Source organism: Shewanella sp. SM71 (assembly GCF_025653905.1).
GTDB classification, from domain to species: Bacteria; Pseudomonadota; Gammaproteobacteria; order Enterobacterales; family Shewanellaceae; genus Shewanella; species Shewanella oncorhynchi.
Map to the genome: position 1 here is coordinate 1 of NZ_JAKKRW010000008.1, position 57,671 is coordinate 57,671.

The 57,671-nt window shown below is 45.6% G+C and carries 49 protein-coding genes, 1 tRNA gene and 1 rRNA gene (1 of these 51 running past the window's edge); 22 read left to right on the plus strand and 29 right to left on the minus strand.

What is annotated here, in order from left to right; all coding sequences use genetic code 11:
* Together L5L97_RS09425 and L5L97_RS09430 are read right to left on the minus strand one after the other, a co-directional pair.
* Nucleotides 1–213 (minus strand): 16S ribosomal RNA (locus L5L97_RS09425); the annotation flags it as partial.
* Between the two features lie 950 nt (nucleotides 214–1,163).
* Nucleotides 1,164–5,717 carry a biotin carboxylase N-terminal domain-containing protein gene (locus L5L97_RS09430; protein ID WP_263181647.1) on the minus strand — a complete coding sequence of 1,518 codons (4,554 nt, stop codon included), beginning with the start codon at nucleotides 5,715–5,717 and terminating at the stop codon, nucleotides 1,164–1,166.
* Between the two features lie 121 nt (nucleotides 5,718–5,838).
* Here L5L97_RS09430 and L5L97_RS09435 point away from each other — a divergent pair, with 121 nt between their 5' ends.
* Nucleotides 5,839–6,750, plus strand: coding sequence for a LysR family transcriptional regulator (locus tag L5L97_RS09435; protein ID WP_105251501.1), 912 nt, complete (start codon nucleotides 5,839–5,841; stop codon nucleotides 6,748–6,750).
* Between the two features lie 164 nt (nucleotides 6,751–6,914).
* Here L5L97_RS09435 and blaOXA read toward each other — a convergent pair whose 3' ends face one another.
* Nucleotides 6,915–7,739 (minus strand): class D beta-lactamase, encoded by an 825-nt coding sequence (gene blaOXA / locus L5L97_RS09440; RefSeq protein ID WP_168826813.1) that lies wholly within the window; start codon nucleotides 7,737–7,739, stop codon nucleotides 6,915–6,917.
* 330 nt (nucleotides 7,740–8,069) lie between these two features.
* Between blaOXA and L5L97_RS09445 the strand changes: the two genes are divergently transcribed.
* The 10 genes from L5L97_RS09445 (at nucleotide 8,070) to L5L97_RS09490 (ending at nucleotide 19,513) form a co-directional block, all read left to right on the plus strand.
* The gene (locus L5L97_RS09445) at nucleotides 8,070–9,224 is read left to right on the plus strand and encodes a hypothetical protein (RefSeq protein ID WP_263181648.1); all 1,155 of its coding nucleotides are present in this window, start codon (nucleotides 8,070–8,072) and stop codon (nucleotides 9,222–9,224) included.
* A gap of 158 nt (nucleotides 9,225–9,382) precedes the next feature.
* On the plus strand, nucleotides 9,383–10,042 hold the full coding sequence (locus L5L97_RS09450) for a SprT family zinc-dependent metalloprotease (RefSeq protein WP_263181649.1): 660 nt from the start codon (nucleotides 9,383–9,385) through the stop codon (nucleotides 10,040–10,042).
* A 129-nt stretch (nucleotides 10,043–10,171) separates the two neighbouring features.
* On the plus strand, nucleotides 10,172–10,948 hold the full coding sequence (endA, locus tag L5L97_RS09455; protein WP_168826806.1) for an endonuclease EndA: 777 nt from the start codon (nucleotides 10,172–10,174) through the stop codon (nucleotides 10,946–10,948).
* Between the two features lie 8 nt (nucleotides 10,949–10,956).
* Complete coding sequence (gene rsmE, locus L5L97_RS09460; protein ID WP_113941550.1) at nucleotides 10,957–11,688, plus strand: 16S rRNA (uracil(1498)-N(3))-methyltransferase; 732 nt, start codon at nucleotides 10,957–10,959, stop codon at nucleotides 11,686–11,688.
* A 93-nt stretch (nucleotides 11,689–11,781) separates the two neighbouring features.
* On the plus strand, nucleotides 11,782–12,735 hold the full coding sequence (gene gshB, locus L5L97_RS09465; protein ID WP_168826802.1) for a glutathione synthase: 954 nt from the start codon (nucleotides 11,782–11,784) through the stop codon (nucleotides 12,733–12,735).
* A 74-nt stretch (nucleotides 12,736–12,809) separates the two neighbouring features.
* Nucleotides 12,810–14,132, plus strand: a complete 1,323-nt coding sequence (locus L5L97_RS09470; protein ID WP_263181650.1) for an alkaline phosphatase — start codon at nucleotides 12,810–12,812, stop codon at nucleotides 14,130–14,132.
* A 184-nt stretch (nucleotides 14,133–14,316) separates the two neighbouring features.
* Nucleotides 14,317–15,360, plus strand: a complete 1,044-nt coding sequence (locus L5L97_RS09475) for a methyltransferase (RefSeq protein WP_263181651.1) — start codon at nucleotides 14,317–14,319, stop codon at nucleotides 15,358–15,360.
* Nucleotides 15,361–15,839: 479 nt separating this feature from the next.
* A complete protein-coding gene (locus tag L5L97_RS09480) occupies nucleotides 15,840–17,528 on the plus strand; it encodes a DUF342 domain-containing protein (RefSeq protein WP_168826796.1) in 1,689 nt (562 codons plus the stop codon).
* Between the two features lie 233 nt (nucleotides 17,529–17,761).
* Nucleotides 17,762–18,139, plus strand: a complete 378-nt coding sequence (locus tag L5L97_RS09485; RefSeq protein ID WP_028759298.1) for a DUF4144 family protein — start codon at nucleotides 17,762–17,764, stop codon at nucleotides 18,137–18,139.
* 231 nt (nucleotides 18,140–18,370) lie between these two features.
* On the plus strand, nucleotides 18,371–19,513 hold the full coding sequence (locus L5L97_RS09490) for a site-2 protease family protein (protein WP_263181652.1): 1,143 nt from the start codon (nucleotides 18,371–18,373) through the stop codon (nucleotides 19,511–19,513).
* 133 nt (nucleotides 19,514–19,646) lie between these two features.
* Here the strand turns inward: L5L97_RS09490 and L5L97_RS09495 are convergent, their stop codons facing one another.
* The 4 genes from L5L97_RS09495 to L5L97_RS09510 form a co-directional block, all read right to left on the minus strand.
* Entirely contained in the window at nucleotides 19,647–21,110 is a 1,464-nt protein-coding gene (locus tag L5L97_RS09495; RefSeq protein ID WP_263181653.1) for an efflux transporter outer membrane subunit, read from the minus strand.
* A 7-nt stretch (nucleotides 21,111–21,117) separates the two neighbouring features.
* Nucleotides 21,118–23,151 carry a MacB family efflux pump subunit gene (locus tag L5L97_RS09500; protein ID WP_263181654.1) on the minus strand — a complete coding sequence of 678 codons (2,034 nt, stop codon included), beginning with the start codon at nucleotides 23,149–23,151 and terminating at the stop codon, nucleotides 21,118–21,120.
* 2 nt (nucleotides 23,152–23,153) lie between these two features.
* Entirely contained in the window at nucleotides 23,154–24,386 is a 1,233-nt protein-coding gene (locus tag L5L97_RS09505) for an efflux RND transporter periplasmic adaptor subunit (RefSeq protein WP_168826787.1), read from the minus strand.
* A 500-nt stretch (nucleotides 24,387–24,886) separates the two neighbouring features.
* The gene (locus L5L97_RS09510) at nucleotides 24,887–25,666 is read right to left on the minus strand and encodes a TOBE domain-containing protein (protein ID WP_263181655.1); all 780 of its coding nucleotides are present in this window, start codon (nucleotides 25,664–25,666) and stop codon (nucleotides 24,887–24,889) included.
* Nucleotides 25,667–25,871: 205 nt separating this feature from the next.
* Here L5L97_RS09510 and modA point away from each other — a divergent pair, with 205 nt between their 5' ends.
* The 3 genes from modA to modC are packed head-to-tail and all read left to right on the plus strand — an operon-like array spanning nucleotide 25,872 to nucleotide 28,481.
* Nucleotides 25,872–26,663 (plus strand): molybdate ABC transporter substrate-binding protein, encoded by a 792-nt coding sequence (gene modA / locus L5L97_RS09515; protein ID WP_263181656.1) that lies wholly within the window; start codon nucleotides 25,872–25,874, stop codon nucleotides 26,661–26,663.
* Nucleotide 26,664: 1 nt separating this feature from the next.
* Complete coding sequence (gene modB, locus L5L97_RS09520; protein ID WP_006083011.1) at nucleotides 26,665–27,402, plus strand: molybdate ABC transporter permease subunit; 738 nt, start codon at nucleotides 26,665–26,667, stop codon at nucleotides 27,400–27,402.
* The gene (modC, locus tag L5L97_RS09525) at nucleotides 27,396–28,481 is read left to right on the plus strand and encodes a molybdenum ABC transporter ATP-binding protein ModC (protein WP_263181657.1); all 1,086 of its coding nucleotides are present in this window, start codon (nucleotides 27,396–27,398) and stop codon (nucleotides 28,479–28,481) included. The genes modB and modC overlap by 7 nt, the downstream gene beginning before the upstream one ends.
* 87 nt (nucleotides 28,482–28,568) lie before the next feature.
* Here the strand turns inward: modC and L5L97_RS09530 are convergent.
* Both L5L97_RS09530 and L5L97_RS09535 read right to left on the minus strand, forming a co-directional pair.
* A tRNA-Leu gene (locus tag L5L97_RS09530) sits at nucleotides 28,569–28,655 on the minus strand.
* Nucleotides 28,656–28,801: 146 nt separating this feature from the next.
* Nucleotides 28,802–30,391: a bacteriohemerythrin gene (locus tag L5L97_RS09535; protein ID WP_131524106.1), complete on the minus strand. Its 1,590-nt coding sequence runs from the start codon at nucleotides 30,389–30,391 to the stop codon at nucleotides 28,802–28,804.
* A 311-nt stretch (nucleotides 30,392–30,702) separates the two neighbouring features.
* On the opposite strand from L5L97_RS09535, the gene L5L97_RS09540 reads away from it, so the two are divergent.
* On the plus strand, nucleotides 30,703–30,834 hold the full coding sequence (locus L5L97_RS09540) for a DUF3149 domain-containing protein (protein WP_105251481.1): 132 nt from the start codon (nucleotides 30,703–30,705) through the stop codon (nucleotides 30,832–30,834).
* Nucleotides 30,835–30,975: 141 nt separating this feature from the next.
* Here L5L97_RS09540 and L5L97_RS09545 read toward each other — a convergent pair whose 3' ends face one another.
* Complete coding sequence (locus L5L97_RS09545; protein ID WP_105251480.1) at nucleotides 30,976–31,587, minus strand: superinfection exclusion B family protein; 612 nt, start codon at nucleotides 31,585–31,587, stop codon at nucleotides 30,976–30,978.
* A 168-nt stretch (nucleotides 31,588–31,755) separates the two neighbouring features.
* Between L5L97_RS09545 and L5L97_RS09550 the strand changes: the two genes are divergently transcribed.
* Nucleotides 31,756–33,381, plus strand: coding sequence for an ATP-binding protein (locus tag L5L97_RS09550; RefSeq protein WP_263181658.1), 1,626 nt, complete (start codon nucleotides 31,756–31,758; stop codon nucleotides 33,379–33,381).
* Between the two features lie 86 nt (nucleotides 33,382–33,467).
* On the opposite strand, the gene tcdA is transcribed toward L5L97_RS09550, so the two are convergent.
* A complete protein-coding gene (gene tcdA / locus L5L97_RS09555; protein WP_263142810.1) occupies nucleotides 33,468–34,277 on the minus strand; it encodes a tRNA cyclic N6-threonylcarbamoyladenosine(37) synthase TcdA in 810 nt (269 codons plus the stop codon).
* Nucleotides 34,278–34,703: 426 nt separating this feature from the next.
* Here tcdA and L5L97_RS09560 point away from each other — a divergent pair, with 426 nt between their 5' ends.
* On the plus strand, nucleotides 34,704–35,768 hold the full coding sequence (locus L5L97_RS09560) for a porin (RefSeq protein ID WP_263181659.1): 1,065 nt from the start codon (nucleotides 34,704–34,706) through the stop codon (nucleotides 35,766–35,768).
* A gap of 435 nt (nucleotides 35,769–36,203) precedes the next feature.
* Complete coding sequence (locus tag L5L97_RS09565) at nucleotides 36,204–37,298, plus strand: porin (RefSeq protein ID WP_263181660.1); 1,095 nt, start codon at nucleotides 36,204–36,206, stop codon at nucleotides 37,296–37,298.
* Between the two features lie 166 nt (nucleotides 37,299–37,464).
* Here the strand turns inward: L5L97_RS09565 and parC are convergent, their stop codons facing one another.
* Genes parC through nudF form a run of 7 tightly spaced genes read right to left on the minus strand, consistent with a single transcriptional unit; the run spans nucleotide 37,465 to nucleotide 45,408 of the window.
* Nucleotides 37,465–39,741, minus strand: a complete 2,277-nt coding sequence (parC, locus tag L5L97_RS09570) for a DNA topoisomerase IV subunit A (RefSeq protein WP_198573784.1) — start codon at nucleotides 39,739–39,741, stop codon at nucleotides 37,465–37,467.
* Nucleotides 39,734–40,906: a PQQ-dependent sugar dehydrogenase gene (locus L5L97_RS09575; RefSeq protein ID WP_105251474.1), complete on the minus strand. Its 1,173-nt coding sequence runs from the start codon at nucleotides 40,904–40,906 to the stop codon at nucleotides 39,734–39,736. Before L5L97_RS09575 ends, parC begins: the two co-directional genes overlap by 8 nt.
* Before the next feature lie 52 nt (nucleotides 40,907–40,958).
* The gene (gene parE / locus L5L97_RS09580) at nucleotides 40,959–42,845 is read right to left on the minus strand and encodes a DNA topoisomerase IV subunit B (RefSeq protein WP_263181661.1); all 1,887 of its coding nucleotides are present in this window, start codon (nucleotides 42,843–42,845) and stop codon (nucleotides 40,959–40,961) included.
* A gap of 56 nt (nucleotides 42,846–42,901) precedes the next feature.
* Nucleotides 42,902–43,477, minus strand: coding sequence for a YqiA/YcfP family alpha/beta fold hydrolase (locus tag L5L97_RS09585; RefSeq protein ID WP_263181662.1), 576 nt, complete (start codon nucleotides 43,475–43,477; stop codon nucleotides 42,902–42,904).
* A gap of 26 nt (nucleotides 43,478–43,503) precedes the next feature.
* Complete coding sequence (gene cpdA, locus L5L97_RS09590) at nucleotides 43,504–44,343, minus strand: 3',5'-cyclic-AMP phosphodiesterase (RefSeq protein WP_105251471.1); 840 nt, start codon at nucleotides 44,341–44,343, stop codon at nucleotides 43,504–43,506.
* A 15-nt stretch (nucleotides 44,344–44,358) separates the two neighbouring features.
* Nucleotides 44,359–44,799, minus strand: a complete 441-nt coding sequence (locus L5L97_RS09595; protein WP_263181663.1) for a DUF1249 domain-containing protein — start codon at nucleotides 44,797–44,799, stop codon at nucleotides 44,359–44,361.
* 6 nt (nucleotides 44,800–44,805) lie between these two features.
* Nucleotides 44,806–45,408: an ADP-ribose diphosphatase gene (gene nudF, locus L5L97_RS09600; protein ID WP_028759445.1), complete on the minus strand. Its 603-nt coding sequence runs from the start codon at nucleotides 45,406–45,408 to the stop codon at nucleotides 44,806–44,808.
* Between the two features lie 244 nt (nucleotides 45,409–45,652).
* On the opposite strand from nudF, the gene tolC reads away from it, so the two are divergent.
* Entirely contained in the window at nucleotides 45,653–46,960 is a 1,308-nt protein-coding gene (tolC, locus tag L5L97_RS09605; RefSeq protein WP_263181664.1) for an outer membrane channel protein TolC, read from the plus strand.
* 77 nt (nucleotides 46,961–47,037) lie between these two features.
* On the opposite strand, the gene L5L97_RS09610 is transcribed toward tolC, so the two are convergent.
* The 3 genes from L5L97_RS09610 to L5L97_RS09620 are packed head-to-tail and all read right to left on the minus strand — an operon-like array spanning nucleotide 47,038 to nucleotide 49,240.
* Nucleotides 47,038–47,775: a TIGR04219 family outer membrane beta-barrel protein gene (locus L5L97_RS09610; RefSeq protein WP_173246867.1), complete on the minus strand. Its 738-nt coding sequence runs from the start codon at nucleotides 47,773–47,775 to the stop codon at nucleotides 47,038–47,040.
* A gap of 2 nt (nucleotides 47,776–47,777) precedes the next feature.
* Nucleotides 47,778–48,746: a DUF2333 family protein gene (locus L5L97_RS09615; protein ID WP_105251468.1), complete on the minus strand. Its 969-nt coding sequence runs from the start codon at nucleotides 48,744–48,746 to the stop codon at nucleotides 47,778–47,780.
* Between the two features lie 11 nt (nucleotides 48,747–48,757).
* Nucleotides 48,758–49,240: a copper chaperone PCu(A)C gene (locus tag L5L97_RS09620; protein WP_113941529.1), complete on the minus strand. Its 483-nt coding sequence runs from the start codon at nucleotides 49,238–49,240 to the stop codon at nucleotides 48,758–48,760.
* Nucleotides 49,241–49,273: 33 nt separating this feature from the next.
* Here L5L97_RS09620 and L5L97_RS09625 point away from each other — a divergent pair, with 33 nt between their 5' ends.
* Nucleotides 49,274–50,011: an enoyl-CoA hydratase gene (locus tag L5L97_RS09625; RefSeq protein WP_263142823.1), complete on the plus strand. Its 738-nt coding sequence runs from the start codon at nucleotides 49,274–49,276 to the stop codon at nucleotides 50,009–50,011.
* Nucleotides 50,012–50,143: 132 nt separating this feature from the next.
* Here the strand turns inward: L5L97_RS09625 and L5L97_RS09630 are convergent, their stop codons facing one another.
* The 3 genes from L5L97_RS09630 to dusA all read right to left on the minus strand — a co-directional run bounded on the left by L5L97_RS09630 (nucleotide 50,144) and on the right by dusA (nucleotide 52,015).
* Nucleotides 50,144–50,344: a PspC domain-containing protein gene (locus tag L5L97_RS09630; protein ID WP_263142824.1), complete on the minus strand. Its 201-nt coding sequence runs from the start codon at nucleotides 50,342–50,344 to the stop codon at nucleotides 50,144–50,146.
* 151 nt (nucleotides 50,345–50,495) lie between these two features.
* On the minus strand, nucleotides 50,496–50,786 hold the full coding sequence (locus L5L97_RS09635; protein WP_173497179.1) for a hypothetical protein: 291 nt from the start codon (nucleotides 50,784–50,786) through the stop codon (nucleotides 50,496–50,498).
* A gap of 209 nt (nucleotides 50,787–50,995) precedes the next feature.
* Nucleotides 50,996–52,015: a tRNA dihydrouridine(20/20a) synthase DusA gene (dusA, locus tag L5L97_RS09640; protein WP_263181665.1), complete on the minus strand. Its 1,020-nt coding sequence runs from the start codon at nucleotides 52,013–52,015 to the stop codon at nucleotides 50,996–50,998.
* Between the two features lie 121 nt (nucleotides 52,016–52,136).
* Between dusA and L5L97_RS09645 the strand changes: the two genes are divergently transcribed.
* Nucleotides 52,137–53,201 (plus strand): tyrosine-type recombinase/integrase, encoded by a 1,065-nt coding sequence (locus L5L97_RS09645; protein ID WP_263181666.1) that lies wholly within the window; start codon nucleotides 52,137–52,139, stop codon nucleotides 53,199–53,201.
* 22 nt (nucleotides 53,202–53,223) lie between these two features.
* Nucleotides 53,224–53,433, plus strand: coding sequence for a hypothetical protein (locus L5L97_RS09650; protein WP_106649483.1), 210 nt, complete (start codon nucleotides 53,224–53,226; stop codon nucleotides 53,431–53,433).
* Nucleotides 53,434–53,442: 9 nt separating this feature from the next.
* Here the strand turns inward: L5L97_RS09650 and L5L97_RS09655 are convergent, their stop codons facing one another.
* The 5 genes in view from L5L97_RS09655 to L5L97_RS09675 are tightly spaced (at most 25 nt apart) and all read right to left on the minus strand, a layout consistent with a single transcriptional unit that may run on beyond the window.
* On the minus strand, nucleotides 53,443–53,655 hold the full coding sequence (locus L5L97_RS09655; RefSeq protein ID WP_263179651.1) for a hypothetical protein: 213 nt from the start codon (nucleotides 53,653–53,655) through the stop codon (nucleotides 53,443–53,445).
* Between the two features lie 25 nt (nucleotides 53,656–53,680).
* Nucleotides 53,681–55,441 carry a hypothetical protein gene (locus tag L5L97_RS09660; RefSeq protein WP_263181667.1) on the minus strand — a complete coding sequence of 587 codons (1,761 nt, stop codon included), beginning with the start codon at nucleotides 55,439–55,441 and terminating at the stop codon, nucleotides 53,681–53,683.
* Nucleotides 55,438–55,740, minus strand: coding sequence for a hypothetical protein (locus L5L97_RS09665; protein ID WP_263181668.1), 303 nt, complete (start codon nucleotides 55,738–55,740; stop codon nucleotides 55,438–55,440). Before L5L97_RS09665 ends, L5L97_RS09660 begins: the two co-directional genes overlap by 4 nt.
* Nucleotides 55,733–56,677, minus strand: a complete 945-nt coding sequence (locus tag L5L97_RS09670) for a hypothetical protein (protein WP_263181669.1) — start codon at nucleotides 56,675–56,677, stop codon at nucleotides 55,733–55,735. The genes L5L97_RS09665 and L5L97_RS09670 overlap by 8 nt, the downstream gene beginning before the upstream one ends.
* 12 nt (nucleotides 56,678–56,689) lie before the next feature.
* Nucleotides 56,690–57,671, minus strand: the 3' end of a protein-coding gene (locus tag L5L97_RS09675; RefSeq protein WP_263181670.1) for a hypothetical protein. 1,457 nt of this gene lie beyond the right edge of the window; the window shows 982 of its 2,439 coding nt (coding positions 1,458–2,439); its start codon lies beyond the right edge, outside the window; its stop codon occupies nucleotides 56,690–56,692.

A 57,671-nucleotide genomic window follows, 5' to 3' on the forward strand; every position in this document is an offset into this window, starting at 1 on the left:
CCCGAAGGTCCCCTCCTTTCCCCCGTAGGGCGTATGCGGTATTAGCAGTCGTTTCCAACTGTTATCCCCCTCGACTGGGCAGATCCCTAGGCATTACTCACCCGTCCGCCGCTCGCCACCTCAGGAGTAAACTCCCTTGTGCTGCCGCTCGACTTGCATGTGTTAGGCCTGCCGCCAGCGTTCAATCTGAGCCATGATCAAACTCTTCAATTAAAGTTTTGTTGCTTCCGTCTTRCGACTTCAGCGGCTCAATGAATTCTGATTTTTTGTTCCCACTTAAAAGCAGAAACAAACTGTACATATTGCTATGAACACTCATTGTTACATTGATTTAAATTTTTGACTGCCAACCCRAAGGYTAAGCAGTTTCGATTAACTCAACACCTGTGAGTGTCCACACAGATTTCTTGTTTTATCTTGTTAAAGAGCAACTCAACCTCATAAGAGAASKTGAGTACCACACTGAGCGYCGAACGCTTCCAGTTGGCTAGGGCTGCGTATTCTACGCATTTCCCGTTTCGCGTCAAGGAGTTTTTTCAACTTCTTGACGCGCTTGAATTAAGTGCTTAAAAGCGCCTCAATTCAACCTAATTCGTCAGCTGGCTTTCGCTGTCTGCCGTGTCAGTGGATGCGCATTATAGGGAGATTGAGAAAGTCCGCAACCCCTATTTTAAGGGAATTTGCAGTTAATTCTAATTATCTAATCTAGTCACATCATACCCACCACTTACCCCCAAAGTTATCCACACACAGCTCATTTTAGACTCAGTTTCAACTTAAAATGAGGTTTGATGAGCCTCTATATACTACGAATAAAGCATGGAGATTCCGTTGATTCTCGAGGCCAGAGGTGGATTCTTGATGCAGCTTGTTCTAATAAATGGGCAAACGATAGATTAAAGAGACTCTTTGCCGACTTAATCAGAGATACAGGTCGTATTGCACAGAGCTGAGATTGGCCACTTGTTAGCGATATGCTTATCTATTAAAGCTAAGTTGATTTATCAAAGACGTCATGCACATTAAGAGTAGCATGTGCGCTTACCTATATTTAGTGACAGGATATTTAGTGACAGGAAATTTAGTGGCAATAATTTAGAAGCAAAAAAATACCCGCCAATGGCGGGTATTGTCTCATTCAGCTATGGCGTTAAACGCTGAGCTTATTCTTCAACAGGCGAGACCACGAACAGTAAGTCGCCTTGAGACACTTGCTGACCATTGCTGTTCAGGATGCGCTCTATACGATACTTCTTATCTTCAGGGTACAGAATCGCACTCTGGCGGTTAAAGCCAGCTAAGGTCACTTGCGAGAACATCTTCATCGCTTCTGTTAGTGCTAGTGTTTGATCGACCGTGACTATGTCACCTTCTTTCACAAAATCCGCTTCACCCGGTGCAGAAGAGGTATAGAAGATACCTGCGCCTTGGGCTAACACTTTCAGTTCGTTACTTTCGCCAACACGCAGTGACTCAGTGTCTACTTCCACAGTTTCAGCGGCAGCTTCCATTTCTGCGATCAACGCAGGAATATCGAGCTCGGCCATTAAGCGTGGCAGATAGTTAGTATCGTAAACACCTTCGTTGAAAGTACCATCTTTCAAGATCAGCTTGAGCAACGGAATGTTAGTCGCGATGCCTTTCAGCACTACACTGTCTAAGTATTCGTACAGTTTGGCAATCACATCCTCACGGTTTTCACCGCGCATGATGATTTGCGCAATCAAGCTATCGTAGTATGGCGATACTTCTTTACCTGGCGCAGCAATCGAAATGATTTCCACATCGGGATGATCTGGGAACACACACTCAGTGATCTTGCCCGGATTAGGAATCAGCTGCAGTATGCCATGGCTATCGAGCGCCGCTTTCTCAGCCGTCACACGTACTTCCATCGCATAACCAATTTCTTTAGGCTCTAACGCTGCAATTGAACGGCCAGCGGCAATATCAAACTGCGCACTAACGATATCAATACCTGAAGTCGCTTCCGTAACAGGATGCTCAACCTGCAGACGCGTGTTCATCTCCATAAAGTAGACTTCGTTTGCATCTAAGTTATAGATGAACTCAACGGTACCTGCGCCCATGTAATCGGTCGCGTCGCCTAAGGCACGGGTATAAGCCAGCACTTGTCGCTTCAGCTCATCCGGCAACATAGTTGAGCCAGATTCTTCGACCACTTTTTGGTTGTTACGTTGAACCGAACAGTCACGCAAACCTAATACTTTCGCGTTGCCGAACTTATCACGCAGTAACTGCACTTCGATGTGACGCAGTGATGTCACATATTTCTCTAAGTACAAGTCACCGTTACCAAAGGCTGCAGCCGCTTCGGTTGCAGTTTTTTGGAATAAACCAATCATGTCTTCAGGACGTTTTACAACCTGAATACCTTTACCGCCACCACCTTGTACCGCTTTAAGCAATACTGGATAGCCAATTTCGCTCGCCACGTTTACGGCTTGTTCAGCATTGGTCAGAATACCGTGCGAACCAGGTACAACAGGTACGTTTTGCGCTTGCGATGTCTTAATTGCGTTCGACTTGTTACCCATAGTCGTCATTGAATGCACGCTAGGACCGACGAAGTTAACACCGTTATTCACACACAATGCAGCAAACTGCGGGCTTTCTGATAGGAAACCGATACCTGGATGCAATGCATCAACCTGTTCATATTCGGCTACTTTCAGCACAGAGTATGCGTTCAAGTAACTTTCATCCGATGTGTTACCACCGAGACAAACTAACTTGTCGGTTTCTTTGAGCATGTCCGCGGGCACTGATGTCATATCAGGATCCGACGCCACTAATACCACATTGATATTATTGTCGTGAGCCTTACGGATCAGTTTTACAGCAGTACAACCACGGGCGTGAACCAATACTTTGTTAATTGGCTTCATTAACTTACGTGGATCGTTCTGCACGATCACTTCTTCTTCAACAGTAGCTTCAACCACTAAGGTCGACAGTGCATTGATGATCACGTCGTTAATTTTTGCCGAAGGCATTGGCATCAGAGGATCGATACCTGCTAACTGAGAGTCTAAATTGTCGCTGAATGGGTTATGGACTAAGCCCGCCATTGCGCCAGGTACTTTTGACAAGTAGTTAGACAGCGTTGCCGTTGATGGTAAGTAAGCTGGCACCACCATTTGACCTGCGAATGGCATGTTAGTACCAGACAGGTAGTAAGTTTGCACCAATGGGTGAGTCACAAAACTCGCCTGCGCACCACCGGTACAGTCACCAAAACCAAACATCAGTACTGGCAATTCGTTATCACGAATAAAGCGCGTGATACGGTCGTTCACGACAGCCATAGAGAATAGCGCCGCGGCGCCTTCTTTAGTCTGCATACCACCTGAACTGATAAAGCACACAACGGGTAATTTACGCTTAGCACACTCAATCAATAGTGCAGAGAATTTCTCAGCACTGGCCATATCGAATGCACCCGCTTGGAATGCCGTGTTAGACACAGCCACACCCACACGCACTTTTTGACCTTTTTCTTTAAAGTCAGCAATACCTGTGATCAAACCACATGGGCGAATGCCTTTGTCTAACGCATCTTCGATTGATAAACGGAAGCCTGGGAAGTTGAGCAAGTTAGCCGACATTTTGTCGCCGTTGATCTCTTCGAAATGGGTAAAGAACTGCTTCACCACATTTTCCCAAGTCATGTTGCCTTTACGTTTTTCGTCACGTAGCACTTTTTGGATCAATAGATCTTGATAACCCATGGTCAAGCGGTTCCAGAAGTCCTTACGACGACCGATACGCACAGGGTTGATCGCACCAGTGTACTTGCTGGTATCGCTTTCACTATCGAAATACTCAGGCAGTAAACGCTCGAAGAAGTAAGTCAGTACCACGAATAGACTGTCGTTAAGTTGTGGGAAACCCACACTCTTCCACTGCTCTACTCGCACCAACAAATCGGCGCGGTTCGATTGACCCATAAAATACTTGAGCCACTTATAGAACTTAGCTTTGTCGTTCGAGGTATCTTGCGTCGACAATGCATGGTCAATTGACTTGTGCAACAGGTTGTTCACTGAGTTACGTGACAAACTCTTCGACATCATGGCTTCTTTAGCGATTGACGCTAAGCTGCCCACAACGTTGTCATACAAGGCATTGAAGATCAGAATGTTATGGCATTGCCAAATAAAGTCTTCACGCAGTTCTTCATTTACCACCACGTCCAGCACAGTCAGCTGATTCAGCTCAGGCCATTTAGCTTGAGTCACAGAGTTTGGCAAACTTTCTAAGTGCTGAATCAGCCCTTTAAAGTTGTTAGCCGCATTGCTCTTCCAGCGATGATACAAAGACCAGCTAATGTTGAATAACAACGCCTTACGTGCTTTTTTATAGTTCTCTTTTGGCTCACCCAAAATCAAACGTGTCAGCATGTTACGCTCGGTAGAGACTTCGTCACGTTTAGCGACAAAGTTAGTCCACAATTTATTCAAATCTTCGTCATAAACTAGCTTGTCAGGGTTAGACAACCAAGCTTGGAACACACGGTCTTGTTCCTGTTGAATACGTGCCAACAGATCACCTTCTGGCACGCTAGCACGTGACAGACGACCATATTGCTCTTGAGAAATAGAATGGATACGGCTACGTAGCGTTAAATAACGCAAATAGCGATAGGCGCTACCGAACAAGTTATGGTGACTGGTAGGGCTCGTTGCCACAGCCAATTCAGCGTTCAGTTCCAAAGCCATCAAGTTTTTAGATGGATTAAGGAAACGAGTTAAACTGCGATCATAATGCTCTCGTAAATCTTTAGATTCACGCACAAAATTCATCGCTGCACGCTCAACCGCTTCTACGCTGCTAATAATAGCGCGGCGCAGATTGTGCTGACGCTCGTCGCGATCGCCTGGTGAAAAGTCGATGATACCGTCGATACAACCTGAGGTATAAAGCTCTTCTGGTGATACACCCACAGATTTCGCACATTCTTGCCAAGATAAGTTGTACTTACGGGCAATACTTTGCAGACCTTGTGGCTGGATCGTGTTGAAAATACCGTCACGCAACGACAACAGAATGTTCGCAGCCGCTAATGGAATTGCGCCACCAGAATAACCAGCACCAATTACGATACCGACTGTCGGTACGTCAACGTTGGCGCTTTCTGCGATGGCTTTAGAAATTGAATGCGCTTGGTTTTGGCTGTTAGCGATTTCGCCAGCATCCGCCCCTGGGGTATCAATTAAATAGATAATAGGCATAGACAATTCGGCGAAATGACGAATTGCTTTACAAGCGGCGTAATGATGCTCAGGCATCCAAGCACCGTTAGCGGTAGTGCGTTCTTGGGCAATAAAGCCAATACGACGAGTGCGTGAACCAAAGTTCAGCTCGACCTCAGCACTGTAAAAAGAGCCCAAGTGAGTTTCCGTAATCAAACGACCTTTAAGATCGGCAATAATACGTTTTGCACCAGGACGACCTTTATCTTGGGTCGGCTGGATCACTTTAGCAACGTAACCGTCGACATCTAAAGATGCCAAGTCTTTTAAGTTTGCTTGAATAGCATCCTCATTTAAAAGACCTTTAATTTCTTCCGATAAACTCTGTTTACTATGCTTAGGAAACAGAGAAAAATCTTTTGCCAAATGCTCGGCCTGTAAAAAAAGCGGATCGGGCGTTTGGGCTTGAGTCATGTGTTTGGGCTGATTATTGCTGGTCATCAAAAGATCCTCTGCTTAGCCTCTGAAAATTTTTAGCCAATAAATATAACTTTGTTATCCCGTCAAATGCCATTAAACTGCATAGGACGCTTTGTTCCAAATATGAGACAGTGGGAATAACATGCCAGATTTAAACGGTATGATGCTATTTGCAGCCGTAGTTAGAGCGAAGGGATTCTCCCAAGCTGCACGTGAAACCGGCCACCCAAAATCCACCATAAGTCGCAAAATCGCGCAGCTAGAAGAACAACTTGGCGTGCGATTACTACAGCGCGACACCCGTAATTTGAGTTTGACCCAAATCGGGGCACTCTTTTATCAACACTGTGATTCGATTCGCAATGAGGTAGAAGCGGCCAAGGCAGTTATCGAGAATACTCACGATGATGTGTCAGGATCATTACGTATTGCAATCCCAGTGTCATTTAGCCAAGAACTTATCGCTAACCTCTGTAGCGGATTTATGCGTTTATATCCCAATGTTGAATTGGATGTCCAGTTTACCGACAACGATATTGGTTTAGTCGGTGAAGGATATGACATAGCCATCAAATATGGTCCACTTCAATCGTCGGACTTAGTCGCAAGATTACTGTTTGAACGCCAGCCAATTTTGGTGGCAAGCCCTGCATACTTAAAACTCAAAGGCACACCCGCGACCCCAAAGGAACTCAGCCTGCACAGTGGGATTTTATTGGGGACTTCTCGCTCAGCACCAATTTGGCCATTGGGTAAAGGTTCGCGTAAAACCATGGCGAACTTTCAGCGTAAAGTGAGGGTCAACAGCCCGATAATGGTGAAGCAATTAGCCATAGATGATTTTGGCATCGCCATGTTATCCAATTCAGCCTGTAAGACTGAACTTGCTAATGGACAGCTAGTACCGATTTTACAGGAGTGGCCGATTGAACCTTTTAAGGTTTATGGGGTTTATTCGAGCCGACGCCAACTGGCCACCAACATCAGTGTCTTCTTAGATTTCTTTGTAAAACGCTTCAGCAGCCAAGAAAGCCTGCAATCCCTAATGGGTTAACGTTTCCCGTCGCATCAAGGAAGCCTGTTTCAAGAAAGCCCAATAAAAAAGCCTAGATCTGAGTCTAGGCTGTCAGTATCACGATTGATGTCAGCTAAGTAGGCAGCGTCATACGCAATTCTCGCAAGGTTTGGATACGCTATGCTTACGCTACCTAGCATGGGCTAAGGAATAACGCGTTCCCGTTTTAAGATTTCCTTAGTAATGGCTTGACGCAATGGTAAACCTGCCGCGTCGGGAATATCCATATTCATCGCAAAAAACCATACATTATCATCGAGTTCAACCCAACCTACCCACCAGCCAATGCTTGGTTCTGCTCTGACTGCATAACCGGTTTTCGCACGGATAATATAGTCAGAATTCGCTTCAGTCAGCATGGCTTGCTTAACAATACGTAAACTGCGCTCAGAAGCGTGTATCTTGTTGTGATAAAGCTTACGTAGGAAATCGATTTGCTCCGTAGCCGAAATTCGTATGCCACCATCTAACCAAAAGCTATCCAAATTTCCCGAAATATCCTCATTACCATAATCAAACGAGGCGATCATCTTCGACATACGCGCCTCACCAATTTGGCGAGCAAACTCTTGGTAGACAGGCACAACCGAATACTTCATTGCAGTAATAAGGTTATGATCACGATTCCAAGTTGCGATATCTCGACTTTTACCATCCCAATTAAAGACTTGATGCTCATCCTTCACCACGCCAAGCTCTAGCGCGATCAAACTGTTAGGAATCTTAAACGTCGATGCAGGTAAAAAACCTTGATTGGCACGTTTAAGATTATTAGTGAATCCCTGTTGCTTGTTTTCATTCCATAACACCACTACGCCTTTAGTTTGGTGCTGAGTAAAACTAGCATCCCAACTGCGGGTTTCTTGCCACTCCTTAGCTGTAGTAGATGCAAAAGTCGGCGCCACTAAGCTTGACGACACTAAAATAGACGACATCACCAGCACAGCCGATATGGTGAACAAACGCATAAAGTCTCCTTGTAGAAAAACAACCAATCCAATGAACTAAAAAAGTGATTAAGGCTATCACTTAGGGTTTTGGCAAGCCCTAGCAAACTGCTGACCAATTGTGGCAAAAAAGAGGCAAACTAGACCCTATTGCACTGTTGCAGATGGGTTAATGCCAGCGCCATATGATTTGTGATAGAAGATATTGGCATAAGATGACAAAGATCACTGAGCTTAACTTTATTACCCTTAGCTTGTAGTGCATACTTTTTGGCATATGAGACTATCCGCACGAAAAAAATAATCATTATTTCCAATGAATAACGTCTAATCACTACAGGGAAGCCAAACATGTTGAAGCCAGTGTTAACACTCATCCTCACCACCAGCTTAATGACTACAGCCAGTGCCGTGCAGTTATTTGGTGACGTTGAAGTTTCCCGCCTACCAGCAGCCGAAAAAACCATAGGCGACGTAGTCACTCGCTATCAAGCACTTGACGATGGTCTGGCTCAGCTGAGCTCAAAGAAAAACGAAGTTGACGCCACCCAATTAGCGGCGCGCCAAGGACACAGATTGTGGCAACAAGCTGTCCGCGATGTACAGTCAGGGCATTTTGACGACCGACCTTTATACTGGGCTCGCCTTGCCATGCTTAATAGTCTAGAAACCACCAGCGCCAACTTTAAAATGGCCGATTGGCAACAAGACATATTAATGAGTGCGGTTGAAAAGGCCTCACGGGGTTTTAGCGATATTCAATATGGTGATGATGTCCAAATCAAAATATTTCTCACTGGTTTCGATCCTTTCTTCCTCGACAAAGATATCACCCAGAGTAATCCTTCAGGTTTAGTCGCCCTCGCCTTGGATGGTTTTCGCTTTGAAATTAATGGTAAAACGGCGCAAATAGAAACCGCTATGGTGCCAGTGCGTTTTGCAGATTTTGATCAAGGACTTATCGAGTCGCTATTGAGCCCGATTTATCGCGATCCCAAAACCCAATTTGTGTTCACCGTTAGCATGGGCCGAACTGATTTTGATATTGAACGTTTCCCTGGGCGAAAGCGCAGTGCAGCGGCGCCCGATAACCAAAACGTACTCACTGGCGGCACTAAAACCGCACCGGTTGCCCCAAAGCTTAATGGTAAAGATTTTATCGGCCCCGAATTTGTGGAATTTTCACTGCCTGTTTCGGCTATGCAAGTCAAAGATGGTCAATGGAAAGTCAATGATAACCATACTGTCACTACCCTTGCCCGCGGCGAATTTAGTGCAACATCATTAAACGAACTGCAAAACGAAACCTCAGTCGAAGGTTCAGGCGGCGGTTATCTCTCTAATGAAATCTCCTATCGCGCCATAGTCTTGCAGCAAAAGTTTAATAGCCATACCAAGGTCGGCCACATTCACACACCAAGAGTCAAAGGCTATGACGCAGATACTGAGCAAGCCATAGTCGAACAAGTACGCACTATGGTGATGCAAGCGGCGGCGAGTTTATAGCCAAGTCACATTTCCTGAAACAGGCTGAAACTAGTATTGTCAGATAGCGTTCGCTATGATGCGAACGCTTCTGATGTGAACGCTTAGGCAGGCTTAATCACCGATAAGTTTTAAGCACTCAATTTTATCTTTAACCGAAGAGATCCAACGCTAACCCTATGCTGAAACCCGCTGACTTACTCAATGCCTTACGCCGTCGCAGCAGTGAAGCACTTGCACCACTGTCAAGGTCGACGTACTCAGCCTTAGGCCAAAGCCAAGATAAGTCGCAGGTGATAACGAGTCCACCAGCACCCAATCCGGCTCAGGCGCATATTTTCACCGGTTCATCACGCCCACTCTCGTCACTACAAATTCAAGTACTAGAGCGAATTGAAGCCTGTTATCAAGAGGCAGAGATATTGCTTAAGCGCACTTTTCCACGCCCAGTCACTCAATTTAGTTTAAGGGGTAAGAGTGCGGGTACGGCTCATCTGCAACAGAATCGCTTGCGATTCAATCCTGTATTGCTACGCGAAAACAGCGAGGCATTTCTGACTGAGGTCGTCCCCCACGAAATTTGTCATTTACTGTGTTTTCAGCTTTTTGGCAAAACCAAACCCCACGGTAAAGAATGGCAATCTTTGATGTTAACGGTATTTAAGGTCAATCCGAGTACCACACATAGCTTTAATACCACTTCAGTTACGAGTCGCGATGTTGAGTATCGCTGCGCCTGTGGACCAATTCGACTGAGTATTCGCCGCCATAACAAGGTGCTGCGTGGTGAAAGTCGTTATATTTGTAAACGCTGTAAGACCCATTTAACTGCGATCTAGCGACTTTCAGCAAACAAAACCCCCACCTAAGTACGACTCAATTTGCATAAACAGCGATATTTCCCTTACCATCACGCCATAAAAGACGAGCCAAAGGCTCGCGTAGTGTTTGTTATTTTGGGATAAATTTTGAACAAAGCTTCTTTAACCGTTAATTCACGGCGACTTTTGTTGTGCCTAATCACTTGGGCGGCGACCTTATCTGTGCCCGCAAGTGCCTCAGTGTCACATCCCAGCAGTTTCAGCCAAGCGAAAACCAAGTCACAGGCGCTCTACGCAGGCAGTCGCCAAGGTACTCTGCCCGCAGTCAGCTTTTACTGTGGCTGTGAAATTCAGATCAAAGGCAAATCGTGGAAACCCGATCTCGCCAGCTGTGGTTATCAAGTCCGTAAACAGGAAACCCGCGCCAACCGTATCGAGTGGGAACACATAGTCCCCGCCTGGGAATTTGGCCATCAACTCCAATGCTGGCAAAAGGGTGGCCGTAAAAACTGTGCCGATAACAGTAATGAATTTAATAAAATGGAATCGGACATGCATAATTTGGTACCCGCAATTGGTGAGGTCAATGGCGATCGCAGCAACTTCCGATTTAGCCAATGGAACGGTAAGGCTGACCAATATGGCCAATGTGCTATGGTAGTCGACTTTAAGAATCGTCAAGCACAACCTCCCGCGAATACCCGCGGTAAGATAGCCAGAACCTACCTCTATATGCAGCAGACCTATGGTCTTAAAATCGCCTCAAGCCAATTAAAATTATTTAAGGCATGGGATAAAACCTATCCAGTTGATACTATTGAGTGCAAACGTGATAACGCCATAGCGCAAACCCAAGGTAACCATAACCCCTTTGTGCAGAATGCCTGTAATGCGCCACCACAGCGTCAACAATTAGCCGAATAAGGTCGACAATGAGAGTCCCAAGAATTTATCAACCTCAGCCATTAGCCATCAATCAACAGTTGAACTTAGACGAAGATGGCGCGGCCCATATCGGCAAGGTGCTACGCATGGGCAACGGCGAACATATCAGTCTATTTAATGGCGATGGCAATGATTATCTTGCTGAAATTGTCGATGCAGGTAAGAAGCATGTCACAGTAAAACTGCTTTCCTGTGAGGCCAATTTATCTGAGTCGCCACTCAACTTGCACTTAGGCCAAGTGATTTCCCGTGGAGATAGAATGGAGTTCACCATTCAAAAATCAGTCGAGCTTGGCGTGAATACGATTACGCCGCTGTTTTCAGATCGCTGCGGTGTGAAACTCAACGGTGAACGCCTAGAGAAAAAAATTCAGCAATGGCAGAAGATCGTCGTGAGCGCCTGTGAGCAATCGGGACGCAGCCAAGTGCCCATGGTTCGCCCAGCGATGGACTTGCACGATTGGTGCAGTGAGCCGACCTCAGCGCTTAAACTCAATTTGCATCCACGTGCCGCACACGGTATCAATGGCTTAGATTTGGCGCATACCCGCGTGCGACTATTAATTGGCCCAGAAGGCGGTTTGTCGGCGGAAGAAATCGCCATGACAGAAACCTATCAATTTACCGATGTGTTGCTTGGCCCCAGAGTGCTACGCACCGAAACCGCCTCGCTCACCGCCATTACGGCACTGCAACTCAGATTTGGTGATTTAGGCTAGACCGTCCACAGCCGCACACAGCGGTGGTATGGCACCCCATTATCCAATAAATGCTTTTTTGCCTGCAAACGGCGACAAATAAGGAACAGATTAATGATAAAACTCGGCATAGTGATGGACCCCATCAGTGAGATCAACATTAAGAAAGACTCCAGTTTTGCCATGTTAATGGCCGCGCAGGAAAGAGGTTATCAGCTGTTTTATATGGAAATGGCCGATCTTGCCATGGTCAACGGTGTGGCTATGGCCAATATGCGTCCGTTAACTGTTTTCAATGATGCGAGCAAATGGTTTGAACTCGGCGAAGCTACAGACACGCCGATGAGCGAACTCGACGTGATCTTAATGCGTAAGGACCCGCCATTCGATACTGAGTTTATCTACGCAACTTACATGCTTGAACGCGCCGAAGAACAAGGCGTGTTGATCGTTAACAAGCCGCAAAGCTTACGTGATGCTAACGAGAAACTGTTTACCGCATGGTTTAGCGAATTCACGCCAGAAACGATCGTGACCCGTGATGCCAAACGTATCCGCGCTTTCCACCAAGCGAAGGGCGATATTATTCTTAAGCCACTTGATGGTATGGGCGGCACCTCGATTTTCCGCGTGAAGCAGGACGACCCAAACCTTGGGGTCATCATAGAAACCTTGACCAGCTATGGCCAACAATATGCCATGGCGCAAGCCTTTATCCCTGAGATAACCAAAGGTGATAAACGCATTTTAGTGGTCGATGGTGAGCCTGTACCCTACGCCTTGGCGCGTATCCCAATGAAAGGCGAAACCCGTGGTAACTTAGCGGCAGGCGGAAGCGGTGTAGCTCAACCTTTATCCGACAGCGATTGGGCAATTGCCCGCGCCATTGGTCCAGAACTTAAAAAACGTGGACTGATTTTTGTCGGCCTCGATGTCATTGGTGACAAGCTGACTGAGATCAACGTAACCAGTCCAACTTGTATCCGTGAGATCCAAGCAGCATTTGATGTCGACATCACAGGCATGTTAATGGATGCTATTGAAGCACGCATTAACACCAAAGCATAAAAATTTACCAACGAGTTTGTTGATTTAAGGCGCTTTGACATCACAAGCGCCTAGCCACTTTCTAGGGATGTGATATGAGTTTCACCAAAGCGCCATTCTTGTTACTCGGCATAGGTTTATTACTATCGACTCCGACTTGGGCCAACATAGAAACAGGTCCAACGAAAGCACCGTCGCGTCCCAAAAATATTGTCATCATGATAGGTGATGGTATGGGACCGTCTTACACTAGCGCTTACCGTTACTACAAAGATAATCCTGACACAGAGGAAGTTGAACAAACCGTATTCGACCGTTTACTTGTAGGTATGGCGAGCACTTATCCCGCCAGTGTCAGTGGTTATGTTACCGACTCAGCCGCGGCAGCAACTGCGCTCGCCACTGGCGTTAAATCTTACAATGGGGCGATTTCGGTCGATACCCAAAAGCAACCGCTGCCGACCATACTCGAAAAAGCCAAATCCCTTGGCCTCAGCACAGGTGTAGCTGTTACATCCCAGATAAACCACGCCACGCCTGCAGCCTTTTTAGCCCACAACGAGAGCCGTAAAAACTACGACGCCTTAGCACTCAGCTATCTAGAAACCAACGCCGATGTATTCTTAGGCGGTGGTCAAAAATACTTTACCCCTGAGCTATTAGCGCAATTTAAAGCCAAAGGTTATCAACATATTACTCGTTTTGAAGATCTCGCCAGCATCACTCAACCTAAAGTGCTAGGCTTGTTTGCCGAAGTCCAATTACCTTGGGCGATTGATGAAAAAGATGCGAAAAAACTCAGCACTTTAACCCAAAAAGCACTCAGTTTACTGTCGCAGAATGACCAAGGTTTTGTACTGTTAGTCGAAGGAAGTCTCATCGACTGGGCGGGTCACAATAACGACATCGCTACAGCCATGGGTGAAATGGATGAATTCTCCAATGCCATTGAGGTGGTTGAGCAATTCGTGCGTGAACATCCTGATACCCTGATGGTGATCACCGCCGACCATAACACCGGTGGCCTATCGATTGGCGTCGATGGAAACTACAACTGGAACCCTGAAATCCTACGTAACATTTCAGCCAGTACCGACACATTAGCCTTAGCCGCCATCAGCGGTGAACAATGGCAGGCCGATCTTGCCCGCGGTTTAGGTTTTGAGCTCAACGAAGAAGAAATCGCAAAATTAACGGTCGCCAGAATGCAGGGATTAGAAACCATCGCGGTTGCAATTCGCCATGTTATTGATAAGCGAACTGATACCGGTTGGACAACCGACGGTCACACAGGCACAGACGTACAAGTGTTTGCCGCAGGTCCCGCATCTGAGCTGTTTAACGGCCATCAAGACAATACTGATATCGCCAATAAGATTTTCAGCTTATTGCCAAAACCGAAGAAACCTAAGAGCTAAGCGTTAATCGATTCCTTTCATTAAAGGCAATCACATAAGGCAACCGCATAATGCAGTTGCCTTTTTTATTGGGTCTTTTTATTAGGGATTTTATTAGGTCTTAGTGCAGTGATTCGATGCAAACTGGCTCGGGCGTGAATAACGGGTATAATGCCCACACTTAAGTTTATAGGTGCCTGTAACTGTGTTAACTAATCCATCGCAAGTCATTATTCGTAATCAAGACAGCCTAAGCCAACATAAGGTGTTAGTGCTCAATCATGAAGCCGATCTACTGCCAAAAGCCCTGCTCGATGTCGCGGCCTCGGTCGATGCCCTCGCCTTGGATTATCACCATTATTTACACTTAGCGCCGCACGCGAATTCAAAACTGCGTTGCTACTTCGGCCACGAACTGCCACATCAAGACCCAATTAAACCAGAAAAGTACGATACGGTTATCGTTTATTTCCCCAAGGCTAAACCCCTCGCACCTTATCTGTTTAACCTCGCCGCCAGCCATCTTGTGCCTAACGGCCAGCTATTAGTCGTTGGGGAAAACAAAGGCGGGATTAAGTCTTTAGTTAAACTCTTGCCTGAGTATTTTGCGACGGGGATGAAGCTCGATAACGCCCGCCACTGCCTGCTGTTTGGTAGCAATTTAGAGGGCTGCGCCCCGGCAATGAAACTTAGCGACTGGGTCAGTCAGTATCAACTCACAACGCCGCAAGGCGAGATCAGTATCTGTAATTTAGTCGGGGTATTTAGCGAAAAACGGTTAGATCTCGGCACTGAATTATTATTGTCACACCTACCAACACTCTCGGGCCGAGTGCTCGATTTTGGTTGCGGCGCTGGCGTGATCACCGCCGCTCTACTAAAAGCACAACCGAGCCTATCCCTAGAATGCGTTGATATTAATGCCATGGCGTTAGCTTCTTGTGAACTCACCCTGGCGGCCAATGGCATGACAGCAAAAGTGTATCCATCCGATGGGCTCGCGCAAACCACAGGAAAATTTAACGGCATTATCTCTAATCCGCCGTTTCATGATGGCCTCGCCAGCACTACCAGCATAGCGCAGAACTTTGTCACCGATAGCGCTAAGCAATTACAGCATAATGGTATTTGGCAAATAGTCGCCAATCGCCACCTGCCCTATTCCGATATTATCGCCGCCGAATTTGGCCAATTGAAAGTGGTTGCCGATAACAACAAGTACAAGTTGTATTACTTCCAGCACAAATAGATGTTTTATTAATAACGCGCAGATGCTTTCGCTGAAGCGCGTTATTGGCAACCCAGCCACTCACTCTTATCCCAATCCCTGTTTGTTTTTAGATAAAACCTCCCTTTCATCGTGTTACAAAATTCAATATTGTGATCTGCCGCATGCCAGCGATTCTGACAATTTCTCACTTATAATCACTCAACAGCCGTTCCTAACATAGGGATTCGATTTAAAACATCAAAATAATGGTTAAACCTAAAATCAATATAAGTTGTGGTTTATTCAGTAATTTTTGTTATAAAACCAGAGATAACACTGATTATAAGACTCAATTTTTTATAAAAAACTATTTTAAAATTCACTCATAGACCATTAACAACAAAATGACAACATTTGCTGATTTTGCAGCCAAAAAGGCTTCTTTACCCTAAGTTTCTACTGTTATACTCAAAACAGCTTCTTAACAAGAATAAAACGCAATTACTAGGAATGCCCCTATGCTGGACCCTGAACTCATAGAGCTAAACAGCGATAAGACAAAAGCTGAATTGCGCCTGATCCCGAATGTCCATGGTCCAGTCACCCATGAAGACATAATGCGCCTGTTATCTTTACCTGAATTCGCCGCCCTGTTTCCGCTAGAACCAGCCATTACTAAAACCGTCGCTAAAATCAACTCTCTTTGTAATCAAGACGATGGAAAATTTGAGCTCTATACTACTTTGGCCGAACGTCGCGATGGCAGCATAGCTATCGAGATTAGTCCCGATAAAATGCAAGCCAGTCTTAAACTTACCGCAGCATGGGGTGGTAAACAGATAGATTTGCCAGAGATCCTCACTCATCTCAAAAAAAACAACGTCTGCATGGGGCTAAGCAAACTCAAAATTCAAGCTCTACTAAAGCAACTCAGCACACTCAAGCCAGGGGAAATCTGCCAAAGTGAAATAGCCCAAGGCAAAGCCCCTGTTAATGGACTCAATGCGGTACTAGAACGCAAAGTATTCCTTGCGCGGGAGCGCTTGCTTCAGCCACAAGAGCGCGAAGATGGCAGTGTCGATATGCGCAATTTAGGCGCAATGATCGTTGTTAAAGCCAATGATCTCTTGATGGTTAAACATTTAGCCACCGAAGGCACTCCGGGCTACAACATCAAGGGCGAAGTCCTTAAACAAAAACCAGGTAAGGATGCCGTGCTTCAAGCGGGTACAGGCACAGCTTTTCATCCCAAAGATCCCAATAAGCTGATCGCCACAGTGCCGGGGCAACCCGTCGAAACCCGTACAGGTATGAATGTCGATGATGTACTGCAACTTAAAGATGTCGACATCAGCACAGGCCATGTCACCTTCAAGGGCAGTATTTTAATTACAGGTGATGTCCACGAGGGCATGATAGTTAAAAGCTCAGGCGATATTACCGTGATGGGGTTTGTGGACTCCGCCACCCTTGAAGCAGAAGGTGATGTCACTGTGAGTAAAGGCATCATTGGCCGCCAGATTAAAGCCAATGAATACTCTACCAATATCTATTCTCAAGGGCAGATCAGCGCCCAATTTGTGCAATATTCTCAATTAGTTGCCAAAGGTAATATCTTAGTCACTAAACAGTTGCTGCACAGTAATACCAAAACCGCCGGCAGTTTAACGGTCAGCGATCCTAGCGGTCGTCGTGGTGATCTGGTTGGCGGAGTTGCACACGCTGAAAAAGGCATCACGGCGGTTGTCATAGGTGCAACGGCAGGGACTAAAACTGACGTTTACTGCGCAATGGGACAGGCTGAACTCAAGCAAGATCTCAAGCTACTCGATGAGAGCGTTAAAGCTATGGTCGTCGCCAGTTTAGATATCGAGGCTCGCCTCAATAAACTGCCCCCCAAGTCAGAATGGCAAGCTGACGCGGTTATGATTGAGCAAATAAAGATGATGCTTGATGAGAAGAATCGCATCATGGACGAACGTACCCGTGAAGAGCTTGAATTCGATACCTTTAAACAAGAAGTCGAAGGCTACTACGAAAAATACCGTATCGAAGTGCTTAAACACGTATTCCTTAACGTTGAGCTGCATATAGGTCCAGCAAATCACCGTACGGCACGTGAACACGGCACTTGTTGTATTGCCAATGTTAATCAAGAGATTAACTTTGACTATAACGCCAAGGCAAAAGCTGTACCGAGCACATAAGGTTCACTAGGGTTCTTAACGCCAGTGCTGAGGCGGCTTTCGCTCGGCAGCCAAACCTCTGAACTCGTGCTGGCCTCTATCTATCTTCTCCAAGCGTGGCATACTGCTCACAGATAAACGCACGCAGCAGTATGCCAAGTCACCTTCTTGCTAAATCCTAATCCTTGTCTACTGCCGCCGATTGATCTCAGAGAATACCTCAGAGCCCATTTTAAACTTCCTAAGGATCTGAAATGACTAGCGTTAAGATGTCTAGTATTGAATGGCCAGCGATTGTAAAACTGACTCAAAATGACGAATTACTTTACCTAGAACATCAAAGAGATTGGCTCGAACTGGCCTGTCTCTATCAGCATCACTTCATCGAAACCGATCAATTATTAGACTCCAAAGGGCAGCGATACCTTATCAGTGCCTGTCCACAAAAAATCCATGAAGATCCTGTTGGCGAATTACCTCGATTACTGCGCCAAAAACAGGATTTGCCACTCAATGAATTTATCAAATGGGTTCAAAATCATGCCCAAGCACTAGGACAATGTTGTGTCGCTAAACTGGCTTTCACGACAATTGCCCAAGGCATTGAAATTGTTCGTACCCTCGATGAATAAACAGCAAGCACATGATAAGCCATAATAAATGGCTATCAATAACTCAGTTAATCAATAAAAAACAATATGACCTTAAAAGCTAATATCCTCATAATCAATTCACAGGCATAATTTGCCACGGTGTAACAGCGCTAAGCCAGACGGTAAAGCGCTTAAGATGCACTCCAAAATAACCGTTTTCTGCGTCGACTCAAGGGATGACGTTTAAGTTGGCACTAAATATACAAACAGATGGAACCGAAATTGGAACTACTTAAGATTGACTGCTTAGGCAAACAACTGCGCTTAGAAGGCTCGCTCGCGGGCTGGCAACAACTCTACTGGGACAACACCTTAGTCTCACAAAAAGAAGCTTCCGTCGATAATGGCGGCCTCAAAGTCCATGTCTTTGAACTCACCCACCACAGCAGCCAATTGGTGACAGAAAGTGGTGAGCAAGCCATCGCCATAACAGAAGCTAAAATCCAAGTTCGCCTCGAAACCGATCTCGTTTGGCAGCCTTTCCGCCTCGATTACTGCTTGCTGATGGATGACAAGATTATCGACCAAGGGCGACGGACAGAGAAAGATATCGAACGCCAAACACCAGAAACGCCCATCGTTAAACAGCAAAAAATCAGCATGATAGGACTCGCCTCCCTCGGCTTTAAGCTGTTAAAAAGCGCTAAAGTCATAAAGGTAGTGTTAGCGGGCGCCAGTGTTGCCGCTTACTCTTGGCTATTCTCCTTCCAATTCGCCCTCGCACTTATCGCCTGTTTGGTATTTCACGAATATGGCCATATTCGCGCAATGAAATATTTTGGGATGAAGACCAAAGGGATTTACCTTATTCCCTTTATGGGCGGACTCGCGCTCTCCGATGAGAAAATTAATACGCGTTGGCAAGATGTGGTGATTTCTATCATGGGACCGACCTTTGGGCTCTTGATGTCCATCGCTTCCTTGATTGCTTACCACGCAACGGGCAATGTGTTTTTTGCTGGCCTTGCCGCCTTTAATGCGCTGCTTAACCTATTTAATTTATTGCCTATTCTGCCACTCGATGGCGGCCATATTTTAAAGAGCATCAGCTTTTCGATGAACAGCATTATGGGCTTGGTCGCCTGCGCCGCTGGTGCCGCTTTCGGAGTGTATATCAGCTACACCTTAGGCTTAGCCCTATTGGGCTTCTTACTGTTGATCGGCAGCTTAGAAATCATTTTCGAATGGCGAACTCGTCATCAAAGCCATTTGCTGCCATTAGACAGATACGGGCAAATCTTCTCGGTTATTTGGTATTTGCTCACGGTTGGCGCCTTAGTCGGCATCATCTGGCACTTAGCCGGAACCGGCGATGATATGCTCAGTCTGCCGCTGCAAATATTACGCAGCTAATTCTGCTTAACGGCTAAACGCAGCGCAAAGGCACTAGCACGAGTGCTTACACTTGCACTTGCCCAACAAAAAACCGCTATTAATAGCGGTTTTTTATTTTTCTGTCGCGCTGTGATGCTTTTACAAAAATGCGCTATTCCTTTGCCAAAGGCGGGGCAATATCACTGCCACCAAGGGCTTGATAAAGTGTCGCTTGGGCGGTGAGTTGGTTATAGCGATTCTCGAGTAAAGCCGCCTCGGCGCTGCGACGATTCTCTTGGGCATCAATCCAATTCTGAATACCGATAGCGCCATTGCGGTACTGGCTCTCATAAATGGCTTCAACGGCCGCCGCTGCGCTAAATTGCTGTGCCAACTTCTCCCCTTGATAACGATATTGCTGCTTAGCCGAAATCGCGTTATCGACATCCTCAAAGGCGGAATAAAGCGTCTTGCGATAATTCACCACTGCGGTTTGATAATCGATATCGGCAATGTCATTATTGATTTGCATTTGATTCCACTGCAAAAAGGGCAAGACTAGCCCTGCGCCTAAACTGCCAACGGGATTACGTAACAACTCTTTTAACTCAGAGGTCGACTCCCCAACACCGCCGGTTAAACTCAGGCTTGGGAAATAACTCGCATAGGTCGCATCTTTACTCGCCAAGGCGGAGCGCAGTTGATACAAGGAGGCCTTCACATCTGGGCGTCTCACTAATAAATCTGCGGGTACACCCACGCTAACATCAGGTACTGCTACGTCGGGGAGTTGCTTAATCTCAACCCAAGTTCCCCCTGAAGCTAAACTCTGCGCAGGAACAGCTGCAGGTGCCTGATTCAGTAATATCGCGAGGGCATTTTTAGCCACAGTTAATTGCTGAATAAGCTGGCTATGGGCAGCCTCTTGTCCCGCCATACTGCGCTGAGCTTCAAGCACATTCACTTGCGTCACGGCCCCAGAATCATACTGCCTTTGGGTTAATGCCAACGTTTGCTGACTGTACTCGATACTCTTTTGGCTTAAATCAATTCGTTGATTTAAATAACCTATCTGCCAATACAAGGATGCGGTGGTCGCCACTAGGCTTTGGGTGGTACTTTCTCTATCTTCGGCGCTCGCCAGCGCCGCCCATTGAGCTTGGTCGATATTGGCCGACACTTTGCCCCACAAATCCACCTCATAACTCACGGACAATTTTGCTTGATAACTCTTAGTCGCATCGCCACCCTCAAATGGCTGATTACGGGAAGCGTCAAGGTTTGCCGATAACTGTGGGTATAGATCATCCCGCGTTAGCCCTGCCTGCAAGCGTGCCTTACGCAGCGTTAAGGTCGCCAGGGTTAAGTCATTGTTAGTGCTCAGCACTTGGCTGACCAGCTTATCGAGCTCGGGCTGATGAAACTGCTGCCACCAAGGATCTACTCTCACTTGCTCGTTCACTGTGGTGTTTTGCCACTGTTCAGGAATAGCCAGTGCGGGCGGTTCAAAGTCTGAACGCATAACACTGCCACAACCACTCAACAGGGCTATGCACAGAGCAGGTCCCAAAGCCGTGCAAACAGCAACAACACTGCTACGAGGTGAAAATATTCGATTAAATAGTCTAGTATTCATGGTGTTATTACTCTCTGGCTAGTGCATCAACTGGATCTAACTGCGCCGCATTGCGGGCGGGTAAGAAACCAAATAGCACACCAATTAAGGTCGAGCAGGCAAAGGCAGCAACGATGGAGGTGGTGGAATAAATCATTTGGAAACTGCCCCCCGTTTGAGCAAACACCACGCCAATTAAGTAGGACAAGGCGATACCTAAGGTGCCACCACACAAACACACTAAAATGGCTTCGATAAGGAACTGGCGCAAAATATCGTTCTGGCGCGCACCCACCGCCATACGAACACCGATTTCACGGGTTCGCTCAGTCACAGACACTAACATAATGTTCATCACCCCAATTCCGCCAACGACAAGGGAAATCACCGCGATAGCCGAGATCAGTAAGGTCATGGTTGCTGTGGTTTTTTCGATGTTCTGCCTAATGGTATCGGTATTGATGGTGAAGAAATCTTGCGTACCGTGGCGCATTTTAAGCAGCGCGATAATGCCCTGCTCCGCCGCGTTACTCGGCACAGTTTCATCGAGTCGAACTGCAATACCATCCAAATAATTTTTACCCACCATACGGCCAGAAACTGTGGTGTAAGGCACCCATACATTAAGCGCATCGCTGTTACCAAAAGCACTTTCTTTTGGCTGCGTCACACCTATGATACGTACGGGTAAATCTCCAAGGAAAATCACTTGCCCTATCGCCGAGTTATTGTCGGCAGCGCTGTTAGGGAAAAGCTCCTTACGGGTGTTGTCATCAATCACCGCATCTTGGGCGAGCGATGCGACACTGGCATCATCCCAAAATTGGCCCTGCGCTAACTCGTACCCTCTTACACGGAAAAACTCAGGTCCCACACCATTCACCGATGCCGATACCGCTTTATTACCAAAACGAACCGTTGCAGTAGAGCCAATGCTTGGCGTCACGCTATCAACATAGGGCAGATTTTTAAGGGCATTGGCGTCCGTTGCGGTTAAGGTGCGTACCCGCGCCGAGCGTCTATCGCCAAAACCAGAACCGGGGCGAATATCAATCGTGTTGGTTCCCATCGAACTGATACTTTTGAGGATGGCCTGCTGCGAACCTTCACCTAAGGCCACCACAGAAACCACAGAGGCAATACCGATAATAATCCCGAGCATAGTCAAGAAGGTACGTAACCTGTGGGTCGACATCGCCACCAGCGCCATTTTAAGTGCTTCGACATATCTGTCCAACGAAGCCACCCGCGCACGCGAGCTGTCTTTTGCTGCCACTGCACCGCTAGGCTTTTGTGGCGCCATATTTTGTAACGTTAAGCTTTGCGACGTCGAAGTTTGTGACATCGAGCTTTGCGGCTTAGCCGTCTGTTTATCCTGACTGCGCTCATCGCTGATAATCACACCGTCTTTGATTTCAATAATGCGGTCAGCATATTGGGCCACGTGCATATCATGGGTCACGATAATGATGGTATGACCGTCGCTGTGAAGCTCCTGCAACAACTGCATCATTTCTTCGCCGCTGTGACTATCCAGCGCACCCGTCGGCTCATCGGCAAGGATCACATCGCCGCCATTCATCAAAGCGCGCGCCACACTGACCCGTTGTTGCTGTCCGCCACTGAGCTGATTGGGTTTATGGTCAAGCCTATCGCCAAGGCCTAAACGCGTTAACAAATGCTCGGCCCTATCTTTACGAACCGTGCGTTCTTTACCCGCATACACAGCAGGCACTTCGACGTTGCCTATGGCGGTCAAATCACCCAGTAAATGATAACGCTGAAAGATAAAACCAAAGTGCTCGCGGCGCAGCTGCGCTAACTCATCAACGTCCATAGTCGAGGTATCTTGGCCGTTGATAAAATACGCGCCCTTTGACGGCTTATCTAAACAACCAAGAATGTTCATTAGGGTCGATTTACCCGAGCCAGAAGCGCCAACTATCGCCACCATCTCGCCACGGCCAATCGACAAGTTCACATCTTTCAGCACAGTGAGTTGCTGCTCACCCGCCTGAAAAGTGCGATAACAACCTGAAATTTCGAGTAATGCCGTTGTCACTGTTAAAACCTCACGCTAGGTGGGCGACGTAATTTACTGCTGCCATCATCGGAAGACGGCATGCCAAGCACAACCTGATCGCCTTCCTTCAAACCCGCGGTGATTTCAGCATTGATTTTGTTGTTAATCCCCACAGTGACATCCACATATTGCACTTGGTTATCAACTAATACAGGCACTTGATATTGCGGGCCGCTGCGAGCTTTACGCTCGACAGGCTTAGCCTCTGGCGCCGCGGATTTCTCCCTCGGCTTTATACGCAATATCTGCGCAGGCACTAATAGCGCATCATCGGCCTTAGCTAACACTATAGACACCTGCGCCGTCATGCCGATACGCAAGGTACGGTCAGGGTTTTCTACATCAAACAGACCATGGTAATAAATGGCGTCTGAGTCGCTAGAGCTCATATTGCTATCGTCGCCATCCATCGAAATCGGCCCAGGCTCAATCGCCCTCAAAACGCCACGGTAGGGATGATTCGGTTTTCCAAGGACCGTGAAATACACGGCTTGACCCGGATGGACATTGACAACATCCGCTTCGGAAATCTGCGCTTTAACTGTCATGGTATCCAGCTGCGCCATTTCAACTATGGTCGGTGTCGTTTGATTGGCGTTAACGGTTTGCCCCACTTCCACCGCGGAATACACCACAGTGCCATCCATCGGCGCGGTAATTTTGGTATAACCTAAATCGATTCTGGCACTGTCGACGTTAATCTCAGCCTGTTGTTTTTGCGCTTCTAATTGCTCAAGCTCGGCTTGATAAACCGTTAGATTAGCATCGGCCACTTCATAATCGGCACGAGAACTGGCCTTATCGGCAAGCATTTGCTGCTGGCGGCTAAATTCCAATTTAGCTTGGCGGATCTGCGCCTGTTTAGCACGGAACTGAGCATTGATACTCTTGAGTGATGCGAGGGCATCCTTCAAATTATTCTGCTGCGCTAGGCTATCAATCTGAGCAATCAAATCGCCTTTCTTTACTTCATCACCCAGTGCCAGCGGCAAACTTAAGATTTGCCCCGACACCTGCGCGCCTACACTCACCAGTTTGGATGCCTGCAACATGCCATTAGCCAGCACTGAGTTTTCGATATCGCCACGGCGCACCGCTTCAGTCACATAGGTAGGTGCCGTTTCAGGCTTATGCCACATAAAATAAGCACCGCCACTCAGGAGGATTAAGCCGCTTAACGCGAGCAGCAATTTACGCTTTGAGGATTTTTTCATCGGTATTGTCGTGTCCATCAATGCTAAAGACAGCAAGCATTCATCTTGCTAAGGAACTGAAATTGTTCCAACAGTATATAGAGTTAGCCAAAGACAGTAGACGAAGGAAGTGTCGTTAACAGGTAAAGATTTGCAAATATCTGTGTAGAAATTGACAAGGAAAGCACGATTGAGTGGTGCTTAGACTGCCATGCCAATTTAGTGCGTTATCAAATCGTCAGGTGATAAATTGTTGTTGTCTACATTCTATGACTGTGCCACTTGTGGTAGTTCAGCCATTCAAACGAATCTAGATACAGACTTCATTTGATTTTTTTTCAAGAAAAAATCAACGTCGTGAGGTGAAGCCCCACGACGTTGATCTTCTCTAAAAGAATGAAAAATCCAAATCATGTGCGCAAACAAAAGAAACCATTAGATTCCCCACCAACCCACTGTGAAAAAAAACGCCAAGTCACGGGCCATCCCCAATGATTAATCGAATTAATTATTCAATTCGACTAATTCATGCTGGCGAGGATCACCTGCGTGGCATCAAAACAGGCGAAACATGATTCGCCGACAGCCAAACTCTGCATTTGGGTGAGTGGCATCACTGAATAGATGATGTCTTTACCATCAATATCTATGGCTAATTCGGCCTTATCGCCAAGTTCAGTCACGCTCAGCAAACGACCGTTTAGGCAATTTTGCCCATCCACTTCACAGGCATGAGTCGTCGCCAGTACAGCGGGGGCTTTAAACAGTAACAACACAGATTTATCCAGGGCTAACTGCAAGCGTTCGCAGCTCGAATGGGTCACTGAAATCTGAATCTGTTGTCCGCCCGATAAGGTCACGCTGATTTTGTCATTTAATCCAAATGAATCAATGCTATTGATACGCCCCGTTAACTGATTGCGGGCGCTGGTGTTGAGAGAGAAATGCGCCATCACATCCAATAAACTGTGCATATCGACGGACTCATCGAGCAAGGCAGCCAAAGCCATTTCTTGTACTTGGGAGGTGATGGAATACACCTTAAGCAACCGTTCGCCAAATTTGGTGAGTTTAGCGCCGCCACCGCCTTTGCCGCCCTTTTCGCTACACACTACGGGTTCCGGCATGACGGTGTTCATCTCATTGATCGCGTCCCACGCCGCTTTATAACTGATCCCCGCAAGCTTGGCGCCTTGGCTGATCGAGCCTGTGTTGGCGACCTGCTCAAGCAGGCTTATCCGCCTAGGATTGGCGAAGGGCTTATCCCCGAGGGAAAGCGTAAGTAATGCATGTAAATCCATCGTTTATCCAACATCCAAGTCTGACTTGAGTCCTATTGTCCTTCATCGTCTTGAGGATACCAATAAGATTGCCGAGATATTTCAGCGGATTAATACCATTAATCAGCAAGAAACCGCACACAGATCACTAATTGATTGCTTAGGGCTTGAATGATCGATATATAGATTGGTATATAACGATCACTTTTTATCACGGAGGAACACCATGAAATCCATTCACCTTAAGCAATTACTGCGTTTTACCACGGCTTCATTATTCACAATGATACTGACATCTAGCTCAATTTTTGCGGCAGACAATGAGCAAGTGACTGTTTTTGCTGCGGCATCACTCACCAATGCCCTTAACGAAATCGGCCAGCAATATGAAAAAGAACACAATACTAAGGTGATATTCTCCTTCGCCTCTTCCTCAACACTGGCAAAACAAGTGGCCAATGGTGCGCCCGCCGATCTGTTTGTCTCAGCCAATCAAAAATGGATGGATTATCTGGTCGATGCCAAAGCGGTCGATGTTAACAGCCGTAAAACCTTGCTAAAAAACACCTTAGTCTTGATTGCCGAGAAAAATAGTCCCATCACAGAAGTCGTGCTCAATGGCGATTGGGATATTAAAGCCGCATTAAAAGGCAGTCGTATGGCTGTTGGCGATCCAGATCATGTACCCGCTGGACAATATGCCAAGCAAGCCCTCGAAAACCTCAAGCTGTGGCAAGCCGCTGAGCCCTTACTCGCCCGTGCTAACAATGTCCGTGCCGCCCTCGCTTTGGTTGAACAGGGTGAAGCGCCGCTTGGCATAGTGTATTCAACCGATGCGAAAGTCGCCCAAAAGATCAAAATCGTTGGCACCTTCCCAGAAACGAGTTACAGCCCAATTGAATACCCTGTCGCCTTAGTCAAACAAGAATCGACCGCAAGCGCCAAAGCGTTTAATGAGTATCTGCAGGGCCCAAGCGCAAAAAATGTGTTTGAGAAATATGGCTTTGGAGTGAATTAGGGTGCTGAGTGGTTCTTTGTTAAGCGGCTCTCTGCTAAGTGGCTCTCTTTTAAGCGACTATGAAATTGCCGCACTGCTGCTCAGTTTAAAGGTGTCATCCGTTGCCGTTATCGCCAGTTTACCCTTGGGTATTTTGTGCGCTTGGTTACTGGCAAGGGTCGAGTTTCCTGGCAAGGCTATATTTGACAGTGTGCTCCATCTACCACTGGTGTTACCGCCCGTGGTAGTGGGTTACCTCTTGCTGATCAGCATGGGCCGCCAAGGTTTTATCGGCCAGTGGTTATTTAATTGGTTTGGCATCAGTTTTAGCTTTAGTTGGCGCGGTGCGGCCCTCGCGGCGGCGATAGTGTCATTCCCGCTGATGGTCAGAGCCATACGCCAATCCTTTGAAACCGTTGATATTCGACTCGAGCAGGCCGCACGCACTTTAGGTAGCAGTCGATGGCGAGTATTTCTCACCATCACACTGCCACTCACCTCTCCAGGGATAGTGTCAGGCATGATTATCGCCTTTGCCCGCAGCCTAGGGGAATTTGGCTCGACTATTACCTTCGTTTCTAATATCCCAGGTGAAACCCGTACGATTCCGCTCGCCATGTACTCTTTTATTGAAACCCCAGGGGCAGAATATCAGGCCATGCGTCTGTGCATTATCTCGATCGTTATCGCACTCGCGTCTTTACTTGCCTCCCAATGGCTGAGTAAAAAAGCCCTGCAGAGGACGGCAAGCGTATGTTAACAATCAATATTGAAAAACGACTCGGACAACTGCAACTGAAAGTCGATACCCAATTGCCATTGCAAGGCGTGACAGCCGTTTTTGGCCGCTCGGGTGCGGGTAAAACCTCGCTAGTGAACCTGCTCGGCGGGCTTTCGACCCCAGATAGTGGTGAAATCCGCCTCGGTGACAAACTGCTTTATCAACAAGGCAAAGTGAACCTTCCCCCAGAGAAGCGTCAAATTGGCTATGTATTTCAAGAAGCACGACTGTTCCCGCACTATAGCGTGAAGGGCAATCTCAACTATGGTGTGCGTAAAGCTAACCCAGTCTTGTTCGATAGAATTGTGCAACTACTAGGGATTGAAAAACTCCTCAGTCGTTATCCCAGCACGCTATCGGGCGGTGAAAAACAACGGGTTGCCATTGGCCGTGCCCTGCTGACATCACCTGACATGCTGCTAATGGATGAGCCGCTGGCATCACTCGATTTACCCCGTAAACGCGAGTTGCTGCCCTACTTGCAAACCTTATCGCAGGAACTAAAACTGCCAATAGTGTACGTGAGCCACAGCCTAGATGAGATCTTACAACTGGCGGATTATATGCTGGTGCTGCATCAGGGGAAATTGATTGCCCAAGGCGCCTTAAGTGAAGTGTGGAATAGCGAGCAAATGCGGCCTTGGGTGCCATTGCAGGAACTCAGCTCACTCCTCAGTGCAAAGGTCGCCGACAGACATCCCGACTACCCCATGACTCGACTCGTGATGGATGATGGAAACTATTTGTGGGTAAATGGCTACCTGGCTGAAACGGCAAAAAAACTCAAAGTGCGTATTCAGGCAAATCATGTCTCGGTTTGCACTGAGCTCCCCAAAGGCTCAAGTATCCGTAACCTGCTAAAGGGAGAAATTAAAGAGTTATACCCCAGCGATAACGGCGAGCAAATCCAATTAAAAATCGCCCTAGGCCGCGATGAACTTTGGGCCAACATCACCCCTTGGGCCTGCGACGAACTGCAACTCACTCATGGAAAAGCGATTTATGCACAAATCAAAGGCGTGACTATGACGCAAATGGATAGCGCCGAATCCCACTAGCTCAACCTAGAGCACCGAGCGAAAACCAAATTTCAGGCACAAAAAAACCGACTCTAGGTCGGTTTTAGTTCCTTCATCAGAAGGATTTGGTACCAGTGGCCAGACTCGAACTGGCACGCTTTTAAGGGCGGGGGATTTTGAATCCCCTGTGTCTACCGATTTCACCACACTGGCATATCAAATATGCACTTAGAAGCAATCAAAACAACTGGCTGTCTCTAAGTGCTGGGAATTATACCTTTGCTTATGACAATGGCAAGTCTTTTGCCGCGACTTTAATACAAATTGCATTTAACCGCTCAAAAATCATGCTCTTGGGGTTATTCTGCGCCATGGGATAATAAAAAAGCGGTATATTCTTTATCACTTTTTTGAATATGGTTTACCAACCAAGCTTTCAAGAAAGCCATTAATTCGTCGGCAACATCTTCACCTCTAACAACTCGCTTTTGAAAATCAAGTACTTGCCCAACTAACTTGCCGTGCTTTTCCTTGTGACTGTCAGTTTGAGGATAACCAAAACGCGCAAAGAGTTCCTCTTCATAGGCAAAGTGATTGGCGGTGTAATCCACTAACCCTTGTACGATACGTTTGATGGCTTCAAGTCCATACTCTTCATTTAATGTGCGGTGTAATTCATTGATCAATGAGACTAAGCGCTGATGTTGACGATTGATCTCTGGCATCCCTATGTCTAACTCAGGCCCCCATTTCACAAAGAGTTTATTTTGTGCCTGACTCGAATTAAAAAATGCCGCATTCACATGGAATCGATGCAGCAAGGAGCCGATTTCCTGCGACATGTTATACACTTTCAAACTCGATAAGTTAGTGTTGTTGGTGTGGGAGGCATTACTCAGGGCTAGCTCAGCCATCACACTGATATTTTTATTAATTTCCTCTGCTACTGTATGTTGTTGTCCCGATGCTGTGGCAATTTGGTGGGACATATCGGTAATGGTCTCCACCTGAGCGACAATCTGCCCGAGTGCACTGTGAGCTTGATCAACCATATCAGCCGTTTCGTCGGCAATCGCCACGTTTTTCAACATGACTTCAACACCATGTTGTGCGCCTTTTTGTAATGCGGCGATTTGCTGCTGGATCTCAACCGTGGCTTCGGATGTTCGTTTAGCAAGATTACGTACTTCATCGGCGACTACAGCAAAACCGCGACCATGTTCACCCGCTCTCGCACTTTCAATGGCAGCATTTAAAGCGAGTAAATTGGTTTGTTCGGCCACCTGCGAAATGGTTTCAATAATACTACTGATATTGTTGCTGTCGGCGGCCAAGTGCTCAATCACGGTTCGAGTATCATGGATTTGTTGCGACATAGCGCCAATTTTAGTGACTATGCCATTCATGATTTGATCACCGCGCTTAGCAGAACTTTGGGCAATATCAGCTGCCTGCGCAGCACTCACCGCATTTTGCGATACGGCTTGTACGCTTGAAACCATCTGCGTCATCGCACTGGCTGCCAGTTCCGTTTGATGCTCTTGCTCTAACACGCCTTGCTTTGCCTGTTCACTGATAACCTTGATATCCGAGGCGACTTTTTTCATCCCTTCACAGGTATCAGATAAAGACAAAATCGTACGGCTGACATCCTCACCCATGCGATTAATGTTATGTACTACCTTAATGAACACACCCGCATCCTTCTCTTCCAATTGATAACTCAAATCTCCCTCGCCTAAGTGGTGTGCTGCACGCTCAAGTTGTCTCAAATTACGGATTAATTTATTGATGTTGAACATTAAAATGGCGGCGAGCACGCTTAAACACAAAATGGCAACAAAGTGCCCTGTGATCACCAAACAATAGAGGGGATAAATCAGCAACAATAGTGGCGCAAAGATAGAATTATATCCCATTGAATCCTTGTGACTTTTTTTAGAATCCATTTTTTACTCCTTTAAAAAACTGATATCGCGTCTTCATATAAAAACAAGAACGAATAAATGGAATAGCGCGTTAACTGAATATCGATCGAGTTGAATAGGTTAATCCTAGACGCTAACGGAAGAAGAAACAAAGCTAAATTATTTGAACTCGTCGCTGTTAAGCATACCCTTAAATTTGACCAAGATCACAGAGTTAACTAAGGGTTATGACTTTGTATTCCTATGTCGATTTTTTATTGATCGAGATCAGTATTTTAGCTATCGAATACCGCTAATTTAGCGAGGACTTCACAGGAAAGAGGATTTCAGTCATGGCATTTTGGTTAGATCTGATGTTTGGTAACCCCATAGGCTTACTTTCAATGATCGTTATCTTTAGCACAATAGGGATAGTGTCTTATATCACTTGGATGTTCATTGTGAAGTCGGCACCGAAACCATAGTTTTTGCTCCAGTTGTTCTTCATGTTTCTTGTATAAATGCAAAATCTAGGGGGTCTTATCACCCCCATTTTTTGTTGTCTCGCATGTTAAAAGTGCTAACTAAAACATTGCTAGCACTCATCCGAGTGAGGTAGAACACGCCTATGCTGCGTGTTTTCTGTTTTGTACTAATCCATTCAAAAATTGCGGACGCGCCTTAATCAACGACTGCATTTCTTCTTGGCTCGGCTCACCTGCTGGCAAACGCAGCACATCACGGTTGAGGTACATACGCGCTTTCATGGCAATCTTATAGTCAGCGGTCGGTCCCTGAATCGCATAATGGCGCTCGTTACCGAGCTTTTCTAAGATGCAGGCATTCACTAAACTTTTTACAGCGGGTTCATTTTGCGGCAGAGTCAAAATCGTGGCGCCTTGAAGAAAGAATTCCCTCACTAAAGCTCGCTCAGCGGGATCAAGTAGATTCACTTTAGCTTCAATCGTCTCAATAACGCGCTTATCACTTAAATGACGGATAGACTCATCTAAGCCTAAGTTAATTAATTGACTCAAAAAGTAAGCGATAGAAACGATTAGACCTAATCCAACAAACTGTGCATGTTCTGGCACAAATTTATCGAGCGCCAGCACTGCCAGCACATTAGGAGGAATAAGAAGTAAGACAGAGCAACTCACCATAAGCCACAGCATGACTCTAAACATCATTTTCTTCGGGCTAAAAAACTTAACTGAATCCAGCTTGAGTTTAAACATAGTGCTATCCCAGTGACAAAAAATTGAACTTATCGGCTAATAAGCAAATTTAATGCCACAAATTAAGACATATTTCGTTGATTTTATCTGCGAGAAAATGCACTTTCTGGATCTGTAGGTCTATGCTTATAAGCATCTCAAGCCGCTATTGCATAAAGAAAATTTAAGATGCTGACATTCTTTAGCCAACTTATCAAAAGCCCCATAGGCAGGCACCTTACCCTGTCTATTGTACTTTTTAGTTCTGTTATCACCTTAATCACCACAGCGTATCAGTTGATCAGTGATTATCGCAATGATGTAGTGCGTATCGATAGAGTATTTTCCAACATGGAAAAGGTGAACTTAGATGTGCTCGCCGCCAGTATTTGGGTTATTGACGAGCGGCTCATTAACACTCAGCTCAATGGGCTAATTCAGCTGCCCGATATTAACTATATTTCGATTAAAGATGACAGCGGCCAAGCATGGAATGCAGGCGAGCAAAAACAAGAACACTCCTTAGATAAAACCTTTCCTTTAGTCTATAAATCACCGACTGAAAACATCAATGTCGGCACACTCGAAATACAAGTCGATGTCGATGCTATCTATCAACGCTTGTATGATAAGGCCATTATCATTCTGCTTTCTAATGGCATCAAAACCTTCTTAGTGGCTGGGTTTATTCTATTTTTAGTGTGGTTCAACATTACTAAACACTTAGATAAACTCAGCCAATACTGCAAAAATATCTACATAGACCATGAATACGAGCCACTACAATTTGACCGTCATGAAAAAATTGATGAATTCAAACAAGTCGCTGATTCCATCAATAGCATGCAAGTACAACTTAGAAGCTCATTTAGCGCCTTAAAGAATTCTAAGACGGAACTGCAAATAGCCTTAGAAGATAGAGAGCGGCTACTCAAGCTCGAACGTAGCTATAAAGAAGAGCTCGCAAGGCAAGTAAAAGAAAGAACACTAGAATTAGAACAATCCCTTAGCGCACTAAAACGAGCACAACAGGTTTTAGTTGAGCAAGAAAAAATGGCGGCCTTGGGTGGACTCGTGTCAGGGGTTGCCCATGAGATAAACACCCCAATTGGCATTTGTTTGACGGCGGCAAGTGCGCAACTCAGCCATATTGAAGAACTGATCGACCTGATCCACAGCGATCAAGCCACACTAGATGAGATAAATGAAATACTTAATGAGTACCAAGAAAGCTGTGAACTCATTGTCCGTAATATCACTAAAGCCAGTAGTTTAATTCAAAAATTTAAAACGATCGCCATCGATCGCAGTCACGAAGAACACCAATGCTGTAATCTAAACCAGCAGCTACATGAAATCCTAGAGTCGACATTAATTATGCATCCCAATGTTAACGCCTCAACGGAGATCAACGTGGAGCCTACACTCAATATCAAAACCAATATCAGTTTGTTAAATCAAATTGTTAGTAATATTCTCTCGAACGCCTTTACCCATGCATTCCAAGGACATGAAGACAATCTTATCCACATTAGTGCGACTTTGGATGAAGAATCAATTCAAATCAGCATTCAAAATAATGGCTTAGCCATTCCAGCAGATGTTGCTGAGCACATGTTCGAACCCTTCTTTACTACAAATCGTAATAAAGGTGGTACTGGCTTAGGATTATCAGCGGCCTTCAATGCCGCAACACTGTTGAAAGGCACTATGAGTTATCGCGCAGACTCAAAACTAGGCGGCCCACAATTTGATATTAAATTTCCATACACTCAATGTGAACCAGTCAATAATCAACAAGATTTTTATATCTAACTATAACCTAATGAAATTACATAATATTGAAGGGGTATCACCGCCCTTGAAAGCGGTGATATCTTGACTGAATCTAGTTTAAGAGTTTAAACCGCCTCTTGAGCCTGCTGTGCCAATCGCGCTAACACGCGACTTGCCGCCACAAAACCAAATGTCCCAGTGACCATAGTCACAGCCCCAAAGCCAGAAGCACAATCCATCCTCATGCTGCCATCAGCCGCCGCTTTAGTACCGCACACTGAGCCATCGGCTTGGGGATACACTAACTGCTCACTGGAAAAAACAGCATCGATAGCAAACCGGCGTTGCACGTTTTTAGAGAAGTTATACTCGCGGCGCAAAATATTACGCACTTTGGCTAGCAAAGGATCTTGGTAGGTTTTAGCGAGATCAGTTAACTGAATTTGCGTCGGATCTGTCTGTCCACCCGCACCGCCCACTGTCACTATCTTAATTTTTTGACGTTTACACCAAGCAATTAACGCAGCCTTCTGCTTAACGGCATCAATACAATCAATAACATAATCAATATTGCCCCCCTCTTTAGCTCCAAGCAAATACTCGCCTAGATTATCCAATGTAATAAAATCTTCAATTTCATTCACTTGGCAATCAGGATTAATTTCACGTATCCGTTGTGCCATCACAGCAACTTTAGAACCGCCGATGGTGGAGCTAAGAGCATGTATTTGTCGGTTAGTATTAGTGACACAGATATCATCTAAATCCATCAAGCTTATCTGCCCTATGCCGCTCCGCGCTAAGGCTTCAGCCGCCCAAGTACCGACGCCACCAATACCAATTACCATCACATGGGATGTGGCAAATTTAGCCAACGCCTTTTGTCCATACAAACGGCCAATTCCACCAAATCGATTTTGATAGGCCTCAGTCATAAATACTTACCTTATATTACCCAATAACAGCAGGAACGCTTGCCCTAGCATCCAGTAAACACCAGCTGGGACAGCTTAAAAGCAACACCAGAAATGTGCCGTGGATTCTAAACGATATCGACATAAACCGAAATCAGATCCTCAGCCACCAAACACTAGATGCAAAGGGATACGAACACTAAATAAGTGTAATAAAAGCAAAGGCCCATCATTTACCACAGAGTCATTTGGTAATCGACTTAATAAAAACATGTATTTCACTTGTAAAACAATATGTTGAATAAGCCATTCTTTATATGAAACTTGATCCAGATCACACTTTATCATTTCAAGTCTGTGCAGACTTTGCCGCATAAAAGCTCAACAGCATGCATAGATACTGAAGTTATCAATGCATATAACAGCGATAAGCACAGGAAAATGAAGATGAAAAAGAATCTACTGACGACGGCTATTATTTCTAGCCTCACACTCTATTCATTCACAGCACTCGCCGATGGCCCTGAATTCTATGGCCATGCTGATCTTGCCATTACCAATTCAGACACAGGTTATGCAACTCAAAACCAAAAGGAGGGCACTGTTCTTGAAAACAACTTCTCTTGGTTAGGCGTAAAAGGTTCTGAAGCTGTAAGCCCTTACTTTGACATCATTTATCAAATGGAATTTGGTGTCGAAAACTTTGACAACTCAAATAAAACCTTCAATGCCCGTAATACATTCCTAGGTATCAGAAGTGCCGCAGGTACGGCTTTAGTGGGTCGTAACGATACCGTATTTAAAGCAGCTGAAGGTAGCTTCGATCTTTTCGGTAATACCAATGCTGATATCGACTTACTGGTTGCAGGCCAAACACGCTCCGCCGATGGCATTTCTTACTATTCACCTAAAATTGCCGATCTCGTGACGCTTAATGCCACTTATCTGATGAGTGATAACTATGACCAAGTGGATAAGAATGGCAACGACGTGTATAGCAAAGATCAAATGTATGCTCTGAGCGCCACCTTAGGGGATAAAGCCTTTAAAGCACAAAACTACTATGTCGCTGCCGCCTATAGTGATGGTATTGACAACGTTGAAGCCTACCGTGGTGTGGCCCAAGCTAAATTCGGTGACGTAATCTTAGGTGCCTTATATCAACACAGTGAGCATGTAGATGATAAGTTTGCCAATCTCTCAGGCGATACCTATTTTGTCAACGCGGCCTACTTAATTGGCGACTTAAAACTAAAGATGATGTACGGCAAAGATAACTCAGGTTTAGGTAAATACGTGAGCCGTTATGTTGGTGATCAAGACAACAGTGGCCTAGAACAGGTCCGTGATGTTGACCTGCAACAGTTCAGTGTGGGCGCAGATTACCGCCTGAGCACTAAGACTATGGTCTATGGTCACTACACACGCTTCGATGGTGATCTTATGTTGGCCGATGTAAAGCAAGACCTGAATGACAACATCTTTACTGTCGGTTTACGCGTTGATTTTTAAATAGATTAATCAACTAACCCCAAGGTTATTTATTGATAAAAAAGCGGCTTCGGCCGCTTTTTCTGCTTAGATATCGCCCCCAAACACAAATCTATAACCAATATGACAGACTTGCTACAGCATTAGTATATGCTACAGTTACCCTCGCCGACGCACTATCTAAGGCAATCCGCCTTACCTACCACTTAAGTAGTAAGTGAAAAATAGAGTTTTACCCCTTTCAGGTAAATTTGCAGTCAAGATATAAGGAAAGATCCCAGAAATGGCCCGAATATAGGCAAGGAGAGCCAAAAACATGATCTGCGCCACAGCCTGCGAGTCGTAAAACTGTAAAAATCGGCGGCAACTTTGTTACCGACTCAGGTAGCAAATGCGTTAAACCACACAAAAACCATGAAAAATGGATAAGAACTTAGGTTCGAGGGAGCACAAAACATGAAAAAGACATTCATCTCTGCATCAGTTGCATCAGTATTAGCATTGGCTTCATTCGGTGCGCTAGCCGAAGGCCCAAGCTTTTATGGTCGTTTAGAATTAGCATTAACCAATAGCCAAACAGGTGCAACCTTACAATCTGGCACCAATGGCGTTGATACAAAAAACTACGCAGATGAGAACAACGGTGGTACTTATTTAGAAAACAACTTTTCACTATTAGGTGTTAAGGGGTCTGAAAAAATTGCTGCTGGTTACGACATTGTTTACCAAATGGAATTCCAAGTTGAAAACACTTCTGGTGCAGGTGAAGTTTTCAAAGCACGTAACACTTATCTAGGTTTAAAAACTGACGCAGGTACTGTGTTAGTGGGTCGTAACGATACCGTATTTAAACAAGCCGAAGGCGCTGTAGATATTTTCGGCAACACTAACGCCGATATCGACCGTTTAGTCACTGCCCAAACTCGTAGTGCTGATGGCGTATGGTATTACTCGCCAAAAATCGCAGACTTAGTGACATTAAACGCTAACTATCAATTTGATGATAATAACGATCTGCTAATCGACGGTAAACCAGCCCCTGCAACTAATGAAAGCTTATACGCACTAAGCGCGACATTGGGTGACAGTAAGTTTAAAGAGCAAAACTACTACGCTGCAGTAGCTTATAACAAAGGTATTGCAGGTGTGGATGCGTATCGTTTAGTTGGCCAAGCAAAATTCGGTCAATTCAAAGTTGGTGGCTTATTCCAAAACTCTGAAAGTGTACTTGACGATTCAGTTGACGGTAACACTTACTTCGTGAACGTTGCTTACGATCTAAATGGTGTAAACCTTAAAGCTCAATACGGTGTTGATGAGACGGGTTTTGGTAGCTACTACACTAACGTAACCAAAACAGGTGCAGTTCTGCCAAAAGCGACCGACATCAACGTACAAAACCTCAGCGTAGGTGCTGACTATCGTTTAGCTAAATCAACTATGGTATACGGCCAATACGCTATGTACCGCGGTGACCATGTTGTTGCTGGTAACAAAGTTGATCTACAAGATGACAACGTATTCTCTGTAGGCGTACGTTACGACTTCTAATCTCTTACCTAAGAGATAATAAAAACCTATTGTAGTAATACAGTAGGTTTTTTTATGGCTCAAATCTAATCCAAAAGCGCCAAAAATAAAAAACCACCTAAGCCAAACTAAGGTGGTTTTAGTTAACCCATTTAATTCTTTACAGCATTGAAACCATTACAAAGCATTAGATGCTCGCTAAAGCATCACCGCCGTCACCTAATTCAACGCTATCGACACGTTGTAATCCTCTAGGCAATTTTGCACCACGACGACCACGTTCACCTCGATAATGCTCAAGATCGCTTGGCTTCAGTGTGAGTTTGCGCTTACCTGCCCACAAGGTAACCGGCGTATCACTCGGCACTAATTGTAAATGCGTCATAAGTTCATCGCGATTCTTGGCCCTTTCGGTTGGTATGCCAATAATTTTATTACCTTTACCCTTGGATAATTGCGGTAACGCTTCTAGCGAAAACAGTAACATCCGCCCTTCGTTTGTAATCGCTAGCAGTGACATTTCTTTAGTGCGGTCGATCAACTTAGGCGTTAATGATTTAGCGTTTGTTGGTAGACTCAGCAAGGCTTTACCCGCCTTATTGCGCGACACCATATCGTTGTATGAACAAATAAAACCGTAACCCGCATCCGTTGCTAACAAGTAACATTGGTCTTCTTCACCCATCAACACATGCTGCATGGTTTCGCCAGGAGCCATATTGAAGCGAGTCGTAATAGGCTCACCTTGGCTACGGGCCGATGGCAGAGTATGGCTATCCGTCGCAAAAGCCCGCCCAGACGAATCAATAAACACTGCGGCCTGATTGCTACGTCCCATCGCGCTACATAGATATTGGTCGCCAGACTTATAGGAGAGCGACAAAGGATCGATATCGTGGCCCTTAGCACAACGCACCCAACCTTTTTCAGATAAGACAACAGTCACGGCTTCTGTCGGCGTTAACTCTTGTTCAGTTAATGCTTTGGACTCATTACGCAATACGATTGGCGAGCGACGATTATCGCCATAGGTTTCGGCATCTTGAATTAATTCTTTCTTGATCAACGTCTTCAAGCGACGCTCTGAGCCCAATAACTGCTCCAGTTTTTCGCGTTCGGCTTCAAGCTCATTTTGTTCGGCCGTGATCTTAAATTCTTCTAACTTAGCTAAATGCCGTAACTTTAACTCGAGGATCGATTCGGCTTGTTTATCACTGAGTGAAAAACGGGCCATCAACTCAGCTTTAGGATCATCGTGAAAACGAATAATCTCGATCACTTCATCAATGTTGAGGAAAGCGATCATTAGGGCTTCGAGTATATGTAACCGCGATACCACCTTGTCTAAACGATATTCTAAACGACGTTTAACCGTATCAACGCGGAACTCTAACCACTCAGTTAATAAGGTTTTCAACCCTTTAACTCGCGGACGCCCATCGAGACCCAGCACATTTAAGTTAACTCTAAAGCTCTTTTCTAAATCTGTGGTGGCAAACAAATGCGCCATCAGTTGATCGCAATCGACGCGATTGGAGCGAGGCACCACCACAAGACGCACTGGGTTTTCATGATCCGACTCATCGCGTAAGTCGGCCACCATAGGCAATTTCTTCGCCTGCATTTGACCGGCGATTTGCTCTAAGATTTTACCGCTACTGGCTTGATGCGGCAGCGCCGTGATGATGATTTCACCGCCATCGACAGTGTAAACCGCACGTGCTCTTAATGACCCACGGCCCGACTCATAAATTTTTGCAATATCGGCAGACGGGGTAATAATCTCGGCTTCAGTTGGATAATCAGGACCTGGTACAAAGGCCATCAATTGCTCGAGTTCAAGCTTAGGATCATCGAGCAATGCTACGCAGGCGGAGACTAATTCTCTCACGTTATGCGGCGGAATATCCGTCGCCATACCTACGGCAATACCAGTAATACCATTGAGTAAGATATGCGGTAAACGTGCAGGCAGTACTTTAGGTTCCTTCAAAGTACCGTCGAAGTTAGCACCCCACTCGACCGTACCTTGTCCCAGTTCACTGAGTAACACTTCAGAGAATTTAGAGAGACGTGCTTCGGTATAACGCATAGCCGCAAATGACTTAGGATCATCGGGGGCACCCCAGTTACCTTGGCCATCGACTAACGGGTAGCGATATGAAAATGGCTGCGCCATCAATACCATAGCCTCATAACAGGCACTATCGCCGTGAGGATGGTATTTACCTAATACGTCACCAACCGTACGAGCCGACTTTTTATGCTTAGATTGAGCCGATAAACCTAACTCACTCATCGCATAGATAATTCGACGCTGTACCGGTTTAAGTCCATCACCAATGTGTGGCAGGGCTCGGTCCATAATGACGTACATGGAATAGTTCAGATAAGCCTCTTCGGTAAAGCGCCGCAATGGCATTTGCTCTACCCCATCGAGACTTAACTTGATAGCGTCACTCATTTTCTTCTAGTTCCTGTGTTTCTTCAGTACTATCGCCCTTATAAAACAAGCGATACACGTTACCTTTTAAATCATCAGAGATGTACATAGCACCATCGGATGCCGATAACAGCGCAAAGGGTCGAGCAACGGGAAATTCACCGTCAAGGAAACTAACAACCGTTTCACGACTCACCACTTTTTGATCTTCAATCTTCAACATCACCACTTGATAGCCAACTTTACTCGAACGATTCCACGAGCCATTTTCGGCGACAAACAACTGATTATGGTAAATATCGGGAAATTGACTGCCGCGATAAAATGCAAGTCCCGTGGGTGCAACATGGGCTGGCAATTCATACATTGGCAGAGTGATTTTTAAATTTTTCGGTTTTTCATAGGCGGGTTCGACAACACTACTGGCATGTAAATAAGGGAAGCCATAATGACTCCCTATCACATCGATGCGGTTAATCTCATCGGGTGGCAAGTTGTCCCCCATCCAATCACGGCCTTGATCGGCAAACCATAATTTTTTGTCTATTGGCGACCAATCAAATCCACTTGCATCACGCACACCAGCCGCAATCTGCTCACTCGCGCCTGTATCGACATTGATCGCTATGATACTACTGTAAGGCACTGGCGCTTCACAGACGTTACAGGGCGCACCAATAGACACATATAAACGGCCATCTGGGCCAAAATTAATTGCCCGAGAACTTTTCTTCTCTGAGTAAGGCAAGTCACTGTAAATCTCTTTGGGTCGACTCGGGCGGCGCAATCTTTGCTCAATATCAACAAAGCGCACGATTTGATTTTCAGTGGCGACAAACAAGTCACCATTGTGGAATGCAATCGCATCGGGTGATTCAAGCCCTTTGGCTATCACATAGCGCTTATCGACACGACCATCTTGATTACTATCAACGAGAGCATGGATAGTGCCGCTCTTATTGGAACCGACAAATAAAGTGCCATTAGCCCCCATCGCCATCTGCTTAGCATCGCCAATATCCGAGGCATAAAGCGATAAACCAAACCCCTTAGCAACGGTAATCATGATCGATTGGGAACCCGCAAAGGCGCTATTGCAGAGCAATAACGTCACACTCGCTAAGAGCGTAAAACCGGCAGAAAACACCTTTAAGCAATTATAATTATTAGTTTTAATATACAACATTGTAATTTTCTTTATGCCTATGTTTTATTGTTATCGGCAATAGTGCACAACATTAAAGTAAAGCCATGTCACCCTTATCTTCAAGCCAGTTTTTACGGTCCGGCGAACGCTTCTTAGCGAGCAACATATCCATCAAAGCATCCGTTTCTTCGATGTCATCTATCGTCAACTGTACTAAACGACGGGTGTTTGGATCCATCGTTGTTTCACGAAGTTGTAAAGGATTCATCTCACCCAAGCCCTTAAAGCGGGTGACTTGTACCTTACCCTTTTTATTCTCAGCGGCAATACGGTCTAAAATACCCGCTCTTTCTGCCTCATCTAAGGCGTAATAAACCTCTTTGCCGATATCAATACGGAACAACGGCGGCATAGCAATATACACATGACCCTGCTCAACTAAGATACGGTAATGCTTCAAAAATAGCGCGCATAACAAGGTAGCAATGTGCAGTCCGTCTGAGTCGGCATCCGCAAGGATACAAATCTTGCCATAACGTAATTCAGAGATATCACTACTATCGGGATCGCAACCAATCGCGACCGAAATATCATGGACTTCCTGTGAAGCTAACACCTGTGAAGCATCGACTTCCCAGGTATTCAAGATTTTGCCACGCAGCGGCATGATGGCTTGAAACTCACGATCGCGGGCCTGTTTAGCACTACCACCCGCAGAATCCCCTTCCACGAGGAATAACTCTCCGCGCATCGGATCTTGGCCACTACAGTCTGTCAGCTTACCCGGCAGTGCAGGTCCCGAAGTCACCTTTTTGCGGGCCACTTTTTTGGCAGCCTTTAAACGACTCTGGGCATTATTAATGCACATTTCGGCTAAGGATTCAGCTAACTCGGTATTTGAGTTCAACCAGAGTGAGAATGCGTCACGCACAACGCCAGACACAAAAGCAGCACATTGGCGACTAGAAAGCTTTTCTTTTGTTTGACCAGCGAATTGCGGTTCTTGCATCTTCACCGACAATATAAACGCGGCGCGATCCCAGATATCTTCGGGTGAAAGTTTAATGCCACGGGGAATTAAATTTCTGAACTCACAGAATTCCCGCATCGATTCCAATAAACCTTGGCGGAAACCATTCACATGGGTACCACCGAGCGGAGTCGGAATTAAGTTAACATAACTCTCGCCAATAGATTCTCCGCCTTCAGGCAACCAAGTAATGGCCCAATCTGCGGCTTCTAGTTGGCCTTTAAAGCAACCCACAAACGGCTCTTCTGGCAATCTTAAATTGTCACCGATAGCCGCCTTTAAATAATCAGTTAGGCCGCTTTCATAGAACCATTCATGGACTTCGTTTGTCTGTTTATTGGTGAATTTAATCCGTAAACCTGGACACAGTACCGCTTTAGCCCGCAGCAGATAAATCAGTTTTGAATTTGAGAAGTTAGCCGAATCAAAATAGCCCGCATCGGGCCAAAAATGCACTCTAGTCCCCGTATTACGTCGACCACAGGTCCCTGTTGGGCGTAAATCTTCAACCTTAAATCCATTTTCAAAAGCGATGTCATACACTTGGCCATCACGGCGAACCGTGACTTCGACACGGCGCGACAAAGCGTTAACCACCGAGATACCAACACCGTGTAAACCACCGGAGAACTGATAGTTTTTATTCGAAAATTTACCGCCAGCATGCAATTTGGTCAGAATTAACTCAACCCCAGGAATGCCTTCTTCTGGGTGGATATCCACTGGCATACCACGGCCATCATCAGTGACTTCGAGGGAGTTATCTGTATGTAGAACAACTTCAATTTTTGTCGCGTGACCTGCCAATGCCTCATCGACACTGTTATCTATGACCTCTTGGCCCAAATGGTTCGGTCTGGAGGTGTCGGTATACATACCTGGACGGCGTTTAACAGGATCGAGTCCGTTGAGAACTTCAATGGCGTCAGAGGTGTATTGATTTGTCATAGGGCACGCTATAGGTTGTTATATCCGGCCATGTTGCGGCTCGGCATGTCAGTTTGTCAAGGTAAGTGTAAAAATTGGCTTACAGTTTGCAGATGCGACTCATAACCAACAAAGCTGTGATCACCACCCGCTTCAACTCGCAATTGACAGTGATGATACTTATTGACCGCTTCGCGATAATCCAGCACATCATCACCTGTCTGCAATAATACCAAAAAACGATCCGGATTGCGGATCACAGCCGTATTAAATTCAGCGACTTCAGACTTATGCTCAGGTAAGACAAGATAATACTGTTCAGTGTAAGGATTGAATTGCGGCCCCATAAACTCATCGAACAACTCAAAGGGTTTTACCGCAGGATTAACTAACACCGCTTTGCCACCATAGGTTTCGGCTAAATAGCTGGCGAAATACCCACCTAAAGATGAGCCTATATAAGCTAATGGCTCTTTGGCATCAATCGCAGCCTCAACATAAGCGGTTAAGAGCACCATCGCAGCCTTAGGTGTATTAGGCAATTGGGGCTGATGGAAGGCCACACTAGGATGATGCCGCGCCATGTACTTAGCCGTCATCACAGCTTTATCTGAAAATGGAGAGCTATTAAAACCGTGAATATAAAGCAGCATATTTCCTCAGGCTGCGGCTATTCGCGTTAATAACCGCTAGAGTTGTTGTCGGGGGAAAAATGGTTACCCGGTACGCGATACACTTTAGTGTTGATGCTACCATCGGCTTTCAACTCCAGCAAACGATAACCCGGTTGAACGCCATCCAAGGCAAAATAAGGCGATAACGGCTTAAATTGAATACAAGTGGAAGGTGTCGCCATCAACTGCAACGTGCCATGGGGCCCATTATGATGGGTATCAATACATTGGTGCACATGTCCCCAGAGCAATCCTTTGACCTGCGGATATTTTGCCACTCGCGCGATAAACTCGGCGCCATTGTCCATGCAGTGCTGATCCAGCCAAGTACAATTCACAACGATGGGATTGTGATGCATCACCAGTAAAGTATGGCATTCAGGATGTGCGGCAATGGCTTCGTCAATTAATTCGAACTGAGTCTCGGCCATATTGCCGCCAGGCTTTCCCCGCACGGTTGAATCCAACATGAGGATTTGCCAGTTTCCCGCCAGAATACGCTGCTGCCCAAAAATCTGTTCACCCTGCATGTGCAGATACATGATCCGTGGATCGTCATGATTTCCAGGAAGATAATGGCAAGGTAAGCCAACGGGGGTGACTGCTTTCACAAATTGCTGATAGGACTCAGCCGAATAGTCTTGACTCAAATCGCCCGTGGCGAGCATCAAGTGAGCAGGATAGTCCACAGCTCTAATCGTATTTAATACGGCAGCAAAACTTTTGCTAGTATTAACTCCTAATAGCTGAGCTTCAGGATCGGCAAAAAGATGCGGATCTGTGACTTGCACGATACGCACGCTTTCCCCTTCAGCTATGGAGTAAGAGACAGCCTCTTTCAGCACATTGAATACCCAATTCTAAGACTGGCACACGACACTGTGTTGGTAACCAATCTTTAACAACTCTTCCAGGAATGCATTCACCTGGTACTTTTCATCACTTTGATACATGCGTACATTGGGATAATCATACACTGGGCGTAATTGGTAAATCTGTTGGCCAGTTAACACTTCTGCTAATTTAGCATCGTGATAAATTCTCACTAACACCTTGGGAGTATTGATAAACTCCTTTATTTCGATGGGACGAGATATCTCAACTAGCTGAGTATATTTGGTATTTTCTAAAATTCGCACTACTAATATACCAAACTCACCTTCGAGTCGCCATGACTCACCGATAGCTATCTCTAACGGTAACCATTTCAATATGTAGCCATAATTACGCCCGCACAGTGCTAAAAAATCACTGACGTTGGGTTTATAGCGCCGTTTTAGACTCGAAGTAGCCAAATTCATCCCAACTTAAACCAGTTGCTGATAGTTTAATTGTAACCATTGTAATCCAATAACGGTCGACGCATTATCAATCTCGCCCGCAACCACTCGCTCATAAGCTTGCTCGCGGCTCATGACATGCAATCGAATATCTTCGTGCTCTTCAGCTAATCCATGCAATCCACGGGCGTCGTTTGAATCGACATCAGCCCAATAGAAATAGAAACGTTCTGTACTACCACCGGGGCTCGCTAAATAGCTATTTACACTGTGTATTTGCTTAGCCATTAAGCCTGTTTCTTCCATTAATTCGCGGTGTGCAACATCCAGAGGCGTTTCTGCGGGCGCAATCATACCCGCGACTAACTCAAGAAGCCAAGGAGATTTAGCGGTTGCTAATGCAGGAAAACGTACCTGTTCAATGAGTACGACTTTATCTTGCTTGGCATCATAGGGCAGAACGACCACAGCATGACCCCGTTCAAACACTTCGCGAGTGACAGGCTTACTCCAGCCACCAGCGAATAATTTATGCTTGAAAGTGTATTCGTCCATTGAGAAAAACCCTTGATAAAGGGATTTTTTTCCTAAGATCTCAATATCCGTTTGCGAAAAAACAGGGGGTTTCATACTCTATCCTTAAAAGTTAAATTTGCGCCTACAATCAAGGCAATTTGAGCACATTTTTAAAATAAAATCTGTTACACTTCGAATTTGACTTGAAAGTGTCAGAGTTCTTAGACTCTAGGTCATTAAGTTTTAGCTGTATCGGGAAGCGTCGGGAAGCGCAAACCGCCTTGGTAAAGGCATTACTTAGTCTAAACGAAGTTAAAATATTCCTCCGTGGGGGGATTTTGTCTAATAAGGACAGCAAATGAAATTTAAGATCCATAATTTATGCGCAGCATTAACACTTGCGGCTTCCGCTTCAGCGGTGCAAGCAGATGATTTGTTGCAAATTTATCAGCAAGCACTGACCAGCGACCCGCTCGTATTGCAAGCCCAAGCCCAGCGTAATGGTTTGTTTGAGAAAATCGAGCAAAACCGCGCTCCGCTGTTGCCAACCATTAGTGCAAACGTCGGTTATGACAAAGCTTGGAATGATCCGAAGGATGATGCAAGTGGTCTAGTAGGTAGCCTGAAATTAAATCAAGTCATCTATGATCACAGTGCTTGGGTTGGTTTAAGTCTTGCTGAGAAAGCCGCTTCTCAAGCTGATTCCGCTTATGCTTCCGCATTACAAAACTTGATTACTCGTATCACTAAAGCCTATTTCGATGTATTAACGGCGAAAGACAACTACGAGTTCCAAGGTGCAGAAAAACGCGCAATCGAGCGTCAACTTGAACAAACTAAACAACGTTTCGCAGTGGGTTTAACCGCGATTACCGATGTGCATGAAGCTCAAGCGCAATATGACTTAGCCTCAGCCACTGAAATTTTAGCCGAAAACACGCTCGCCAATAGTTATGAAGCCTTACGTGAAATCACTGGCATCGATCACAAGACGATTAATGTGCTAGATACCAACCGTTTCTCAGCCGTTACGCCAGCGCCAACGTCATCTAGCGAATGGTTAAAAATTGCTGAAACCAATAGTGTTGATTTAATGACTCAACGTATTGGTAAAGATATTGCCCAAGAGACCATTAAGCTTTATCAAGCAGGCCACATGCCGTCTTTAAGCTTAAATGCCGGTTACAACAAAGGTCTTGAGCAAAAAATGGGTAATCTCAACGAACCTGATTTTGATAATGTCAGCGTTGGTGTCAACTTAAGCATTCCGATTTTCGAAGGTTTTAAAGTCAGCTCACAAGTTAATGAAGCACAATTCCAGTATGTTGAAGCAAGTGAAAAGCTTGAGCAAATTTACCGTGGTGTAGTGAAAAACGTTCGTAATAACTACAACAACGTAGGCGCTTCTATCAGCTCAATCAAAGCTTATGAGCAATCGGTTATTTCATCAGAAAGTGCCCTAAAAGCCACTCAAGCGGGTTTCGAAGTGGGTACTCGTACTATCGTTGATGTTTTGAACCGTACCCGTGACTTGTACGACTCAAAACGTAAATTATCCGATGCGCGCTATAGCTACATCAACTCAGTTATTGCACTAAAGCAAGCTGCGGGTACATTGAATGAAGATGATGTTATCGCCATCAATAATGGCTTGATTGCACAGTAACAACGCTCTCAGTCATTAAATATAAAAAACCGCCATTTGGCGGTTTTTTTATGCTTAAAAGTTAAAAATCAACAAAATTAGAAGTTGATTTCAACACCCGCAAAATAACCTTTAAATTTAGTATCAGCACTCACACCCGAGAAATTACTCACATCGAATAAAAATTCACGGTAGCCTACACGTACACGGGTATCGACGGCCAAACCATCAAATTGCCAACCTAAACCAATAGCATAGTCGTGCACGCTTGACTCATTGACGCCCTGCATCAAATCAGCAAAACCGTACAAGCCTAAGCCAGGCATACCTACATGCGTACTGGCGTAACCCATCACAATACCGCTATCGACATCTTTCTCTTCAGGGTGACCAGGATCTTGCACGCGCAGTGAACCATTCATTAACTTGTATGCAGCACCAAGGTCCAATGACACTATGTCGTTGTCCAATATTTCGTAGTACAGCACGAAGTCTGTGTTACTCAAATCAGTATAAGTAGTAACATTGCCGTTAAAATCATGACCATTGAAGTTGAAATCAGCATCCGACATGCCGCCTTTCTGATCTAGGCTATTTTCACGGATTTTAATATTAGGGACAAATGGCAATGGGTGCTCAACTGCAATCCAATAACTGCCTTGAGCAGATGAACTGTAATCAAATGTTTGTTGTGGTTGACCTTTATCAGCAAAAGTACCGCTAGTATCGGCGCGCCAGTAATCACCACCAATCGTAAAACCAACCACAGTTGCCGCTTGGGCAGATGAGGCCATACAGAATCCTAATACCGCACTGGCGAGGAGAGTTTTTTTCATAATTAACCTTGAGATAGCAAGTTCGTTAAATCAATCACCGCGGCATTCGCACGGGATACATAGTTAGCCATAACCAATGAATGATTAGCGACTAAGCCAAAACCGCTGCCATTAAGCACAACAGGGCTCCAGACAGTTTGCTGAGTCGCTTCCAGTTCACGAATGATCTGTCTTAGGCTTACTTCAGCATTTTTCTTCTTCAATACGTCAGCAAAGTCAACTTCAACTGCGCGCATAAAGTTCAACAACGCCCATGAAGCACCACGGCTCTCATAGAAGACATCATCAATTTTCCACCAACTGGTTTTTACCTGATGGCTGGTCAAATTTGGGGTTGATTGACGCGCCGAATTGTCACCAGCTAGGTCTGTATTTAAGCGCTCTTGGCCAACGCTGGCAGATAAACGCTGCGACATACTGCCCAGACGTTTCTGCACTTCTTTCAACCATTCATTAAGGTTGTCAGCACGGGCATAAAACTGTGCATCTTGATTATTTGGGTCCATCATGCGGGCACGATAAAGCTTCAGCAATTTGATTGCATCGCGATATTCGCTTTCGGCACTGGGTACTAACCAGCTAGTGTGGTCAATATTGAGCTTAGATTGGGCTTCGCCTAAATCTTTGTCCGCCGCAGATTGTGACTGTGAGCGGCTAAACTCTTTACGCATAATCAAAGCTAAATCACGGGCTTGCTCCAAAGCACCATATTCAAATGCGGGCATATTATCCATGAAGATGGAAGGTGGCATCACATCGTTTGATAACCAACCACCTTGCTTATCGAGTAAATTTTCGACTGTGAGGATTAGCGATGTAGTAGTAGCGTATCCAACAATATTCTTATTGGATGCTGTTAATTGTTGAGGGCTAATCGGATCCGGTTCGATACTCCACCATACACTCACGCCATAACCGATTAATACTAAAAATAAACCGACCCCGGTAACTTTTTTCCATGTAATTTGCATCAAGCGACTCCTTAATGATGGTGATGATGCTCTTGCTCTGCGGCGTTTTCTACTGCTTTACTAACAGGCAGGGTAATTGCCATTTTCTCGCCACCGTCAAACTCTAATTGCAGTTCAACTTGTTGCTCTAACACCAATGGCGCTTTTAAGCCAAGCAACATGACGTGATCCCCTGACGGCGTTAACGTTAATGTGCCATGGGAGGGGATGTCAAAACCTTCAACATGGCGCATCTTCACCATGCCTTGGTCTTCGATAATCGTGTGTAATTGGGCATCCTTTGCCACAGTCGTACTGACACCGATAAGACGAATCGCTTTATCTGTGTGGTTTTCAAGCGTAAAGTAAGCGGCAGTATTTGGTACTGTCTCAGGCATGGCGCGTATATGACCTTCAGTCATGACTACGTTCGCCAACGCTGAAAATGATGCACAAGATAAAACTAGACAATTAAACAGCTGTTTGAATATTGGTTTCAATGTCTTAAACTCCATGTCTACCCAATGTCGTCGTAAAGGAAACAACCCATGAGTCATATACAGGTTCAGGATGATCAGGGCGTGCGTATTATTAGCTTTAATCGCCCTGATAAACGCAATGCACTTGATCTTAATATGTATAAACAACTGACAGAATACCTGATCGAAGGTGAAGCAGACAACGACATTCGTGCCTTTATGCTCCATGGCCAAGATAATTGTTTCACCTCAGGCAATGATGTTGCTGACTTTTTGAAAAATAGTGACTTAGGGCCAAATCATCCCGCAGTACGTTTCTTATTTTGTCTACTCGAACTCAAAAAACCTCTGGTGGCTGCTGTTTCTGGTGCCGCCGTCGGTATAGGTACAACCGTACTGCTACATTGCGATCTGGTATACGCTGACAACACGGCGAAATTTCAACTTCCCTTCGTCAACTTGGCTCTCGTGCCGGAAGCGGGGGCTAGCCTACTCTTACCAGAACTCATTGGTTATCAAAAAGCGGCTGAGTTACTGCTACTTGGTGAAAGTTTTAATGCCGAGACGGCCCATAGACTCAATATGATCAACGAAATTGTGGCCCATGAAGATTTACTCAGTTATGCATTATCTCAGGCAAAAAAATTGGCAAATCAACCGCCACAAGCACTACAAATCACACGTCAATTAATGCGTCCGCATAAAAATCGTGTACAACACCAAATGCACCAAGAACTTGAACAATTTAGCGCTAGGCTAAAAAGTGATGAAGCCAAAAGCAAATTTCAGGCTTTTTTGAAAAAGTAGTCTGCAAGGCAGTATACACATACATTTTCGCATGAGGGTCAAAGTGCCCTCTTGTTGATAGGTTTAACTGCATCATTTTAAATCAAAAAAAGCCACTTATTAGCTCATCGAACACCAGCCATCACTGCATGATTAGGCTGGTTTTTTCCATTGATCAACTAACAGTGCTAAAACAAAGTAAATCAACAAACTCACGCCAGGCATAAATACGGTAGCGCCAGCCCACACCACTCGAGTCCAAAAGCAAGACCAACCAAATTTCCATGCCATACCAGCGGCAACACCACACACTAACCGCTCTGGACTCTCCATACGCACTTTTAATCGTTTCATCTAAAACCTCGGCTCAGTTGATCGCTAACTTATTTATCACTAACACTATGCCACTGAAACCAGCAAATAATGCCTGAAGACAACGCAAGACTAATTACAGGTAACAGTAGCAATGTCATCAAAGGTGCTACAAACCACATAAGCAGATCCTTTACTTAGCGCTATATTCATCGACACCTGCCGATTCACCTTTATTTTCAGCGTTTAAGCTAAGTTGACTGTTGAAGTCATAAATACTTTCAGCCAGTTGTGTTTGCAATGACATCACAAATTCACGCTTTACACTGACGAACAATTCCTGTGTCTGCGCAGTTAATGTTTGCTCAATAGTTCCCACAACATCTGATATTGGTGCGGCTTCTGCGTGTGCTGCAACGCTACCGACTAACGCGCCTAATAACACACTCATTTGTACTGATTTTTTAATGGTTAACGTAAACATGATGGCATCCCTTTCGATTAATTAACTTGACGAAAGGAGTATTACAAACTGCGTGCCAACTTATAAAAATATTATTAAGATTATGATTTTAATCATTTTAAAAAAATTTATGTGGACAAGATGAGATATAGGGATGGATTGAAAAATAACAAGTGGTGAAAAATACTACTCAAATTAGTAAATTTCACCATCTTTTAAGTCGAGTGGAATTACTCTACAACTTCAGCCTGAATATTCTGAAAAGCCTGCTTTACCACTTCTATCCCAGCGCCGTTTTTATGGGCATTTTCGCTCAAATAACGACGCCACGCACGGGCACCCGGCAAGCCTTGGAATAACCCGATCATATGGCGAGTAATATGATTAAGTCGCCCACCAGACTGCAAATGCGCTTCAATATAAGGCAACATAGCCTCAATCACAGCCTCGCGGCTAATCACTGCTTTTTGACTGCCACACAATATTTGATCCACCTGCGTCAGAATATAAGGATTCTGATAAGCCTCGCGCCCCATCATTACTCCATCAAGCTGCACTAAATGCATTTGTGCTTGCTCGAGAGTTGTTACGCCGCCATTAATACCAATATTAAGTGCAGGATAATCACGCTTAAGTTGATACACACGCTCATAATCGAGCGGCGGGATCTCGCGATTCTCTTTTGGGCTTAACCCTTGAAGCCACGCCTTACGCGCATGGATAGTAAAATCCGTACACCCTTTTGCACTGACCACATCAATAAACTGGGTTAAAAACGCATAACTATCTTGTTCATCAATTCCGATACGCGTTTTCACAGTCACAGGAATATCAACGACTTGTTTCATGGCGTCAACACACTCAGCCACTAACTCAGGTTCCGCCATCAGACACGCGCCAAAGCGACCATTCTGCACTCGATCGGAAGGACAACCCACATTAAGGTTAACTTCATCGTAGCCACGCTCAGCAGCGAGTTTAGCGCAACGAGCCAAATCTAAGGGATTAGAGCCACCTAACTGCAACGCCAAAGGATGTTCTTCTTGGTTATACGCCAAGTAATCACCACGACCATGCAATATCGCCCCTGTGGTCACCATTTCCGTATACAACAAAGCATTAGCCGACATCAAACGTGCAAAATAACGATAATGACGGTCCGTCCAATCCAACATGGGCGCAATGGAAAAGGTGCGATCGAGGGTTTTAGGCGCTAAACCTTGGTGTTGTTGGGTTTTATCTAAATTCATTACAATCCGAAAAGTTAATATTTTTGCTAATTTTTGTACGTTTTTGCATGTTTTGCATTGCTCGGGGAACCTATAGTGATCCACAATGGATTGGACTGAGGGGTTCGGGGAACCAAAAAACATGGCATCTTATAGCATTCAAAAACGTGAAAAAGCCGACGGTACTGTGCGGCATCGCTGCCTAGTTCGTGTAAAGAAAAACGGCAAAATATTATACACGGAGCAACGTACCTTTACCAAATATGCCGCTGCCGAGGCATGGGGTAAAGAGCGGGTGATTGATATTGAGTCGAACGGGTTTGCGACTGAGGATACGGCTCCTGTTACATTGGGCAGCATCATCAGCAAAGCCCTGACAGATGAAAACATCGACAGCAGCATTGGTCGTTCGAAGCGCTTTTGTTTACGGCTGTTATCGGATTGCGATATTGCTAAATTGAATCTGACTGATATTAAGCCGCACCACATCATCGACCACTGTAAATTACGGCGCAGTGCAGGCACAGGGCCATCGACCATTGCCGTTGATGTAAGCGTGATCCGATGGCTGCTACGAATCGCTAAATCAAACTTTGGGCACGAGGTTTCACAAATTTCGGTTATTGAGGCTTACGATGCGCTGTATAGCCAAGACTTGATCGCTAAATCGGGGAAGCGTTCGCGCAGACCGACTACGGATGAGATTGAGATGTTAAAAGTTGGATTAGCTGCAAGGGCAGCTCAACGGGCTGCACACATCCCTTATATTGATTTGCTGGATTTCTCGATACTGAGTTGCATGCGTATTGGTGAAGTGTGCCGGATAACATGGGACGATGTAGATGAGGCACAAAAGGCCGTGATCGTTCGCGACCGTAAGGACCCGCGCAAAAAAGCGGGGAATCACATGTTGGTGCCTATGCTAGGTGGGGCGTGGGAGATACTGCAAAAGCAGCCGAGGAATGATGCGCGGGTTTTCCCCTACAACGAGCGCAGTGTTACTGCAGGGTTTCAGCGGGTGCGCAACGATTTGGGAATTGAAGATTTACGCTATCACGACCTAAGGCGTGAAGGCGCCAGTAGACTATTTGAGAAGGGCTATAGCATTGATGAAGTGGCGCAGGTGACAGGCCATAGGAATATCAATACGCTGTGGCAAGTGTATACCGAGCTATTCCCTAAGCGGTTGCATGATAAGGATGTTTAAACTCATTAAATAAGGATTTGACATGACTGAATATTCAAAAGGCCAGCTTGATGGCAAAGTGATTACTTTAACTGAAGATGGAAATCTAGTTGCTAAAGGAAAAGTGATTAGTGGTAATACTGCAGGGATCTTCCTCGATGAAGTTGGATATGTTGAAGAGGGATGTGGTGTTAAGAAGAGCCATAGTTATCAAGATATTCAGCGTTACACCATTGAAGTTCATGGTGAGTAAACACTTTACCTAAACCTCTATCTCCACAAATGGCAAATCGGGTGCAGTTCCTAGCACCCTGCCGTCTTGTACGTAGATGTGATCCCCAACCGTTCCTGAGCCAATGGCGCGGATAGTGTGGCCGCTGGCACTGCTGGCTGTGACGGTGCCATCGGCGTTTACGGCATCCACAGTCATGATCATCCGTGGCAATACTAACGCTGTTTGAAGTTGTTTAAGCATGATGCCTCGCTGGCTGTTAGCAGAGTTACGCGATTGAGCGGATCACTGTAATGGATTGTTCAATATCGATATCACCGCGATCACTGACGCTGGCGCGGATGCTCCAACTGTCACACGTTCCTTTAAAGACTTCGGTACCTTCACGAATACCAATCAACATGCCAGGCGTTGCGGGTGGCAAATCAACCATGACGGGCAAGGATAGCGTGACGTTCAACTTGTCGCCTGTATCTGCCAGCGCATTGGTGCCGGCGATGCGAGCCGCTTGGTTATCTACGATCAACTGGGCGCTAATATCAGCTGCGGGAATATTGCCCGCGCTGCCGGTGCGTTTCACCTTCGCGCTAATCCCTTGTTGTTCACCACGTAACCACACTACATCACACAACGGATTGCGGGAGACTGATTCGCTGTAATTGGTGATCACGGCATCGTGCACTGTTAGGTCCGGTACCGCGGTTGCCATTTCCCACGGCACAGTTGGCCAGCGGGGAATGATAGTCAATTTACGGGTGGCATCATCCGCTAAGATCATGCAGCCCAATTGGCTTGCTGCTTCGTTAATCGCGTCGATCGGTGACTTGTTACCCACGCTGAACGCGCCTGCAGGGACGCTAAAATCTGGTATCCCGCTAAGCTCTGCAGTCCAGCCTGTGTTTTGCAACAGATCAGCGATAATACCGCCAAGGCTGCGCAAGACAGTGTTGGTGTAGCTGATTGGCAAAAGGTAAGGCGATGACAGTTCTGCGGCGCGTGATCGGCCTGTACTGCTGTGGGTTTCAACACCAAAGGCTTTGCTAGCGCTTGGTTGCTCGGCAATGGCATAAAACTCATAACCGTTGATGGTGATCAGCAATAGTTCATTGTGGGCGCGCTGCGCATCGATACGGCTTGAGAACTCAAGGCTAACCGACATTGCCCACTGCCCACGGCTTTGGCTAATGCTCACACTGGTGATCACAATCGGTAAACTGTCTGATACTCGCACGCATGTGATCGTTGGCTGCATTAAGTAGTACCTGCGGATTTGTGGTTCAATCGGAATTTTAAAATCGATATTGGGTAATGGTGGGTTAGCATCAATGAGGCCGCCGCCATCGTCCCAGTAGCACACGTTCGGTGAGGCCGTGAACCGTAAAACAATAGGGTTTGGTTGTGTAGATAATGGCTCATTAAATCGAAGCGTGACTTTACCAACAGGTGGGCGGTACTTGGTAGAGCAAACCCAGCGCGGTTCGTGGAAGCCCCATTTAATCGACTTTTCATCATCGACCACAATGCCACGGTACTGAATCATCAACGAGCTATCTTGCTCTTGACCATCTATCCATGTGACTGCAGTGTGCAACTGGTGCGCGGCAATATCCAGCCAGTTGATTGAGGATTGTATTTGATGATCATCGGGTACAACCCAGTTAACGCTTAATGTGATTTGATGATCGATTGGCAGCGACCAATTAATGCTGGTGTTTGTTTGAGTATCTAGATTGAATAACCAATTGATTGATAAAACTGAATCGTTTGCAATGTTGGATATCCATGGTGATTCTATTACAACTTCATCGGCGTTGTAGTTTTCCCACGGCGATTCAATTTTAGATTCAATATCACTTGAGAACTCAGACAACATCAACCTTTGTTCAACTGCATCGAGCGTAAACCAACTGAATCCACACTCGATACCAAATGAATTATCAACAATAATGGGGGCGTCAATAAACCTGATTTTTAGCGGGCTAACCGCATTCAACCAAGGTGTGTCAAACCGTAGTGTTATTGCTGTCATGGTCTAATATTCGCAAGGTTGCCGTCTATTAATTCGGCCTGTACACCATCAACGAACTTAGCATTATACGTTAGATTATCATCCATGATACCAACCAATAAATCTGTATTCACTAGATGTTCAATGGGTACCCTGAATTTTAATAAGCGGTTGGTTTCATATTTAAAATTGTGGTATACGTCCCCATTAACCCGATTTATGACCAACAACCGTTCGGCATCAGGGTCGGCATCAATATCCACCACTGCCTGATTAATAGCCCTATCCCTTGCAACGATAATTGACAGTGATTTACTCATACCATGACACCATGTTAATCCATAATGAAGGTGCATAACTGGACCGTAATAATGTGTGCATTACACTGTTCATGGGTACATCAATGGGCCAATTATCGTTACGATAACCCATGCACGATGACTGATACAATCCGGGTATTCTTGCCCTAGCAAGTGGTGTGATAAGACTACTAGGTGCTAACACACCATTCCTGTCTGTTGTTGTATTACTACACGTTAGTGTTACAGGTGACAATATATGTTGTAAACCTGCTGTTTCGGCATTTACGTTGTATGCAGTGTTGGCAATCATTGGGAAAAAGGCGATTGCACTATATTCAATGGCACTACCCGCACCTGCATCAGTATCATAAAATGTGGCATATCTTGTAAGGTGATTCACTCCAAATGAATTCGTTGTTGCGGCACCATTTGTACCACTCACCAGTGTGAACAAACTCTGGTCGTTTGCATATAATGAGTCAATATCACCAATAAAGTACATTTGAAAATATATATATGTGGAGGTGGAAGTTGAATCTGACATTAACAGGTTGTTGGTACGATGCAATATTAAATAAAACCCTCTTGATGTACCTATTATTTCCCACCCACGATACGTAGTTTGGCCTTGTAAACCACGTGCTGGCACTTGCTTTATAAACGAATCTAATGCCGCCATAGATGCCGCACATCTTAATGTGCAAGTAGCATTTGCAGTATTTGGACCATTGAATTGGAAATAACCACCACTACCACCATTTAATGTTGTATTGCGAAATGCGATTTTAAAATTTAGAGCATCTTCGAATGCAACAGTCCAACCGAGTGGAGCTTTAGAGCCATACCCTTCAACCAAGCATTTTTTAAGAATAGTAATCCACTCTGACGCTGACGAGTTGACCAATTGCGGTGCACCTGCATCAGTGTAACGATAAACGGTTACTGGTAATCCCATTGCATACCCCTATTAAGATTCGTTGCCACGGAACGCGAGCACTGCGCGGTCTGTAGTGATTTGACTGTGACCGCTTTGCACTGTGCGCAATAGCATCACGGGTTTACTTGCGGCATAACTCATAAAACGAATGGCCTCGCCCGCTTGCCAGCCACCACCAAATGCGCCAGAACGAATAATGAAGTACGGCTGCAGGGTTAGCGGGTTGACGGGGGCAAAGTCATTAATCGTATCGCCCGTGGCAATTTGACCGAGGCGGCGACCAACACAACGGAATGCAGTTGCTGAGGTGAAGATCAACACCCAGTCCTCGTTTACTGCAGTGTCGTTACGGACCTCGATTGGGAAATCAACAGTATTCATGTTGCCAGTGGCTGGTGCGCCATCGAGGTCCCAATTGTTAGCCCACGCACTCATATCCCGCACCGTGCCGATACGGGCCTGTAAGTCACCCAAATTTTGCACACTCGATACATTGGCACCGATTGGATAAGTTTGGCTTAATGGCGATGCCAGTATTAATGCCTGTGCTTGTACGTCTGTCACTAGCGCAATCTCGCCAATGGTATCGGTCAGAACGAATGGCGCAGTAAAGCCCGTAAAATCGCTATTGATAGTGACAACACCTGTTGCTTTAACCCATGTGTAATGGGTATTAGTCAGCGTCCAAAGTGATTTACCCTCAGCATCGGTAATATCGACAAAGCGCGCATTAGCGCGAGCGTTGTAGGTTTGGGCTGGCGCGGGACTGCTAACCACTTGTAATTCAGTGTGCTGTACAGATACGGTGTTCCACGCAGTAAACGCATTCACCACACCGCCGTTTTTAATCCGCAGTGGATTAAGCCCGTATAGTTCGGGTGGCGGTGATAGTGTGACAGTCTCACTAATGTCATAGCGCAGCGTGGTTAAATCTACAGCTTGGCTAAAGGTTAACTGCACATTTGAATCCGTGATATTGCCACTAATTCCTAAGCCGGTGATCACGCCTGCG

Coding starts and splice junctions, on each gene's coding strand:
- L5L97_RS09435 (WP_105251501.1), top strand. CDS start 5,839: ATGCCAGATTTAAACGGTATGATGCTATTTGCAGCCGTAGTTAGAGCG.
- L5L97_RS09595 (WP_263181663.1), bottom strand. CDS start 44,799: ATGAATTTGGCTACTTCGAGTCTAAAACGGCGCTATAAACCCAACGTC.
- L5L97_RS09505 (WP_168826787.1), bottom strand. CDS start 24,386: ATGAAAAAATCCTCAAAGCGTAAATTGCTGCTCGCGTTAAGCGGCTTA.
- tolC (WP_263181664.1), top strand. CDS start 45,653: ATGAAATTTAAGATCCATAATTTATGCGCAGCATTAACACTTGCGGCT.
- L5L97_RS09490 (WP_263181652.1), top strand. CDS start 18,371: ATGGAACCGAAATTGGAACTACTTAAGATTGACTGCTTAGGCAAACAA.
- L5L97_RS09645 (WP_263181666.1), top strand. CDS start 52,137: ATGGCATCTTATAGCATTCAAAAACGTGAAAAAGCCGACGGTACTGTG.
- blaOXA (WP_168826813.1), bottom strand. CDS start 7,739: ATGCGTTTGTTCACCATATCGGCTGTGCTGGTGATGTCGTCTATTTTA.
- L5L97_RS09450 (WP_263181649.1), top strand. CDS start 9,383: ATGCTGAAACCCGCTGACTTACTCAATGCCTTACGCCGTCGCAGCAGT.
- tcdA (WP_263142810.1), bottom strand. CDS start 34,277: ATGACTGAGGCCTATCAAAATCGATTTGGTGGAATTGGCCGTTTGTAT.
- L5L97_RS09565 (WP_263181660.1), top strand. CDS start 36,204: ATGAAAAAGACATTCATCTCTGCATCAGTTGCATCAGTATTAGCATTG.
- L5L97_RS09560 (WP_263181659.1), top strand. CDS start 34,704: ATGAAAAAGAATCTACTGACGACGGCTATTATTTCTAGCCTCACACTC.
- L5L97_RS09635 (WP_173497179.1), bottom strand. CDS start 50,786: ATGTTTACGTTAACCATTAAAAAATCAGTACAAATGAGTGTGTTATTA.
- L5L97_RS09470 (WP_263181650.1), top strand. CDS start 12,810: ATGAGTTTCACCAAAGCGCCATTCTTGTTACTCGGCATAGGTTTATTA.
- L5L97_RS09540 (WP_105251481.1), top strand. CDS start 30,703: ATGGCATTTTGGTTAGATCTGATGTTTGGTAACCCCATAGGCTTACTT.
- L5L97_RS09625 (WP_263142823.1), top strand. CDS start 49,274: ATGAGTCATATACAGGTTCAGGATGATCAGGGCGTGCGTATTATTAGC.
- L5L97_RS09495 (WP_263181653.1), bottom strand. CDS start 21,110: ATGAATACTAGACTATTTAATCGAATATTTTCACCTCGTAGCAGTGTT.
- modC (WP_263181657.1), top strand. CDS start 27,396: ATGTTAACAATCAATATTGAAAAACGACTCGGACAACTGCAACTGAAA.
- parC (WP_198573784.1), bottom strand. CDS start 39,741: ATGAGTGACGCTATCAAGTTAAGTCTCGATGGGGTAGAGCAAATGCCA.
- L5L97_RS09660 (WP_263181667.1), bottom strand. CDS start 55,441: ATGACAGCAATAACACTACGGTTTGACACACCTTGGTTGAATGCGGTT.
- L5L97_RS09575 (WP_105251474.1), bottom strand. CDS start 40,906: ATGTTGTATATTAAAACTAATAATTATAATTGCTTAAAGGTGTTTTCT.
- gshB (WP_168826802.1), top strand. CDS start 11,782: ATGATAAAACTCGGCATAGTGATGGACCCCATCAGTGAGATCAACATT.
- L5L97_RS09445 (WP_263181648.1), top strand. CDS start 8,070: ATGTTGAAGCCAGTGTTAACACTCATCCTCACCACCAGCTTAATGACT.
- L5L97_RS09585 (WP_263181662.1), bottom strand. CDS start 43,477: ATGCTGCTTTATATTCACGGTTTTAATAGCTCTCCATTTTCAGATAAA.
- dusA (WP_263181665.1), bottom strand. CDS start 52,015: ATGAATTTAGATAAAACCCAACAACACCAAGGTTTAGCGCCTAAAACC.
- L5L97_RS09610 (WP_173246867.1), bottom strand. CDS start 47,775: ATGAAAAAAACTCTCCTCGCCAGTGCGGTATTAGGATTCTGTATGGCC.
- L5L97_RS09510 (WP_263181655.1), bottom strand. CDS start 25,666: ATGGATTTACATGCATTACTTACGCTTTCCCTCGGGGATAAGCCCTTC.
- parE (WP_263181661.1), bottom strand. CDS start 42,845: ATGACAAATCAATACACCTCTGACGCCATTGAAGTTCTCAACGGACTC.
- L5L97_RS09670 (WP_263181669.1), bottom strand. CDS start 56,677: ATGGGATTACCAGTAACCGTTTATCGTTACACTGATGCAGGTGCACCG.
- L5L97_RS09615 (WP_105251468.1), bottom strand. CDS start 48,746: ATGCAAATTACATGGAAAAAAGTTACCGGGGTCGGTTTATTTTTAGTA.
- nudF (WP_028759445.1), bottom strand. CDS start 45,408: ATGAAACCCCCTGTTTTTTCGCAAACGGATATTGAGATCTTAGGAAAA.
- L5L97_RS09545 (WP_105251480.1), bottom strand. CDS start 31,587: ATGTTTAAACTCAAGCTGGATTCAGTTAAGTTTTTTAGCCCGAAGAAA.
- L5L97_RS09430 (WP_263181647.1), bottom strand. CDS start 5,717: ATGACCAGCAATAATCAGCCCAAACACATGACTCAAGCCCAAACGCCC.
- modA (WP_263181656.1), top strand. CDS start 25,872: ATGAAATCCATTCACCTTAAGCAATTACTGCGTTTTACCACGGCTTCA.
- L5L97_RS09535 (WP_131524106.1), bottom strand. CDS start 30,391: ATGGATTCTAAAAAAAGTCACAAGGATTCAATGGGATATAATTCTATC.
- L5L97_RS09650 (WP_106649483.1), top strand. CDS start 53,224: ATGACTGAATATTCAAAAGGCCAGCTTGATGGCAAAGTGATTACTTTA.
- L5L97_RS09485 (WP_028759298.1), top strand. CDS start 17,762: ATGACTAGCGTTAAGATGTCTAGTATTGAATGGCCAGCGATTGTAAAA.
- L5L97_RS09655 (WP_263179651.1), bottom strand. CDS start 53,655: ATGCTTAAACAACTTCAAACAGCGTTAGTATTGCCACGGATGATCATG.
- rsmE (WP_113941550.1), top strand. CDS start 10,957: ATGAGAGTCCCAAGAATTTATCAACCTCAGCCATTAGCCATCAATCAA.
- L5L97_RS09665 (WP_263181668.1), bottom strand. CDS start 55,740: ATGAGTAAATCACTGTCAATTATCGTTGCAAGGGATAGGGCTATTAAT.
- L5L97_RS09630 (WP_263142824.1), bottom strand. CDS start 50,344: ATGAAACGATTAAAAGTGCGTATGGAGAGTCCAGAGCGGTTAGTGTGT.
- L5L97_RS09480 (WP_168826796.1), top strand. CDS start 15,840: ATGCTGGACCCTGAACTCATAGAGCTAAACAGCGATAAGACAAAAGCT.
- L5L97_RS09550 (WP_263181658.1), top strand. CDS start 31,756: ATGCTGACATTCTTTAGCCAACTTATCAAAAGCCCCATAGGCAGGCAC.
- L5L97_RS09620 (WP_113941529.1), bottom strand. CDS start 49,240: ATGGAGTTTAAGACATTGAAACCAATATTCAAACAGCTGTTTAATTGT.